The sequence below is a fragment of the Algoriphagus boritolerans DSM 17298 = JCM 18970 genome (genome assembly GCF_900108085.1).
Lineage (GTDB): Bacteria > Bacteroidota > Bacteroidia > Cytophagales > Cyclobacteriaceae > Algoriphagus > Algoriphagus boritolerans.
Genome location: NZ_FNVR01000008.1, coordinates 1 through 57,319 on the forward strand (window position 1 = coordinate 1; position 57,319 = coordinate 57,319).

Annotated in this window: 58 protein-coding genes and 2 pseudogenes (1 of these 60 cut by a window edge); 42 read left to right on the plus strand and 18 right to left on the minus strand. The window is 41.4% G+C overall.

Features of this window, described 5'->3' with window-relative positions; all coding sequences use genetic code 11:
* Positions 1-244 precede the first annotated feature (244 nt).
* Positions 245-874, plus strand: coding sequence for an SH3 domain-containing protein (locus tag C4S61_RS09095; protein ID WP_235009901.1), 630 nt, complete (start codon positions 245-247; stop codon positions 872-874).
* A 66-nt stretch (positions 875-940) separates the two neighbouring features.
* On the opposite strand, the gene C4S61_RS09100 is transcribed toward C4S61_RS09095, so the two are convergent.
* A complete protein-coding gene (locus tag C4S61_RS09100; RefSeq protein WP_103924491.1) occupies positions 941-2,767 on the minus strand; it encodes a TonB-dependent receptor in 1,827 nt (608 codons plus the stop codon).
* A gap of 155 nt (positions 2,768-2,922) precedes the next feature.
* On the opposite strand from C4S61_RS09100, the gene C4S61_RS09105 reads away from it, so the two are divergent.
* Positions 2,923-4,878, plus strand: a complete 1,956-nt coding sequence (locus C4S61_RS09105; RefSeq protein WP_103924492.1) for a M1 family metallopeptidase — start codon at positions 2,923-2,925, stop codon at positions 4,876-4,878.
* Positions 4,879-4,963: 85 nt separating this feature from the next.
* Here the strand turns inward: C4S61_RS09105 and C4S61_RS09110 are convergent, their stop codons facing one another.
* Positions 4,964-6,064: a trans-sulfuration enzyme family protein gene (locus tag C4S61_RS09110; protein WP_103924493.1), complete on the minus strand. Its 1,101-nt coding sequence runs from the start codon at positions 6,062-6,064 to the stop codon at positions 4,964-4,966.
* Between the two features lie 75 nt (positions 6,065-6,139).
* A complete protein-coding gene (locus C4S61_RS09115; protein ID WP_103924632.1) occupies positions 6,140-6,622 on the minus strand; it encodes a DUF4293 domain-containing protein in 483 nt (160 codons plus the stop codon).
* A 101-nt stretch (positions 6,623-6,723) separates the two neighbouring features.
* Here C4S61_RS09115 and truA point away from each other — a divergent pair, with 101 nt between their 5' ends.
* The 6 genes from truA (at position 6,724) to hemE (ending at position 12,153) form a co-directional block, all read left to right on the plus strand.
* Positions 6,724-7,485, plus strand: a complete 762-nt coding sequence (gene truA / locus C4S61_RS09120) for a tRNA pseudouridine(38-40) synthase TruA (protein ID WP_103924494.1) — start codon at positions 6,724-6,726, stop codon at positions 7,483-7,485.
* A gap of 6 nt (positions 7,486-7,491) precedes the next feature.
* Entirely contained in the window at positions 7,492-9,264 is a 1,773-nt protein-coding gene (locus tag C4S61_RS09125) for an ABC transporter ATP-binding protein (protein WP_103924495.1), read from the plus strand.
* Between the two features lie 34 nt (positions 9,265-9,298).
* Entirely contained in the window at positions 9,299-9,874 is a 576-nt protein-coding gene (locus C4S61_RS09130; protein WP_103924633.1) for a hypothetical protein, read from the plus strand.
* A 3-nt stretch (positions 9,875-9,877) separates the two neighbouring features.
* Entirely contained in the window at positions 9,878-10,390 is a 513-nt protein-coding gene (locus C4S61_RS09135) for a hypothetical protein (protein ID WP_103924496.1), read from the plus strand.
* 74 nt (positions 10,391-10,464) lie between these two features.
* Complete coding sequence (locus C4S61_RS09140; RefSeq protein WP_103924497.1) at positions 10,465-11,025, plus strand: hypothetical protein; 561 nt, start codon at positions 10,465-10,467, stop codon at positions 11,023-11,025.
* A gap of 102 nt (positions 11,026-11,127) precedes the next feature.
* Complete coding sequence (hemE, locus tag C4S61_RS09145) at positions 11,128-12,153, plus strand: uroporphyrinogen decarboxylase (RefSeq protein ID WP_103924498.1); 1,026 nt, start codon at positions 11,128-11,130, stop codon at positions 12,151-12,153.
* Between the two features lie 84 nt (positions 12,154-12,237).
* On the opposite strand, the gene C4S61_RS09150 is transcribed toward hemE, so the two are convergent.
* The gene (locus tag C4S61_RS09150; RefSeq protein ID WP_235009903.1) at positions 12,238-13,047 is read right to left on the minus strand and encodes an MOSC domain-containing protein; all 810 of its coding nucleotides are present in this window, start codon (positions 13,045-13,047) and stop codon (positions 12,238-12,240) included.
* Between the two features lie 430 nt (positions 13,048-13,477).
* Here C4S61_RS09150 and dnaK point away from each other — a divergent pair, with 430 nt between their 5' ends.
* A complete protein-coding gene (dnaK, locus tag C4S61_RS09155) occupies positions 13,478-15,388 on the plus strand; it encodes a molecular chaperone DnaK (RefSeq protein ID WP_103924499.1) in 1,911 nt (636 codons plus the stop codon).
* A 125-nt stretch (positions 15,389-15,513) separates the two neighbouring features.
* On the plus strand, positions 15,514-15,888 hold the full coding sequence (locus C4S61_RS09160; protein ID WP_103924500.1) for a co-chaperone GroES: 375 nt from the start codon (positions 15,514-15,516) through the stop codon (positions 15,886-15,888).
* Positions 15,889-15,921: 33 nt separating this feature from the next.
* Here C4S61_RS09160 and C4S61_RS09165 read toward each other — a convergent pair whose 3' ends face one another.
* From C4S61_RS09165 to rocD, 6 genes are all read right to left on the minus strand, one after another.
* Positions 15,922-16,284, minus strand: coding sequence for a hypothetical protein (locus C4S61_RS09165; protein WP_103924501.1), 363 nt, complete (start codon positions 16,282-16,284; stop codon positions 15,922-15,924).
* Positions 16,285-16,580: 296 nt separating this feature from the next.
* Positions 16,581-17,765, minus strand: coding sequence for a porin (locus C4S61_RS09170; RefSeq protein WP_103924502.1), 1,185 nt, complete (start codon positions 17,763-17,765; stop codon positions 16,581-16,583).
* Positions 17,766-17,884: 119 nt separating this feature from the next.
* Positions 17,885-19,180: an ammonium transporter gene (locus C4S61_RS09175; RefSeq protein ID WP_103924635.1), complete on the minus strand. Its 1,296-nt coding sequence runs from the start codon at positions 19,178-19,180 to the stop codon at positions 17,885-17,887.
* A 522-nt stretch (positions 19,181-19,702) separates the two neighbouring features.
* Entirely contained in the window at positions 19,703-20,668 is a 966-nt protein-coding gene (gene hemB, locus C4S61_RS09180) for a porphobilinogen synthase (RefSeq protein WP_103924503.1), read from the minus strand.
* A 4-nt stretch (positions 20,669-20,672) separates the two neighbouring features.
* The gene (locus C4S61_RS09185; protein ID WP_103924504.1) at positions 20,673-21,326 is read right to left on the minus strand and encodes an HAD family hydrolase; all 654 of its coding nucleotides are present in this window, start codon (positions 21,324-21,326) and stop codon (positions 20,673-20,675) included.
* Between the two features lie 71 nt (positions 21,327-21,397).
* Positions 21,398-22,669 carry an ornithine--oxo-acid transaminase gene (gene rocD, locus C4S61_RS09190; protein ID WP_103924505.1) on the minus strand — a complete coding sequence of 424 codons (1,272 nt, stop codon included), beginning with the start codon at positions 22,667-22,669 and terminating at the stop codon, positions 21,398-21,400.
* Positions 22,670-22,742: 73 nt separating this feature from the next.
* Between rocD and C4S61_RS21805 the strand changes: the two genes are divergently transcribed.
* From C4S61_RS21805 to C4S61_RS09230, 8 genes are all read left to right on the plus strand, one after another.
* Positions 22,743-22,910, plus strand: a complete 168-nt coding sequence (locus C4S61_RS21805) for a DUF5522 domain-containing protein (RefSeq protein WP_160111220.1) — start codon at positions 22,743-22,745, stop codon at positions 22,908-22,910.
* An 87-nt stretch (positions 22,911-22,997) separates the two neighbouring features.
* A complete protein-coding gene (gene rpmB, locus C4S61_RS09200) occupies positions 22,998-23,240 on the plus strand; it encodes a 50S ribosomal protein L28 (RefSeq protein WP_103924636.1) in 243 nt (80 codons plus the stop codon).
* Positions 23,241-23,272: 32 nt separating this feature from the next.
* On the plus strand, positions 23,273-23,455 hold the full coding sequence (gene rpmG, locus C4S61_RS09205) for a 50S ribosomal protein L33 (RefSeq protein WP_009036148.1): 183 nt from the start codon (positions 23,273-23,275) through the stop codon (positions 23,453-23,455).
* Positions 23,456-23,493: 38 nt separating this feature from the next.
* Positions 23,494-23,646 (plus strand): DUF4295 domain-containing protein, encoded by a 153-nt coding sequence (locus C4S61_RS09210; protein WP_103924507.1) that lies wholly within the window; start codon positions 23,494-23,496, stop codon positions 23,644-23,646.
* Positions 23,647-23,739: 93 nt separating this feature from the next.
* Positions 23,740-24,696, plus strand: a complete 957-nt coding sequence (ftsY, locus tag C4S61_RS09215) for a signal recognition particle-docking protein FtsY (RefSeq protein WP_103924508.1) — start codon at positions 23,740-23,742, stop codon at positions 24,694-24,696.
* 397 nt (positions 24,697-25,093) lie between these two features.
* Positions 25,094-25,270: an Arc family DNA-binding protein gene (locus tag C4S61_RS09220; RefSeq protein WP_103924509.1), complete on the plus strand. Its 177-nt coding sequence runs from the start codon at positions 25,094-25,096 to the stop codon at positions 25,268-25,270.
* Positions 25,271-25,316: 46 nt separating this feature from the next.
* Positions 25,317-25,679 (plus strand): coiled-coil domain-containing protein, encoded by a 363-nt coding sequence (locus tag C4S61_RS09225; protein ID WP_103924510.1) that lies wholly within the window; start codon positions 25,317-25,319, stop codon positions 25,677-25,679.
* Positions 25,680-25,775: 96 nt separating this feature from the next.
* On the plus strand, positions 25,776-26,540 hold the full coding sequence (locus C4S61_RS09230) for a class I SAM-dependent methyltransferase (RefSeq protein WP_103924511.1): 765 nt from the start codon (positions 25,776-25,778) through the stop codon (positions 26,538-26,540).
* Here C4S61_RS09230 and C4S61_RS09235 read toward each other — a convergent pair.
* The 5 genes from C4S61_RS09235 to C4S61_RS09255 are packed head-to-tail and all read right to left on the minus strand — an operon-like array spanning position 26,537 to position 30,767.
* Positions 26,537-27,499 (minus strand): glycosyltransferase, encoded by a 963-nt coding sequence (locus C4S61_RS09235; protein WP_103924512.1) that lies wholly within the window; start codon positions 27,497-27,499, stop codon positions 26,537-26,539. The genes C4S61_RS09230 and C4S61_RS09235 overlap by 4 nt on opposite strands.
* Positions 27,499-28,461 carry a glycosyltransferase family 2 protein gene (locus C4S61_RS09240; RefSeq protein WP_103924513.1) on the minus strand — a complete coding sequence of 321 codons (963 nt, stop codon included), beginning with the start codon at positions 28,459-28,461 and terminating at the stop codon, positions 27,499-27,501. The genes C4S61_RS09235 and C4S61_RS09240 overlap by 1 nt, the downstream gene beginning before the upstream one ends.
* 3 nt (positions 28,462-28,464) lie before the next feature.
* Positions 28,465-29,013, minus strand: a complete 549-nt coding sequence (locus tag C4S61_RS09245) for a DUF4199 domain-containing protein (RefSeq protein WP_103924514.1) — start codon at positions 29,011-29,013, stop codon at positions 28,465-28,467.
* Between the two features lie 7 nt (positions 29,014-29,020).
* Entirely contained in the window at positions 29,021-29,533 is a 513-nt protein-coding gene (locus tag C4S61_RS09250; RefSeq protein WP_103924515.1) for a DUF4199 domain-containing protein, read from the minus strand.
* Positions 29,526-30,767, minus strand: a complete 1,242-nt coding sequence (locus C4S61_RS09255; RefSeq protein ID WP_103924516.1) for a dihydroorotase — start codon at positions 30,765-30,767, stop codon at positions 29,526-29,528. The genes C4S61_RS09250 and C4S61_RS09255 overlap by 8 nt, the downstream gene beginning before the upstream one ends.
* Before the next feature lie 1,039 nt (positions 30,768-31,806).
* Here C4S61_RS09255 and C4S61_RS09265 point away from each other — a divergent pair.
* The 3 genes from C4S61_RS09265 (at position 31,807) to C4S61_RS09275 (ending at position 34,768) form a co-directional block, all read left to right on the plus strand.
* Positions 31,807-33,384, plus strand: coding sequence for a PKD domain-containing protein (locus tag C4S61_RS09265; protein WP_160111221.1), 1,578 nt, complete (start codon positions 31,807-31,809; stop codon positions 33,382-33,384).
* A gap of 70 nt (positions 33,385-33,454) precedes the next feature.
* Entirely contained in the window at positions 33,455-33,880 is a 426-nt protein-coding gene (locus C4S61_RS09270) for a hypothetical protein (protein ID WP_103924519.1), read from the plus strand.
* Positions 33,881-33,931: 51 nt separating this feature from the next.
* Positions 33,932-34,768 carry a Cof-type HAD-IIB family hydrolase gene (locus tag C4S61_RS09275; protein WP_103924520.1) on the plus strand — a complete coding sequence of 279 codons (837 nt, stop codon included), beginning with the start codon at positions 33,932-33,934 and terminating at the stop codon, positions 34,766-34,768.
* A 32-nt stretch (positions 34,769-34,800) separates the two neighbouring features.
* Here C4S61_RS09275 and C4S61_RS09280 read toward each other — a convergent pair whose 3' ends face one another.
* Positions 34,801-35,478: a DUF2461 domain-containing protein gene (locus tag C4S61_RS09280; RefSeq protein ID WP_103924521.1), complete on the minus strand. Its 678-nt coding sequence runs from the start codon at positions 35,476-35,478 to the stop codon at positions 34,801-34,803.
* Between the two features lie 192 nt (positions 35,479-35,670).
* Between C4S61_RS09280 and C4S61_RS22300 the strand changes: the two are divergent.
* A pseudogene (locus C4S61_RS22300) lies at positions 35,671-35,913 on the plus strand (DUF6364 family protein).
* Positions 35,903-36,322 carry a type II toxin-antitoxin system VapC family toxin gene (locus C4S61_RS09290; RefSeq protein ID WP_103924522.1) on the plus strand — a complete coding sequence of 140 codons (420 nt, stop codon included), beginning with the start codon at positions 35,903-35,905 and terminating at the stop codon, positions 36,320-36,322. Before C4S61_RS22300 ends, C4S61_RS09290 begins: the two are co-directional and overlap by 11 nt.
* Here C4S61_RS09290 and C4S61_RS09295 read toward each other — a convergent pair.
* Positions 36,315-37,610: a UDP-N-acetylmuramoyl-tripeptide--D-alanyl-D-alanine ligase gene (locus C4S61_RS09295; RefSeq protein ID WP_103924637.1), complete on the minus strand. Its 1,296-nt coding sequence runs from the start codon at positions 37,608-37,610 to the stop codon at positions 36,315-36,317. The two genes, C4S61_RS09290 and C4S61_RS09295, sit on opposite strands and share 8 nt — an antisense overlap.
* 93 nt (positions 37,611-37,703) lie before the next feature.
* Here C4S61_RS09295 and C4S61_RS09300 point away from each other — a divergent pair, with 93 nt between their 5' ends.
* From C4S61_RS09300 to C4S61_RS09385, 16 genes and pseudogenes are all read left to right on the plus strand, one after another.
* Positions 37,704-39,788 carry a T9SS type A sorting domain-containing protein gene (locus C4S61_RS09300; protein ID WP_146064369.1) on the plus strand — a complete coding sequence of 695 codons (2,085 nt, stop codon included), beginning with the start codon at positions 37,704-37,706 and terminating at the stop codon, positions 39,786-39,788.
* A 398-nt stretch (positions 39,789-40,186) separates the two neighbouring features.
* Entirely contained in the window at positions 40,187-40,804 is a 618-nt protein-coding gene (locus C4S61_RS09310) for a hypothetical protein (RefSeq protein ID WP_103924524.1), read from the plus strand.
* Positions 40,805-41,147: 343 nt separating this feature from the next.
* Positions 41,148-41,477, plus strand: coding sequence for a T9SS type A sorting domain-containing protein (locus tag C4S61_RS09315; RefSeq protein WP_103924525.1), 330 nt, complete (start codon positions 41,148-41,150; stop codon positions 41,475-41,477).
* Positions 41,470-42,168 carry a hypothetical protein gene (locus C4S61_RS09320; RefSeq protein ID WP_103924526.1) on the plus strand — a complete coding sequence of 233 codons (699 nt, stop codon included), beginning with the start codon at positions 41,470-41,472 and terminating at the stop codon, positions 42,166-42,168. Before C4S61_RS09315 ends, C4S61_RS09320 begins: the two co-directional genes overlap by 8 nt.
* 124 nt (positions 42,169-42,292) lie before the next feature.
* Complete coding sequence (locus C4S61_RS09325; RefSeq protein WP_103924527.1) at positions 42,293-43,123, plus strand: outer membrane beta-barrel protein; 831 nt, start codon at positions 42,293-42,295, stop codon at positions 43,121-43,123.
* A 219-nt stretch (positions 43,124-43,342) separates the two neighbouring features.
* Positions 43,343-45,049: an amidohydrolase gene (locus C4S61_RS09330; protein WP_103924528.1), complete on the plus strand. Its 1,707-nt coding sequence runs from the start codon at positions 43,343-43,345 to the stop codon at positions 45,047-45,049.
* Between the two features lie 851 nt (positions 45,050-45,900).
* Positions 45,901-46,608, plus strand: coding sequence for an HlyD family secretion protein (locus C4S61_RS09340; RefSeq protein ID WP_160111222.1), 708 nt, complete (start codon positions 45,901-45,903; stop codon positions 46,606-46,608).
* Positions 46,527-47,129, plus strand: a pseudogene (locus tag C4S61_RS09345) (ATP-binding cassette domain-containing protein); the annotation flags it as partial. The gene C4S61_RS09340 and the pseudogene C4S61_RS09345, both read left to right, overlap by 82 nt.
* 134 nt (positions 47,130-47,263) lie before the next feature.
* Positions 47,264-47,590: a DNA-binding protein gene (locus C4S61_RS09350; protein ID WP_103924531.1), complete on the plus strand. Its 327-nt coding sequence runs from the start codon at positions 47,264-47,266 to the stop codon at positions 47,588-47,590.
* Between the two features lie 109 nt (positions 47,591-47,699).
* Entirely contained in the window at positions 47,700-47,879 is a 180-nt protein-coding gene (locus C4S61_RS09355) for a hypothetical protein (RefSeq protein ID WP_103924532.1), read from the plus strand.
* A gap of 11 nt (positions 47,880-47,890) precedes the next feature.
* Positions 47,891-48,073 carry a hypothetical protein gene (locus C4S61_RS09360; RefSeq protein ID WP_103924533.1) on the plus strand — a complete coding sequence of 61 codons (183 nt, stop codon included), beginning with the start codon at positions 47,891-47,893 and terminating at the stop codon, positions 48,071-48,073.
* A 125-nt stretch (positions 48,074-48,198) separates the two neighbouring features.
* On the plus strand, positions 48,199-48,813 hold the full coding sequence (locus tag C4S61_RS09365; protein ID WP_103924534.1) for a CPBP family glutamic-type intramembrane protease: 615 nt from the start codon (positions 48,199-48,201) through the stop codon (positions 48,811-48,813).
* A gap of 735 nt (positions 48,814-49,548) precedes the next feature.
* The gene (locus tag C4S61_RS22050; protein ID WP_200820559.1) at positions 49,549-49,719 is read left to right on the plus strand and encodes a hypothetical protein; all 171 of its coding nucleotides are present in this window, start codon (positions 49,549-49,551) and stop codon (positions 49,717-49,719) included.
* Between the two features lie 74 nt (positions 49,720-49,793).
* Positions 49,794-50,435 carry a CPBP family glutamic-type intramembrane protease gene (locus C4S61_RS22650; protein WP_103924536.1) on the plus strand — a complete coding sequence of 214 codons (642 nt, stop codon included), beginning with the start codon at positions 49,794-49,796 and terminating at the stop codon, positions 50,433-50,435.
* Positions 50,436-50,484: 49 nt separating this feature from the next.
* Positions 50,485-51,132: a CPBP family glutamic-type intramembrane protease gene (locus C4S61_RS09380; protein WP_103924537.1), complete on the plus strand. Its 648-nt coding sequence runs from the start codon at positions 50,485-50,487 to the stop codon at positions 51,130-51,132.
* An 83-nt stretch (positions 51,133-51,215) separates the two neighbouring features.
* A complete protein-coding gene (locus C4S61_RS09385; RefSeq protein WP_103924538.1) occupies positions 51,216-51,434 on the plus strand; it encodes a hypothetical protein in 219 nt (72 codons plus the stop codon).
* Positions 51,435-52,014: 580 nt separating this feature from the next.
* Here the strand turns inward: C4S61_RS09385 and C4S61_RS09390 are convergent.
* Complete coding sequence (locus tag C4S61_RS09390) at positions 52,015-53,016, minus strand: TolB family protein (RefSeq protein ID WP_103924539.1); 1,002 nt, start codon at positions 53,014-53,016, stop codon at positions 52,015-52,017.
* 195 nt (positions 53,017-53,211) lie between these two features.
* On the opposite strand from C4S61_RS09390, the gene C4S61_RS09395 reads away from it, so the two are divergent.
* The 3 genes from C4S61_RS09395 to C4S61_RS09405 all read left to right on the plus strand — a co-directional run.
* On the plus strand, positions 53,212-56,133 hold the full coding sequence (locus C4S61_RS09395; RefSeq protein ID WP_103924540.1) for a S9 family peptidase: 2,922 nt from the start codon (positions 53,212-53,214) through the stop codon (positions 56,131-56,133).
* 286 nt (positions 56,134-56,419) lie between these two features.
* On the plus strand, positions 56,420-56,788 hold the full coding sequence (locus C4S61_RS09400) for an ATP-binding protein (protein WP_146064370.1): 369 nt from the start codon (positions 56,420-56,422) through the stop codon (positions 56,786-56,788).
* A 1-nt stretch (position 56,789) separates the two neighbouring features.
* A protein-coding gene (locus C4S61_RS09405; RefSeq protein WP_103924542.1) for an ATP-binding protein crosses the window boundary here: on the plus strand, positions 56,790-57,319 show its 5' portion. The gene runs 307 nt beyond the window's last position; the window shows 530 of its 837 coding nt (coding positions 1-530); its start codon is at positions 56,790-56,792; its stop codon lies off the right edge, out of view.

Genomic DNA, 57,319 nt, shown 5'->3' on the forward strand with positions numbered 1-57,319 from the left:
CTACCAGCTGAGCTACGGAATCTGGTACTTTATATTTCTTGAAAACTTCGTTAAGCTTTCCTTAATTCTTCCAAATTGGTGGATTAGACTTGCTTTTTGTCCGATCAATGCCGTAATTGGACTGCAAATTTATGACTCTGAATTCTAAATGCCAAGCCCCAAATCAATCTTTCTGACAAAACTTTCTATATTTTTTTTCCTCGTTTTACAAAGTATTCATTGTCAAGCCAATGTACCACAGCTTTTGGTAGCAGATTCTTTGTTTGCGCAGCGTAGCTATAAGGAAGCATTGGAGATTTACCAAGCAAACTATCAATTGGGAATTTATTCACCTGCAATGCTCCTCAAAATGGCGTTTATCACGGAGGGCATCGGAGACAAGGAAATGGCCACGCTATACTTAAGTAAGTATTATGATCTAAGCCCTAATCCTCAGACCATAACAAAAATTAAAAGTCTGACAGGACAGTCCGAACTCGTTGGTTACGAAGTCAGTGATGCGATGCGTTTTATTCTATTTCTAGTTGAATTCAAGGAGATAATTGTAGGTGGCTTGACTGTAATTTTGATTATTTCTTTGATATTCCTGTGGTCTAAAGGTGAAAAACTGACTGAAGCAAGATTTTATTGGCCTTCCGTCTTGCTGATCACACTGATCTTTGTAACCAATAATTTCCTGAAATCCCAAAATGCTGCTCTGGTTACTAAAAGCCCAACTCTGATCGTATCCAAACCAAGTGCGGGAGGGGAAATGGTGGACTTGGTCGAACCAGGACACCGAGTCAAAATTCGATCTTCTAAAGACATTTGGTATGAAGTCGAATGGAAGGAAAAAATCGCCTACATCAGAAAAGATAACGTGACGAGGCTTTGATTTCATTTAAGTGAAAAAGCCTCGCCAGTTAGAATCCCTTGCTTAATTCATCAAACTTTTCTTTTACTACTCCAGATTTACCATTATACCTGCCCTAAACCATCTTCCCGGCATTTGAACCGTACCAGCCTCGATGTAGTCCGTATTTGTGATATTTGAAGCTTCCGCAAAGCATCCGAGTTTACCCAATCGATTGTAATCCACTCGCATATCCAACAGGAAATACGGATCCAAACTAATGCGCTCCACATAGCGAATTTTGGTATTCCATTCCACTTTTTCACCCAGTCCAACCAATACGCCTCCAATCAACTGATTTCTCAAAGCCGTCAATGCATAGCGGGATTCCAATCCAGGCTGAGAAGTAAAATTCGCATCGATGAAATTATAAGAAAACATTAGCTCTTTCACCTGCACGGTCTTACTGTTTGGATTTACCCGATAGTAGGCAGATGCCTCCACTCCGTTAAATGCTACTTCATTGAAATTCTGCGGCTGCCAAGGCAATTCAGAGCTTGTACGCGTCCATTCGATCACACTTTCAGAGTACCGGTTGAAATAGACCAGTTCCCCTCTCCAACTGGCATGAGTCCATTTTCCTCCAAACTCAAACGATCTTGCCTCCTCAGGTTGCAATTCCGGATTTCCGATATTGGTTGGCCCCACATAAAACAGGTCGGTGTAAGTTGGAATACGGAAACTTGACCCAATACCGGAATAGAGTCGGAGCGCTTTGGATGCTTGGAATCCTACTTCTAAACCCGGAAAATGCTTCCAACCATATTCCGAATAATAGTTGGAATAGACCCCCGCCCTGACATCTGTTTTTTCACCTAAATTGACCAACTGCTCCAAAAATATTCCAGTCAGACTCCGCTCGTGATTCCCAAGATTATTGCTTTCGATTTGTTCTTTCCGCAGCTCAAGACCAAAACCAGTCACCCCCAATTTACTTTTGTAGCTACCATTGGTCTCCAACGCGAAAACATCGGAGGTGTGATTATTCTGGTAGAATGAAGGTTCATTCCGCCGCAGGCGATATTCGTCTACATTTCGTCTTCCGTACAATCGGGTATTAATAGAAAAGGATTGATCATTGAATGTATGGCTTAGCGCTCCAAGGGTTGTTTGGATACTTTCCCATTGATCCGGAAAAGCTGAAGTGTAAAAGCCATTGGCACCAAACGTCCGATCTGTGTAGGCGATCATTCCCCGAATAGCGTTGTTGGCATTGAGGTCCAAGCCACCTTCGTAGAAAATATTGCTCACCTGATAATCGGAATTGTACTGGTGTCCATTTGACTCGTCATAAGAAATCGCCAAGTTTTGTTTGTATTTGCCGGCAGGAAGTGAGCCTGCGAGATTAATCCCTTTCATCCCAAAGTCTCCTCCGTATCCTTGTAGCCTCAGGCTTCTGGTATCGCTCAGACTAGTGATAACGTTGACAGCTCCCGTATAGGCATTTTGTCCGAAAATCCTGGAAGCAGGACCTTTAAGCACTTCTATCCGATCAATATTGACCAAGGGAATGGGGATATTCATCATGTGGTGCCCTGTCTGAGGATCACTGAGTTTAATCCCGTTAAGTAGCATCAGCGTCTGTTCAAAAGAACCCCCACGAATTCCGATATCCGCCTGGACACCGGATACACCGCGCTGTCTGACGTCTACACCCGGGACAAAACTCAAGACTTCCTGTAGACTTCTGGCCGGAGAGGTCTCGATTTGTTGTCGGTCAACGACCGAAATATTCCTGCTCTGTTTCGAAAAAGGAATCTGAATCCTGTTTTCCTGAATAATAACCTCATTCAGATTCCGCGCCGTAGTGTCATTTTGGGCATTGACCTGAAGTGAGAAAGTGATCATGCAGCCAATTACAAGTATTTTATTCATTGATTAGTTGGGGTAATTTGCTCAAAGATAAAGGCACCCGACCTCTCGCTCCAACCTTCTTGGAAATCTAAATTTTGGTTAAGTACCCTTTTTTTGAATAAAAAGCCATTCAAGAATTCTCCTTTGTCTATATTTTGCTGACTAAATGAAGTAAAATGAGAAAAATAAAAATAGTACGATTACCGCTGGTCTTACTTCTTCTAATAGGAAGTTTTGCTGCATTTGCACAACAGGGTAAAGAAAACAATCAAAAGGATTTTGGTGAATTTCTGGATCGAAAAGGAAACAGCTATCGAACTGCCTCTGGAAAACCTGGAGAAGCCTATTGGCAAAATGCAGCTGATTATCAAATCGAAGTCAGTTTGAACGATTCGACGCATATACTCTCCGGAAAAGTATCCATCACCTACACCAACAACAGCCCCGAAACCTTGGATTTCATTTGGCTTCAATTGGAGCAAAATAGATTTACTCCTGACTCGAGAGGCACATTGACCACACCGATACAGGGAAACCGATACAATGGCGATGTGGATGGGGGATTTGAGATCACAAATGTAACCGCAAGAGTAGGTGCCAAAGGCGCAAATTCCTCCAAATATCTGATTGAGGATACCCGAATGCAGATTTGGTTTGCCGAACCTATTCCGGCAAAAGGAGGCAAAGCGACTGTTTCCATGAATTTCGCCTTTAAAGTCCCTCAAAAGGGCATGGACCGGATGGGAAGATTGAAAGTGAAAGATGGCTGGATCTATGCAATCGCTCAATGGTATCCTAAAGTAGCCGTCTTCGACGAAATCGAGGGCTGGAACGTAGAGCCTTACCTGGGAGCAGGCGAATTCTATTTGGAATACGGTAATTTCGACTACAAGGTAACAGTGCCTTACAATCATATTGTGGTGGGTTCAGGGAAGCTGATGAATCCGAATGAAGTCCTGAGCAAAGAACTTCAGAACCGCTTGGTAAAAGCTTCTTCGAGCGATACGACGGTATATTTGATTACTCCTGAAGAAATCAAAAACACCCAATTAACCAGACCAAAACAGGATGGCACAGTAACCTGGCATTTCCGAATACAAAACTCCAGAGACATCGCCTTTGCCACGTCCGATTCCTTTATCTGGGATGCTGCCAAAATCAACTTACCTTCCGGCAAAACCATACTAGCCCAATCCGTCTATCCTATGGAAAGTAACGGTCAGGATGCCTGGAGCAGATCTACGGAATACAGCAAAGCATCCATAGAATATTATTCAGAAAAATGGTTTGAATTTCCCTACGAAACAGCCACCAACGTGGCAGCAGAAATTGGCGGAATGGAATACCCCGGCTTGAATTTTTGCCATTATAACTCGAAAGGTGCGTCACTATGGGGGGTGACAGACCATGAATTCGGACACAATTGGTTCCCGATGATCGTCGGATCCAATGAGCGCCGCTATGCCTGGATGGACGAAGGATTCAACACCTTCATCAATTATTACAGCTCCAATGCATTTAACAACGGAGAATACCCTTCCAGCCTCATACAAACTCGGCGGTACAACAATTACTTCACAAATGAAGGGCGTGAGGGGATCGACAATTACCCCGACGTAACAGATACCCGAAACCTGAGCATGGTGGCTTACATGAAGCCTGCAATCGGTCTGATTATGCTGCGAGAATACATTCTCGGCGAAAAACGCTTTGACAATGCATTTAAGTCCTATATCAAAACCTGGGCATACAAGCATCCACAGCCCAATGACTTTTTCAACCATATGGAAAATGTGGCGGGAGAAAACCTTTCTTGGTTTTGGAAGGGATGGTTCTATGGCAATGGCAATATCGACTTGGGCATCACTTCGGTCCAGCCTTATGGCGGAAATTACCTGGTGAATCTGGAAAACAAGGGAGATTTCCCGATGCCGGTTCTTTTGGAAATTGTTTACGATGATGAGACCAAAGAACGCGTAAAACTACCAGTGGAAATCTGGCAAAGAGGGGATACCTGGTCTTACCTACTCAAAACCAGCAAAAAAATGAAATCTGTTGAAATCGATCCAGACAAGGTAACTACTGACATCAACCTTGGAAATGATCTTTGGCCAGTGGAACTTTATAAATAAAAAAAACGGCTCTCAATTGATTTTGGGAGCCGTTTTCATATCAACTGATTTTAAGAATTTTTCAATTTGAAAATCCTGCAATTTTTCAATCCAGAGCTTGTGCAAGATCCTCCAGCAAATCATCCGTGTGCTCCAGACCAACCGAGACCCGAAGCAGGTTTTGTGGGGTTTTGGTTTCAGGACCCTCCACAGCCGCTCTCCGCTCAATCAGGCTTTCCACGCCCCCAAGGCTGGTTGCATTTGCAAAATAGCGAAGTTTGGAAACCACTTCATCAGCCCGGATCGCATCTCCATTTACCATAAAAGAAACTATCCCACCAAATCCGCTCATTTGACTTGCTGCCACTGCATGACCCGGATGAGATATGAGACCCGGGTAAAAGACTTTTTCAACATTTGGGTGATTCAAGAGATATTCTGCCAAGATTGCCGCATGTTCTGCATGCCCTTTCATTCGATAAGCCAGCGTACGGATACTTCTACAAAGTAAATAGCAATCCATCGGTGATGGCACTGCCCCCCCTACTCGCTGGACGATCTTCACTTTTTCCCAAAAAGGATTTACTTCCTTTGTGATCAAGGCTCCACCCAAAATATCGGAATGTCCTCCAAAGTATTTGGTACTACTGTGCATGACGATGTCCGCACCAAGATCAATTGGGTTTTGAAAGACTGGAGTTGCAAAGGTATTATCACAAGCGAGAATCGCATTTTGAGCTTTTGCAAGGGCTGAGATCTTCCGAATATCAGTGATTTTCAATAGCGGATTAGAAGGGGTTTCCACCCAAAAAAGCCGGGTATTTGGACGAATTGCCTGTTTGACTTTTTCTACATCACTCATATCCACAAAACTCACCTCCAAAATCCCTGCAAAAAGCTGCACCATGGAATTGTGCAGGCCATGATACATGTCGTCCGGCGCAATGATATGAGATCCAGGTTCCAATGCCTGAAAAACTGCCGTTCCGGCAGCGTTCCCTGAGGAAAAAGCCGCTGCATCCGCCCCTTTTTCCATCGCAGCCAAGAGATTTTCGAGGGCTTGACGATTCGGATTATTTGCCCGGGTATACAGCATTTGACCATTTCCATGCTCAAATGTGGTACTGAGCGTAATTGGTTGAACTACTGGTTTTGCTGAGTCGGTAACTAGATTTCCTTTATGAATAGTGAGCGTTTCGAATCGCATTGGAAATTAATTTTTGTGATAAGTTACTACTTGAAATCAAAAAAATAGCCAGTATTTGATTACTGGCCTGAGTCATTACCTGATGCGATCCACTGACCTGACTAGCGCCTCATCTTTTCGGATAAACCGGTTTGCAAGCATATTACAAACCATGGCTGCGAGTATTGCCCAAAAACCAAGTTGATAAGAACCTGCTACCTCAGCTGCAATTTCTTGGTTAATTCCATTGGTAGTCAAAAAAACAGTGGCAACCAAGCCTACCATAACCAGACTGTTGATCATGTTGAGCATCATTTGCCTGGCTCGATTTTTATATTGGAAAATGGAAATCAAAGCGAGAAGCCCTGCAAAGGTAGCGAGTGCTGCCAAGTACCATTTTGAGGACGACTGAATTTCCTTTCCCGCTGAATCAAAATTAGTCAGCATAAATGCAGTAAGGCTCCAGGAATCTCCCGTACCGGAACCAGTGTCCACTTGTTCCCAGAGTGGGGTACCCACGGTAATTCCCATGGCAATAACCACGAGCAATAGAAATATCGTCTGAACGCGCTGAATCATTTTTACTGTTTTTTTGGCAAAGAAAAGATCAAATCCAATCATAACCAAGGATAGAAAAGTCCCTCAAAGGATTTGTCCGGGAATTGTATCTTTGCAGCCGTATGAGTGAGACCAAGCGGTATTTTCTGGAATTAAGCTACAAAGGAACCCCATTTCACGGCTGGCAGATCCAAAAAAACGCCTTTACTGTCCAAGAATGCCTCGAATCGGCTCTTGGCACGTATTTCCGTAGACCGATTTTTGTGGTAGGAAGCGGGCGAACAGATACCGGAGTCCATGCTTTTATGCAGGTTTGTCACTTTGATCTGGAGGAGAATATGTTGCCTGGAGAAAATTTCCTGAAGGCGATCAATTCTATTCTGCCTAAAGAAATATCCATCCATTCGATCCGTCCGGTGAAGCAAGACGCACATGCCCGATTTAGTGCGAGAAAAAGAGCCTATGTTTACCGCATTATTTTCAGGAAAAACCCCTTTCTAAACGAACTGGCATGGCATTGCTTCACTAATCCCGACGTAGAAAAAATGAACGAGGCCGCCCAAGCACTGCTTCGCCACGAGGATTTTGAATGCTTCAGCAAAGTGCATACCGATGTGAAGCACTTCCGCTGCGAAATTATATCTGCCTACTGGGAACAAAAGGACCATCAATTGTTATTTCATATAAGCGCAAATCGTTTTTTGCGCGGGATGGTACGGGCGATTGTGGGAACACTGATGGAAGTGGGCCTTGGAATGAGAAATGTAGAATCCATGGATGAATTGATCCGTTCCCGAGACCGTGCTTTGGCTGGAAAAGCAGCTCCAGCCAAGGGACTTTTCCTCAGTCAAATCGTGTACAAAGAAGACATATACCTAGACTAAACAGCCTTGAGCTTAGAAAAAGAAAAAGTATCGTCAGGCGAAATCGTCGACATGAAAGTACTGCGCCAGCTTTACTCCTTTGTAAAGCCCTATAAAGCGCAATTTTACTTTCTGGTATTTTTGACGATTGCCATGGCGATTTTAGCACCGACTCGTCCCTATTATATTCAAATCGCCATCGATGATTATGTGGCTTTAGGCGACAGAGATGGTCTTTTGAGGATCATCTACATACTGGTCGGATTGATGATTTTGCAGGCCATCGTGCAGTGGGCTCATACCTATTACTCAGGCTGGATCGGTCAGGTCATAATCAAGGATATCCGGGTGAGGCTTTACAAGCACTTGTTAAAACTTCGTCTTAAGTTTTTTGACAATACTCCGATAGGCCGACTGGTCACGCGAAATGTCTCAGATATCGAAACCCTTGCCGACGTATTCAGTGAAGGTCTTGCCGCCATTATTGGGGATTTACTTCAAATCCTCACCATTTTGGGCGTGATGTTTTACATCGACTGGAAGTTGACTTTGGTGAGTTTGTGCACCTTGCCACTCTTGATTATCTCCACTTATGTATTCAAAGAGAAAATCAAAGTAACATTCAACGATGTCAGAAATGCCGTTTCCAATCTGAATTCCTTCCTTCAGGAGCATATCACAGGAATGAATATCGTACAGATTTTTAATCGAGAGCAGCGGGAATTCGAGAAATTCAAAGAAATCAACCGCGAGCACCGGGCTGCCCACATCCGTTCGGTACTTTATTATTCGATTTACTTTCCGGTTGCGGAAATTATTCAAGCCATCGGAATCGGCTTGGTAGTCTGGTATGGGGCTGTGGGAGTTTTGGGTTTGGACTTGCAGATTGGAATTCTGATTTCATTTATCATGTATCTGCAGCTATTTTTTAGACCGATTCGTCAGATCGCAGACCGATTCAATACGCTGCAAATGGGGGTGGTAAGTTCCTCCCGTATTTTTAAGCTACTGGCCAGCACAGATAACATTGCCAATGAGGGGAGTCATAAACCGGAAAAAATCAAGGGAAATATCCGACTGGAAAATGTCTGGTTTGCGTATGTAGACGAAGATTATGTCCTCAAAAATATCAATTTCGAAGTAAAATCAGGGGAAACCATTGCTTTAGTCGGAGCTACCGGTGCAGGAAAATCTTCCATTATCAATTTGATTTCAAGGTTTTATGAAATCAACAAGGGGAAGATTTTTATTGATGGAACAGAGATCCGAGAGTTTGAATTAGGCACGTTGCGAAAGCACATTGGCGTGGTTCTTCAGGATGTTTTTCTATTCTCAAACAGCATTTACCATAATATTACGCTGGGAAATCCGTCTATTTCCAGAGAGCAAGTGCTCGAAGCTGCGGAAAATGTAGGTGCCCGAAAATTCATTGAGCGTCTACCCGGAGGATTAGATTACAACGTGATGGAGCGGGGTGCTACCCTATCTGTGGGTCAGCGCCAATTGATTTCATTTGTCAGGGCCATGGTTTACAATCCGGAGATTTTGATTTTGGATGAGGCGACCTCCTCCGTAGACAGTGAAACTGAGGAGCTCATTCAGGAATCCACGGAAAAGATGATGAAAGGCCGGACTTCCATTGTGATCGCTCACCGACTATCTACTATCCAAAAAGCGGACAAAATCATCGTCCTCCACAAAGGCGAAATCGTAGAAACAGGAACGCATGATTCGCTCCTTGAACTCGGAGGGTATTATACCCAGCTTCACCAAATGCAGCTAAAAATGATGGCTATTTAGTCCATTGAATTATACTAAACCAATTATCCATACAGTGAAATATCGTATCCTTTTTATTCTCGTTTTTCTACCATTCCTGGGTTTTTCACAAGAAAGAGGTGTGGGAATCCGCTTGGGAGAACCCTTTTCAATTACTTACAAAGACTTCTTGGAGGATTATTTGTCCTACGAAGTAATGGTCGGTAGTGGGGGTGTAAATGGTTCCAACTATTACCAGCGATCTTTTGAAAATAACCCTCCTAATTCCAATGCATTTTACCTTTCACACGCAGCATCCCGAGGCGTAAATCTGAATTTCAGAATGGCATTGCATGAGGATATTACCGATACATTTGAGATCACAGAAGGATACTTATTGGGTTATGCAGGCGCTGGAGTTCAATTGAGGACAACCCGAGTGAATTATGCCTATCAGCCCGGTTTACAAACTGTTGTATTAACCGAGGAAAGGACCAATTTGGACATCGGCCCGGAAGCATTTGCAGGAGCTGAATACTATTTTGACGAAACACCCATCAGCGTATTCGTGGAAGTTGGGATGTTTTTGGAATTGATTGATCGCATCAATGTGAAGGGCCAAGGGGGAATAGGAGTTCGATACCTTTTCTAAAGAATGAAAAAAATCGGGATTTTAGTTGCCATTTCATTGGTTATCCTATCCGTGGGTTTTGTTATTTATGACCGACTCGGAGGGAATAACCCTGTCGGAATTGAACTAATAGAGGCTCAACCTCCGACCCTTTCCGGGAAAACATTTAAGGGACAACCCCAGAATCCAGAATTGGGGAAGACTTTTCAGTCGATCGAAACCCTCTTATCTCTTCATCCAGGAAAAAAAATCCATACCATTTATTTTCAAGAACCAGGAGGGAAATTAGATACCTTGGAAGTATTTGTGGGATTGGACTTACCATTTGCCCCTTCAGATTTAGAGACGATGGCTTTTTCGGAATCTAGGTATCTATTGGCTACAATCCAAGGAAATAAATGGGTGATGCCAAGTCCAAACAGCATAAAGGAATTGCTCCAAAAGGAAGCTCAATCCAAAAACCTTGAACTTTCTGGGATTTTTATTGACAGAATCACAAGCGAATCAGAAGTGCAGGTGATAGCACCAGTCAAGTAACCAAACCATTTGAGATTTTTTTGTGAACCTTGGCATGAAACCTGCCGTGAAAGATGAAAACATAACATAAAAGCATGCGAAAACTTACATCGATTTTTGGCTTGGCCGTATTAATGGCATTCCAAGCGTGTGAAGGGCCTGAAGGTCCGCAAGGCCCTCAGGGTCCTCAGGGTCCACAAGGAATTCAAGGTGTACCCGGTACTCCGGGAGTGAACATCGTCGGAACGACTTATGAAGCGGCAGTTGATTTCACGGCAGAAGAGGGATGGGAAGTCATCCTTGAATTTCCCGAGGAATTGGCAGAAAGTGATGTAGTCTTAACCTACATCCTCTGGGATGAAGTGGAAGAGAAACCCATCTGGAGAGCAGTTCCACAAACCATCTTTTTCCCTGAAGGACCTTTGGTCTACAATTTTGATTTCACACAGGTGGATATTCGACTTTTTCTTGAAGGAAACATCGATTTCGCAAGTCTTGATGATATTTGGACGCTAGAGCAAGTATTCCGAATTGTGGTTGTCCCTTCCAATTTTCCAGATGCAAAAATCGATTGGACCAACTATGAGGCTGTGACCCAAATGCTGGGAATTACTGATTCGGATTTTCAAAAAATCGAAGTCAAAAAGAAAAACTAAAAGTAAACCAACTCATACTACCGCACAGTCAGGGAAACCAGGCTGTGCTTTTTTATTTTTCCTCAATCCCTTCCGATTTAATTTGGTCCTTATCTTTGCGGCATGCAACTCAAAAACGATCTGCTACTCCGGGCAGCAAGAGGGGAAAAGACAGAGCGAACGCCAGTTTGGCTCATGCGGCAAGCGGGCAGAATTTTGGCTGAATACCGTGCTGTCCGTGATTCCGTCAGTGGATTTATCGAACTCGCCCAAACACCGGAGCTCGCAGCAGAAGTGACCATCCAGCCTGTTGACATCCTGGATGTGGATGCAGCGATCATCTTTTCAGACATTTTGGTAGTCCCTGAAGCGATGGGATTGCCCTATGAGATGGTCGAAAAACGGGGCCCTTGGTTTCCCCAACCTGTCAGAAGCCATTCCGATCTAAAAAAATTACGGGTTGCTGATGGTGAAAACGATTTGAAATATGTCCTCGATGCGATTCAAATCACCAAAAAAGCATTGAATGGAAGAGTTCCGCTCATCGGTTTTGCAGGAGCTCCTTGGACAATATTCGCCTACATGGTGGAAGGAAGCGGAAGCAAGACTTTCTCCAAATCTCGGGAGATGCTTTATCGCGATCCGGTCTTTTCTCACAAACTGCTTCAACTCATCACCGACTCCACGATTAATTACTTCAAAGCACAAATTCGCGCCGGAGCAGATTTAGTGCAGCTTTTTGACAGCTGGGCGGGGATTTTGGGGCCCAAGCAATACACGGAATTCTCGCTGAACTATATCTCTCAAATCTGTGACGCCATCACTGAAGTCCCGGTTACGGTCTTTGCCAAAGGTGCATTTTTCGCCAGAGAAGAAATGGGGCAACTCAATTGTCAAACGATCGGATTGGATTGGAATATGGGAATCGCAGAATCAAGAAAACTGATCGGATCCTCCAAAACGCTGCAAGGCAATCTTGACCCTGCTGCACTCTATGGCAATCCAGACCAAGTGCGTGCTGCGACGATCGAAATGATGGAACAGTTCCGAGGCTCAAGACACGTTGCCAACCTTGGTCATGGAGTTTATCCGGATATTGATCCGGAGATGGTCAAGGTGTTTATTCAAACGGTAAAAGAATTTAAGTGATTTAGAATCCTGAAATTCAAACAAGCTCTCCAATTTAATTCAGGATAGCTTTTTTGCTTTTTAGACCACTTTCTAAAAGTAGAATCAATCTAGAGGAGTAATCAAATCGCCGACTTTGATTTTGCCTGAATGAAGTGCTACAACATTCTGCCCAAAGTACACTTTACCATTTAGGGTTCGGTAAGAGGACAGCGTTTTCAGTGGTTCTTTTCCCTTTATTCCTGATGTTTGATCCACGGTGATCATCACGCATCTGGCACATGGCTTTACAATCTGAAATTCAAGCTGACCAATTTTAATCTTACTAAGTGAATCCTCCAAAAATGGCGTCCCGCCTGTAAACACAATATTTGGTCTAAATCGGTCCATCGGAACGGGTAATTCCAAGCGAGAATTCAAGTCATTCAGTGATTCTTGGCCAATCAGCAAATAAGGCATTCCATCTGCGAAGCTGACCGATTCGCCATTGACGGCGTAGCGGGGATCTACTTTCCGGTGAGACTTCTCAGGCATGGTCACCAACTTTACTTCCTTACCTATAATTTCAGAAAACCATTGGTTAATTTCTGGATGAACCACTTTCCCCACCACCTGATCGTCCCAAACGGTGACTGTCAACTCCGGACCCGAGGCCAAATCAATCGGAATTTGGATGGATTTATCTTTTTTAATTTTATGAAAAACCAACAACTCATTTTCACCTAATTCGACGGATAATAGTGCCAATTGCGGGTAAACACGCTGCGAAATGAAAAGACCTGTCTCATCCACCAACATCCATCTCCGGTCAAATTGAAAGCCCTTTTCCTCCACTACCGCCTCTGAAACCCGAATACCACCCAACGATTTGATTGGGTAAATAAAAATATCCTGAACTACCAGCGTATTTTCCATTGATCAAAAATAGAACAATTCAAGCTGTAGATTCAACCCACCAAGAAGAATTTCCCTGAAGTTACAGCTTTCAAGATTGTCCAGATACTCTGAGATACTTCAAAATACCGAGAACCATATATTACTGTCAAACCCAGCAGGATGACAAAAAACCATTTGGTTCGTTCTCGATTTTGGTTGGAATAAAAAAGTCGCATCGATTAGAAGATGCCTGAAGCCTCGAGAAGGTTGCACATGGGTTTAGAATTTCAAAAGTCTGCCAAAATCAGTACAGCTTTTTTTTCGAAAAGTGACAATTCGATTTTTATCGGGGAAAATGAATGGCAGTTTGACTGACAATCTGACACCAAACAGATGAATTTCTTGGGTGGCACAACCCTTGAAGAAAAAGGAATGAACATTTAATGCAACTATCTAAATCTATATAATCATGGGAAAAATTATAGGCATTGACTTGGGTACCACCAACTCCTGCGTAGCCGTAATGGAGGGTAACGAGCCTGTAGTCATCCAAAACAGCGAAGGAAGAAGAACCACCCCTTCAATCGTGGCTTTTCTTGACAACGGAAACGGTGAGCGAAAAGTAGGTGATCCGGCCAAACGTCAGGCGATCACCAACCCGGCGAACACTATTTCTTCAGTAAAAAGATTCATGGGAAAGAAATTCTCTGAGGTTTCTGAAGAGAAAAAACACGCATCTTATAAAGTAGAGCAGGGAACAAATGACACTGTCGTCATCAAAATCGGAGACAGATCCTACACTCCTCAAGAAATTTCTGCTATGATTCTTCAAAAAATGAAGAGCACTGCCGAAGACTTCTTGGGACAAACAGTAACTGAAGCCGTCATCACAGTACCTGCGTATTTCAATGACGCAGAACGTCAGGCAACCAAAGAAGCCGGACAAATCGCAGGTCTTGAAGTGAAGCGAATCATCAACGAACCAACAGCAGCAGCATTGGCTTACGGGATGGACAAGAAGCATCAGGACATGAAAATCGCCGTGTATGACCTAGGAGGTGGAACATTCGATATTTCGATTTTGGAATTAGGTGATGGTGTATTCGAAGTAAAATCTACCAATGGTGACGTACACTTAGGAGGAGATGACTTTGACCAGGTGATCATCGACTGGTTGGCCAACGAATTTCAAAAAGAAGAGCAAATCGATCTGAGAAAAGATCCGATGGCACTTCAGCGTCTGAAAGAAGCTGCTGAAAAAGCTAAAATCGAGCTTTCCAGTTCTGCTTCTACTGAAATCAACCTTCCGTACATTACTGCTACCCAAACTGGACCAAAGCACTTGGTAAAACAGTTGAGCAGAGCAAAGTTTGAGCAACTTTCCGAATCTTTGGTAAAAAGATCTATGGATCCTTGCATCAAAGCACTGAAAGATGCAGGCATGACTGCAGCTGACATAGACGAAGTAATCTTGGTGGGTGGTTCTACCCGAATCCCAAAAATCCAGGAAGAAGTTGAGAAATTCTTTGGCAAGAAGCCTTCTAAAGGCGTAAACCCTGACGAAGTAGTTGCGATCGGAGCTGCTATTCAGGGTGGTGTATTGACCGGTGAAGTGAAGGATGTCCTTCTTTTGGATGTGACTCCACTTTCCTTGGGTATCGAAACCATGGGCGGTGTATTCACCAAGCTAATCGAATCCAATACCACGATTCCTACTAAGAAATCCGAAGTATTCTCTACAGCGGTTGACAATCAGCCTGCGGTTGATATCCATGTGCTACAGGGGGAAAGACCGTTGGCAAAGGATAACAGATCGATTGGGAGATTCCAGCTTACCGATATTCCGCCAGCTCCAAGAGGCGTGCCGCAGATTGAAGTTACCTTTGACATCGATGCGAATGGTATCTTGAACGTATCCGCAAAAGATAAAGGAACAGGTAAGGAACAAAAGATCAAGATCGAAGCTTCTTCAGGACTTTCTCAGGATGACATCGAGCGTATGAAGCGTGAGGCTGAAGCCAACGCCTCTTCTGATAAGGCCGAAAAGGAGAAAATTGAGAAGTTAAATCAAGCTGACAGTTTGATCTTCCAAACCGAAAAGCAACTGAAAGAATATGGTGATAAGCTTTCCGACGGAAATAAGGCAAACATCAGTTCAGCTTTGGAAGCTTTGAAATCAGCACACGGATCCAAAAACATCGAAGGCGTGGATGCTGCCATGGAAAACCTGAACAAAGCTTGGGAAGGTGCTTCTCAGGAAATGTACAATGCTACTCAAGGAGCAGCTCAACCAGGTCCTGATGCAGGCGCCGGAGAAAGCAGTGCGTCAGACGGAGTATCAGATGTAGACTACGAAGAAGTAAGCGAGGATAAAAAATAATCCAAGCCTGAACATTAGAGCGGTATCCTTTTTTCGACAAGTGCCGCCTTTTATTAAGAGCCAAGAATCAAGATCTTTGCATCAAGACTCTTGGCTCTTATTTCTTCATTCCAATTAACACTAACATGCAACTGACAGCCGAAAATAAATTGAAGAAATTGATCGTGGTAGGGGATCGGGTTTTGATCCGGTTGAAGAAGCCAAATGAAAAAACAGGCTCAGGTCTATATCTTCCACCTGGTGTTCAGGAAAAGGAAAAAGTTCAGCAAGGCTACATCATCAAAGCCGGTCCTGGTTATCCGATCCCGATGCCAGTAGAGGATAGCGAACCCTGGATGGATCAGGAGGAAAAAGTAAAATATGTTCCGCTCCAGGCAAAGGAAGGAGATTTGGCAATTTTTCTCCTGAATGGGGCACACGAAGTAATTTATGAAGGAGAAAAATATTTCATAGTTTCTCAAGGAGCGATTTTGATGCTGGAAAGAGAGACTGAATTATAAAAAATAAAGCCCGGATGACCGGGCTTTTAAATTTTAGTGAAACCAACCTTTTTTAGGTCTCATAGATTTTGGTTCTTCATAGACTGCCTTTGAGTCAACTTTTGAAGTCTTCTTGTCCCAAGGATTGTTGTTTTTGGCTTGAATCCCTTTTGGATTATCGATGGTGTCTCGGAAACCTACGGTTACTTTTTTTGCCGATCGGGCCATCCAGACTTCTGTATTCTTAGCGACAGGTCCTTGCAGACTTGCTGGGCTGGATTCATGAAGCAAAGTAATTCTAGGCCCTTGAACTTTTCCTACAGGTGCATTCTTAAACTTAGGTCCCATCAATATTTCCTGGGAAAACGTCATTGTAGAAATAGCAAAGGCAAAGATAAACAGGGTCAACTTTTTCATATCTGTACATTTGGGTTAGCACAAAACTATACAGAAAATTGAAATCAAAGGTTACAAAAATCAGTTGATCTGGATCAAAAGGACACCCTAAAAACAAATATTATTCTAAATATCATAAAATCACGAGTTTAAACAGTATTTAATTTTGAACCTAAAAATATGAAAAAATCCAATTTTCGGAAAAATCCTGTCTTGAAAGCAACTGATTTTTCTAAGATTAGCTGTAAAAATAAAAAACCGAGGTGAAATTCACCCCGGCTTTAAATTAACAATAGACCCTGTTTAAATTTTCAAAATTAGAAGGCAAAAACTGCTGCCAAAAGAAATGACGCCAAGCCCTTGCTTCCATTTAGATCTCTGTTTACAAAAAACTCTTCTTTCATACTGTCTACTCTTAGTTCAGGGATCAAGGTCAAGTTTCCTCCAACTTTGATATTTCCGGAAAGCGTAGCGGCAAAGACACTTCCTTCCCCACCTTCATCCGCAGGGCGATCTAGACCCACTACTCCATCAAGTCCTCCATTGAAGACACTGAAGTATTCTCCTCGAATACCAATCCCAAAAGTCTCTGAAGGTCTTGCCTGCAAATACCCTGCAAACCCATAAAACCCTGCTCCTTCACCAGCTAAGTCCTGGACATCTGAGCCTGTAAACACTTCACCTGAACTAGTGGTGTTATACGTGGTATTGATCCCTGCGTAGAATATATCGGATAGATCAAAACCAGTTGTCAAATCTACCTGAAATGTTTTTCCCAATGAAGACTGATCGGTGATCAAGGTACCGTCATTTTCAAGTGTTCCATCCTGATCACCGTACACAAAATTCAAATAAGTACTACCCGCATCGGTAGAATATCCAAGCTGAGCCCCTAAAGTGTAGGTTCCATTCAGGTTAAACTCCGTCATATCAGTTGGATTCATTACCGCAGCAAGGAAAGAGAACTTGTCCGAAAGTTGGAAATTAGCTTTTAACCCGGTGTGAGAAAACGGTCCGTAAGAGAACATGTAGGAAGTCGAATAATTGAAGTTGGCAGTTGGCGAGATCACTTCGTAACCTAAGAAGGTATTGAAGTTACCCATCGTCAAGGTCACCTTGTCTGACACATTCCAATAGACATACAATTGATTTAGGATTTGAGAGCTGCCAGCCATTCCACCTGCGTAGAGTGGAGATCCAAAGACAGCGTCTTCTCCTCTTGGACCGAATACCAAATCGGCCACAGCACCTACTTTTTTACCTTCATAGGTAGCAATGATATTTGCCATGCCCAGCGAAAATCCTGGAAGGTTCCCAAAGGAAGAGGCTGGCGCTTGAAAATTCTCCCCTTTGTTGGGAGCATTAAGATTGGTTCGGAAATAGGCATCAATAGAGCCCGAAAGTGTCAGAGAACCTGTCTCTTCAGTAGTTTCTTCCTGAGCAAAAGCAACCTGGAAAGTGGATAAAACCACACATAGTATTAGTAGGAATAAGTTTTTCATTTTAATTTCGAATGTTGGTGAATGATAGAGTTGACCAATAGATCCCTGATCTGGCTGAAAGAGAGTCGCGTTTTTTTCTCCAGATAGGGGTCTTTTTTTTAATTTATTTATAGGGGGAATTATTCGTCGTAGACGATAGTATAGCCACGGATACCATGCTCGTGAGAGTCCAATCCGCTTTTCTCGTGTTCTTCAGATACTCGAATTCCCATGGTGATTTTCAGGATATAGAAGATTAGGAATGCAGATCCAAAGGCCATCGCTCCACAGATTGCTACACCGGTCAACTGAGTCAGAAAGGAATGTTCCGGATTGGTAGAAAAAATACCAACTGCCAAGGTACCCCAAATTCCACAGGTCAAATGAACCGAAACCGCACCTACCACATCATCGAGTTTGAATTTGTCCATGAGAATGGCGGACAGCACAACAAGGATTCCCGCAACAAAACCGATCAATAAAGCTGAGGCAGGCGTAAACACATCTGCTCCTGCAGTAATGCCCACTAAGCCGGCAAGAATACCGTTCAGCAGCATCCCCAAATCAAGTCTTTTGAAAGCAAAATAAGCTGTGAAGAATCCGCCCAATCCACCTGCACAAGCACCCAAGGAAGTGGTGACCAAAACCATAGAAACCAAAGCGGGATCAGCAGAGAGTACAGAGCCTCCATTGAAACCAAACCATCCCAGCCATAGCATGAAAACACCAATGACCGCTAGTGGCACACTAGCACCCGGCTTTTCGATAGTCTTCCCATTGATATATTTTCCGATTCTCGGTCCGACGAGGATGACTCCGGCCAAAGCACCCCATCCACCTACAGAGTGAACCAAAGTACTGCCGGCAAAGTCATAGAATCCCATTTCATTGAGGGCTCCTCCACCCCATTTCCAGCTTCCGATTAACGGATAAATCAATCCAACGAAAATCACAGTAAATATCAGGTAGGCAGATATTTTCACTCGTTCGGCTATTGCACCGGATACAATCGTGGCTGCTGTAGCGGCAAACATTGCCTGGAATAGAAAATCTGTCCAATAGGTATATCCCCCACTGGCATAATCAGCAGAGACGTCTGCATTTTCTGGCGAAAACCAAAACATGCTCCACCCGGCGGAGTCAAAACTGAACCATCCTGGCACATCAAATCCTGGATACATCAGGTAAAATCCTACCACAGCGTAGGACACAATTCCGATAATCGGGGTAATTGTGTTTTTGAACAAGATGTTGACCGTGTTTTTGGCTTGGCCAAATCCAGTCTCCACTCCTGCAAATCCCAGATGCATAATAAACACCAAAGCAGTAGAGAGCATCATCCATACATTATTTGTCGTCAGGAGATTTTGAGATATCTCAAGCGCCAAATCCGGGGTTGCGGCCAAATCTTGGGCCAACAGGGTTGCGAAATTCATCATAGGTTTTAGGTTAAATTTTGAACGTTTTTCAGAATTTAAATAGGTTTGAAAGCAAAAGCTTGATTCGAATGTAATTATAAAAAAAGCATAAAAACAAACTGATTTTTGAATTTTCAGTAATTTTAAACAACTTTCAATATGATTTTTAAACCATTTTTTACATTTTTTTTAAAAAATGATCCATTTATGGATAATATTAGAACCTCATGATTGAAAAAATAAAATTTGGAAACCATTTAGGATATTTTATGAAAACGATTACGAAACCACTTAATCAGAATAAAAATATTTTAAAATTAGTTTTTTCAATACTATATTTTGTTTTAAACAATTTATTAAAATTTTCATTTAAAATTCAAAAATTATGAAAAACATAAATTTTTGATTTTTTTATTTTTTTTATCCATCAATCGCATTTTCAATGAATTTTTTTGAAAAAATTGGTTTTAAAAAGACCTTGAATCAAAAAAAAAGCCCGACTTAATCGAGCATTTGATCAAAATTTAAACCAACAACGCACTATTTCAGCAATGCAAACTCTTTTGCGAAGTAGCTAAGGATTATTTTAGCTCCCGAACGCTTAATTGAAAGCAAAATTTCGAGCATAGCTCGTTCAGAATCCAACCAACCATGAGCCGCGGCAGCTTTTACCATGCTGTATTCACCGGAAACATTATAGGCCGCAATCGGTAAGGGGAAATTATCACTCAAGAGCTTAATGATATCGAGATAACTCAAAGCAGGTTTAACCATCAAAAAATCTGCTCCTTCCTCAAAATCGAGCTCCGCCTCAATCAACGCTTCCTGAGAATTGGCCGGATTCATTTGATACGTCTTTTTGTCACCAAACTTGGGGGCCGAATCCAAGGCATCTCTAAAGGGACCGTAGAATGCACTTGCATATTTCGCAGTGTAGGACATAATGGAGGTTTCGGTAAACCCATTTTCATCCAAAAGACTGCGGATATAGCCCACTCTCCCATCCATCATATCCGATGGCCCCAAAATATCAACTCCGGCATCCGCTTGGGACAAAGACATTTTTCCGAGAATTTCAAGCGTCTCATCGTTAAGGATTTTTCCGCTTTTCACAAGTCCATCATGCCCGTCACTGCTGTAAGGATCCATAGCGACATCCGACATGAGGCAGACTTCCGGAAATTGCTTTTTGATTTCACGCAAAGTCTTCAGGTAAAAAGTCTCCGGATTATAGCTTTCGGAAGCGATGGAATCTTTAAGTGATTCGGGATAAGCCGGAAAAACATCAAATGCCGTAATCCCAAGCTTCATGCACGACTCGATCTCCCGCAACATCAAATCCTGAGAATATCTAAATATCCCAGGCATGGAATTTACCTCCACCTTTTTATTTGATCCCTCAATCAGGAAAAGTGGGAAAATCAGATCTTTTACGGAGAGACTGGTTTCTTCTACCAGATTTCTAACCGATTCGGATTTACGGTTTCTTCGAGGTCTTCTCTGCATTGGTTTAAGCTATTAGACTTAAAATCTCTTTTACACTTAAATTTCTGTAATCTTCAATGTAGTAATGGCAATTAGGCAGTTCTTCCTTCCTATGGCTACTTAATACTCCCACCACTTTCATACCGGCATTTTTGGCCGAGGTAATACCCGGGAAAGAATCCTCAAAAACGACACACTGACTGGGTTGCATAGCTAGATTGGCCGCCGTTTTTAAATACACCTCAGGATCAGGCTTGTGCTTGCTGACTTGTTCACTAGCCAAGGCGGATTCCAGATACGGAAAAAGATCAAGCTTACCCGCTATTAGCTCGAGATTGGCAAAAGGAGCGGAAGTCGCCACTCCGGTTTTAATTTTGGCATTTTTTAATTCTTTGAAAAAATCCATAAATCCCGGAATGGGATCTATGTGATGTTGGTAAATCTCTCGAAAGAGACTCTCCTTTTCAAATTCAAGATCTGCCAGTTCCTCACCTTCTATTTTCCTTCCCAGAAAGTGACTTAAAATGTAACCATTGTTCTTTCCATACATGTGCTGCGCGAATTCATCTTCGGTTGGAAACAAGTCTCGTTTTTCAAAGAAAATCTTGAAAGCCTGGGAATGGAATGGATTGGTATGACAAATGACCCCATCCATATCAAAAATTACTGCTCGTGTCATTGGAGTTTAGAAAAAGAATGAATCGCTTCCGGATTTAACCAAAAGTGATCCATTCTATGTTTAATACTATTTTATTTATTGAAGTTGGAAATAACACGCTCAATGATATCACAGCATTCATGCAACTGATCCTCGGTAATCACCAGCGGCGGAGCGAAACGGATGATATTTCCGTGGGTAGGCTTCGCCAAAAGTCCATTTTCAGCGAGCTGAATACAAATATCCCAAGCGGTAGTGCTATCAGGTGAATCATTAATAACCACCGCATTGAGCAAGCCTCTTCCTCTGACCAGTTTAGCGATTGGGTTTCTATCGACCATTTTCCGCATCCGATTGCGAAAAATTTCACCCAGTTTTCTGGCATTTTGTGCGAGTTTTTCATCCCGCACTACTTCGAGAGCAGCCATGGCCACTTTGGCTCCAAGTGGATTTCCTCCAAAAGTAGACCCATGCTGACCTGGCTTGATCACTTCCATCACTTCCCTGTCTGCCAACACGGCGGAAACAGGATAGAATCCCCCTGAAATTGCTTTCCCTAATATTAAAATATCAGGTTTGGCATAAGTTTCTTGCTTCTCACAATGTGCCTCACAAGTACAGTTACCACAGACAGCGAGTAATGAGCCGGTTCTGGCAATTCCAGTTTGAATCTCATCGGCAATAAGAAGCACATTTTGGGCAGCACAAGCTGCTTTTGCTTTTCTCATGTAATCCTCTTCTGGCACGTAGACCCCCGCTTCACCTTGAATTGGTTCTATAAGAAACCCAACAACCCCTTCAATTTCCAAGGCTTGCTCCAGCGCAACGATATCATCATACGGTATGCGAATAAACCCATCGGTAAATGGCCCAAAGCTCTTGCGAGCATTGGCATCATTAGAAAATGAAATAATGGTCGTGGTGCGGCCATGGAAATTATTCTCTGCTACGATGATTTTTGCTTTATTTTCAGCTACTCCCTTTCGTTCATAGCCCCACTTTCTAGCAAGTTTTAGTGCAGTCTCTACTCCCTCGGCACCGGTATTCATGGGCAAGACCATATCGAATCCGAAATACTCGGTGATGTATTTCTCAAAAGGCCCAAGCACATCATTATAAAAAGCTCTGGAGGTCAAAGTCAAGGTGCCTACTTGCTCGATCATGGCATCTTTGATTCTCGGGTGACAATGCCCCTGATTCACCGCTGAGTAAGCAGACAGGAAATCAAAGTACTTTTTGCCCTCAACATCCCAAAGATAAACCCCTTCGCCTCGGGTCAGGACTACCGGAAGGGGGTGATAATTGTGAGCGCCATACCGTTCCTCAAGTTGGATTGCTTGCTTACTTGAAGTGATTGTTTCCATGATTTGGTTATTTTTACGCGAATTTTTTGAATCAAAAGAGTCTCAAATATAGTAATTGCCATTGGGCAAAGCCATGAAACAGAAAAAGAACCCACTTCCGAAAATATCAGCGGAAGATTTTTATATTAACGAACGGGGCTTGATGGTTTTTACAGCAACCTACCACTTGAAAAGAGGCTATTGCTGCGAAAACGGATGTAAACATTGTCCCTATCCAAAAGACATGGGAAATAGGCAATAATTTTGAATCTGCTTGTTGCTAATTCCCGAAAAGTTCCGATATTTGCAGACTCATTACAGAAACGCATCCCATTTACGATACAATATCATGGCAAAAGTTTGTGACATTACCGGAAAAAGACCTCAAGTAGGTAACAACGTGTCTCATGCAAACAACAAGACCAAGCGTAGATTTTACCCAAATCTTCACAAGAAGAGCTTCTACGTCCCAGAAGAAGACGCATGGATTACTTTGAAAGTTTGCTCAAAGGCACTGAGAACGATCAATAAAAATGGCATCACTGCAGTCTTGAAAAAAGCGCAGGATACTGGAATGATTGTTATTGAATAATCAAAGTTACAGTCCCCTAAAATCATACAGAGATGGCTAAGAAAGGAAATAGAGTACAAGTGATCATGGAATGCACAGAGCACAAAAACTCTGGTATGCCAGGTACATCCAGATACATCACTACCAAAAACAGAAAAAATACGACTGAACGATTGGAATTGAAAAAATTCAACCCAATCCTGAAGAAAGTAACTGTACATAAAGAAATTAAATAATATTAGCTCGGAAGCAATTCCGCTTAAACGACAAAAAAATGGCTAAGAAAGTAGTAGCAACCCTGAAAAAAGAAGGTGGCGTATCTTACGCCAAAGTAATCCGAGCGGTGAAGTCTGCAAAGACTGGCGCTTACACCTTCAGAGAAGAGATGGTTCCTTCCGTTTTGGTTCAAGAGACCTTGAAAAAATAATTTGCCAAGCGCATCGTAATGGAAATTGAGTCCCTCTGATTAAAGTCAGCAGGGACTTTTTCATTATATTTCACTTTTAAAAATCAGCGCAACATGGGAATCTTTGGGTTTTTCTCGAAAGAAAAAAAAGAAAACCTGGATCAAGGTCTTCAAAAAACTAATGAGTCCATTTTCTCCAAATTAAGTAAGGCTGTCGTAGGAAAATCTCAAGTCGATGAGGAAGTACTGGATCAATTGGAGGAAATCCTGATCACCTCCGATGTAGGAGTAGACACGACAATCAAAGTAATCAAAAGAATAGAAGAGCGAGTCGCCCGGGATAAATACCTCAATTCCGGAGAGTTGGACGTTATTCTCCGAGAGGAAATAGCCGCTCTACTCGAAGAAAACAATTCTCAGGATTTGTTGGATTTTGACATTCCAACAGATAAAAAACCCTATGTCATCATGGTCGTAGGTGTAAACGGTGTAGGAAAAACCACCACAATCGGCAAACTGGCAAATCTTTTTAAGAATGCCGGAAAATCAGTTGTTCTTGGTGCCGCGGATACTTTCCGGGCCGCAGCAGTCGATCAATTGATCCTCTGGGGCGATCGGGTAGGCGTACCTGTGGTTTCTCATGGAATGAACACGGATCCAGCCTCGGTAGCATTTGACACTGTAAAACAGGGCGTAGACACGGGTGCAGACATTGTCATCATCGATACAGCCGGAAGACTGCATACCAAAGTCAACCTGATGAACGAATTGAGCAAAATCAAACGAGTCATGCAGAAGTTCATCCCGGATGCACCCCACGAAATATTGCTGGTCTTGGATGGATCCACCGGCCAGAACGCCTTTATCCAAGCGAAAGAATTCACCAAGGTTACAGAAATTTCAGCCTTGGCCATTACAAAACTCGATGGCACAGCCAAAGGCGGTGTGGTCATTGGGATTTCTGACCAATTTAAAATCCCCGTAAAGTACATTGGGGTCGGTGAAAAAATGACCGATCTGCAAATTTTTAATAGAAAGGAATTTGTAGACTCCCTCTTCAAAAAGAAATAAGCTTTTAACTCTCATAAAAATGCTTTGATAATTGATGGCATTTTTTTCTAGAAAGTTGAACTTTCTTAATTTTTTGTCTTCGTTCACAATGATATCATTTTAACATCATATTGAAACGGAAAAAGTGATCAAATCCATCTCAGGCTACATTTCTCTTCTTAGACTTAGCTAGCATAGGAGCCTCTATTTATCTTTTCACGCAAGGGATATTTATCCTTGGAGCCATACTCCTATTCCTCGCGATCATCTGTCTTCCCGGATTCTTCATCGTAGAGCCTAATAAGGCCGTGGTTATGCTTTTATTTGGAGAATAAAAAGGCAACCTCAACGCCCAAGGATTCTTTTGGGTCAATCCCTTCATGACTAAGAAGAAGATTTCACTATGGAGGAATAAATCATGTCCAAGAAAAAAGCATTTGCCTTACGCATCGATGAATCCATGATGAAGGCCATAGAAAAATGGGCCGCTGATGAATTCCGAAGCACTAATGGACAATTGGAGTGGATGATTCGAGAATCTCTTAAAAAAGCGGGTAGGCTGCCAAAAGGAAATTCAGCTGAACATTCTGACTAATATTTTACTTATTATTGTAGCGTTATCACTTTAATCCCTTAGCACAATGAAAAGACTGTCACTAATTCTGGGAATTTTTACAGCACTTTTATTTTCCACTGCACGTGTCAATTCAGCTTATGCCCAAACTGAATCTTCATCGACCAAAAAAGAAATAAAAGAGGAACAAAAAGTTCAAAAAGCAAAAGTAAAACTGGAAAAGTCCAGATTGAAATTGAGTAAAACCAAGGATAAATACAATTCTAAACTTAGCAAATTCGAAAAGAACAATTCAGCCGGAAGACTTTCACCCAACGACATCAGTAAATCCACCAAAGCTTTAGAAAAGCAACGTAAAGCTATCGAGAAGCTCCAAAAACAAATTTCTGGGCTAGAAGCATTTTTAAAGGAATCGGGAGAGATGATTTAACCCCTAGTTTTCTTCAATGTCTAACCAGAGCTAATTAAATACTGGCTCCCTTTTCTTTTGTAGGGATTAAGTAACTTGCTTTGCAATAATTTCAAGATGAAATCCTTAATAAGTTTTGTAATTCGCTACATCCCCAGGCCCATACTCCAGATAGTAAGTCCCTTAGTTTTGAAGGTACTTTCGAAATTCAATCAAGGTGACGCAGTAGAATGCCCAATTTGCAGAAATCACTATAAAAAATTCTTGCCTTATGGACGAATAGCCAGAGAAAATGCACTTTGCCCGAGCTGCCTGGCATTGGAAAGACACCGGTTGATGTGGCTTTTTCTCAAGGAGAAAACAGATTTTTTTACCAGTAAATTAAAAGTGCTGCACGTGGCTCCTGAGCACTGTTTCATAGATAGATTTGAAGCGCTCCCAAATTTGGACTACATCACAGCCGATATTGAATCGCCTCTGGCGAAAGTAAAAATGGACGTTCACTCCATCCCATTTCCCGATAATACATTTGATGTGATTTTTTGCAATCACGTATTGGAGCATGTGGATGATGATCTATTGGCTTGCTCGGAATTCAATCGTGTCTTAAAACCAAGCGGATGGGGAATTCTTCAGTCACCAGTCTACAATATGGAAAAAACCATCGAAGACAAATCGATCACAGATCCTTCAGAAAGAGAAAGACTATTTGGCCAACGGGATCATGTGAGAAAGTTTGGGAAGGACTATGCGGAACGACTCCGGAAATCTGGACTTCAACTCGAGGAAAACACTTTTGTAAAGGAGCTTTCTCCTGAAAAAGTAGCTCGTTTTGCCTTGGCACCGGATGAAGTGATTTTCGTTTGCAAAAAAGGGAATTAGCCTTTTACACCTTTTTTGAAAAGCTCATAAATAAATCCCAATCCATAACCGCTCAGCTGAAGAATGGAGGTCAATAGCGCTAAATCTCCGACTAAAATGGACTTATACCTCCAGCTTGCCTGGTAAATAACCAATGCAGCCCAGGTCCCAAAAATCAGCAAATGAGGAATAATTAAAACGCGAAAAAAAAGCGCATTCACACTAATCGATATCAAGAAAATCAGAAAAAATGTGGGCATCCAATGGACCAATTTGATGGCTTTTGGGTGGTATCTTGAGACATTAACCCGGTTTCTACCAAACGAAAAGGCCTGTTTTACAAAAGACTTAATCGTATTTTTTCGTTTATGATAGACATAAGCTTCTTCAACCAATTCCAGTTTAAAACCCGCTTCTTTTATCCGAATACTCCACTCGATATCTTCTCCTCTATTGGGATCAACAAATCCCCCCAAGGATTCAAACACTTTCCTTGAAACCCCCATATTGAATCCTCTAGCTTGGTACTTGGAAGGATCTTTTAACTTGCCCCGGATTCCGCCTGTGGTCCAAAAAGAAGTCATCGCGAAATCCATTGCCTTTTGAAGATTGGAAAAATCTGGAGCAGCTGCATCAGGACCACCAAAGGCATCCAGTTTCCTTGAAATAATTGCACTTTCCAAAACCAGTAAATAATCTTTAGGAAGAATAACATCAGAATCCAAAATCACAAAAAAATCTCCTTTGGCCTGAGTCATCCCAAAATTCCTTGCGAATCCTTGTCCTTGATTTTCCTGGAAAAAATAGCGGATAATTAAATCTGATTTAAACTTCGATGCCACCAGATCGGCTTTAAGAGTGGATCCATCTTCAATCAAAATGACCTCAAAATCCTTACAGGATTGGTCTACCAAACTTGTCAAAAGCTCAAAAACCTCTAATGGCCGATTGAAAATTGGTATGATGACAGAAAAAAACATCAGAAATCAAAGTTGACCTCTTCATCGATTTTGTATTCGATTTCTTTAGACTGATTGGAAGTCATCAATTCTGCAATAAAGCCAGTAACGAAAAGCTGAACACCGATAATCAGCGCAACCAATGCAAGGAAAAATAAGGGTTGATCTACTATTTCACGCACTTTGAGCCCTTTACTCAAGCTATAGATTTTCTCAAAAATCAACCAGGCAGTAATCCCAAATCCGGACAAAAAGGAAAGTGTTCCCAATAATCCAAAAAAATGCATCGGCTTTTTCTTGTACCGGTGCACAAAAGACACCGTAATCAAATCCAAAAATCCATTCAGGAACCGCTCAAAACCGAACTTAGAATAGCCATATTTCCGAGGTTGGTGTTGGACTATCTTTTCACCGATCTTTCCATATCCATTCCATTTAGCCAACAGGGGGATATAACGGTGCATTTCGCCATAAACCTGAATATTTTTTACCACCTTATTTCGGTAAGCCTTCAGGCCACAGTTGAAATCATGCAATTGGATCCCGGAGATCCACCGAGTCACTCCATTAAAAAATTTGGAAGGAATTGTTTTTGAAATTGGGTCGTGTCGCTCTTTTTTCCAACCTGAGACCACATCCAAACCACCAACAGTAATCATATCATACAATCCGGGAATCTCATCCGGGCTATCCTGCAAGTCAGCGTCCATAGTGATCACCACATCCCCGACTGCACGTCGAAAGCCTGCATCCAAGGCGGCGGACTTCCCGAAATTGCGTGTAAAATTCAGGCCCTTTAATGAATTATTTTTAGTAGTAAGCCCTTGTATCACTTCCCAAGAGCGATCTGTACTGCCATCATTGATGAGGATCACCTCATAAGAAAAGCCGTGTGTATTCATCACACGGCCTATCCACTGAGCTAACTCTGGTATTGATTCTTCCTCGTTGAAAACAGGAACAACTACGGAAATCTGGATCATAGATTAATAATCTAGCGATTTATCGCGCTTTTTAAGAATAGCAGCCAAAATTAAAGCAATGACAGCGTATCCAATTAGTGCAAAACCAAAGTTCTTCACTTGGCCCCCAATTGTAAAGCTCGATGCAGTACTGTTTCTGATTTCGTCCAATGTATCAGGTGGAAGGGAGTCAGGATTTTGACCCAAACTTTCCATCATTTTGATTGAATTTTCAAAGGTTATATCTGCTAAAACCTGAGGTAAAGATGGATCAATTACTTGGAAAAGAAGGATCTGACCGACTAATGAAACAATTCCTGAGATTAAGATTGAAATGAAACTGAAATTAAACGCAGTTCCGAAACTCATAAAACCACCGAGTTCAGTTCGATATTCTTTCCCAAAATAGATAATCAAGGCAAAGAAAATCACTAATGCTATTAATGCAAACCAACCAGACGCCAATAAACCAGCATCAATAAAATAGGCAATGTAAGTGACGGCTAAAGCTACAAGGCCCATAGTTAGACCTGGTTTTATTGCCGCTTGCATGGGTGTTTGTTGTTCTTCCATAAAAGAATTAGTTAGGGTTTTTCCTTAAAATTATTGAAATAATGATACTAAAAAACATTCCAGGGATGATTTTCCAAAGGCCGTCATTTACTGCCACGTTCCAAGGAGTAAGATTTTTCATGCTTTCCTCTGTCGCAAAAAATGAATTTTCACCCACCTGAGCGATGATCAGTTGGCGATTTTCTATGAGGAGATCGAGCTTTTGTTTTCTTATCACTTCAAATAATTCGGGAGAGAATTGAAGGACAAGCCAAATTCCAACTATTGACAAAATCCCGATGATCCCATAAGTAACGAATCCCACGGTCATTCCTTCTGCAAAAGAAAGAAAGCCTGAATTTGAATATTCTTTATAGAATTTGATCGACAAATAAATGGAAACGGGAACCAGAAAATATCCAAAAATCAGGTTAAGGTTAGTCGGATCGGGGTTTAAAAATGACAAGCTATAGAATGAGAGGACACTTAAAACTCCACCAAGCCCTCCAAATTTATACGCCGTTGAAAGATATTTATTCATCTATCTTTATCAATTGGCCCTTTTGAACCACAAACTTCACTTTCCCTTTAAGTTCATTACCAAACCAAGGATTATTTGAGGAAAGAGATCTGTTCGTTTTTTCATTGTATACCCATTTTTCATTCGGATCAAAAATTGTCAGGGATTCACTCCGCGCACCAACTATCCGTTCAGGTCCACTCGTGATTTTTTCAATCAAAAGTTCCCAACCCAGTTCATCGGAAAGTTTTACCATTGCGGGAAGGAAAGTTTGCAATCCAGCCATCCCAAATGCGGCCAAATCAAACTCTGCAAATTTAGAATCAAAATCTTGAGGCTGATGGTTAGAAACTATGGCATCAATCGTCCCATCTTTTAGTCCTTCTATTAGTGCACTTCTGTCCTCAATTCCTCTAAAAGGAGGTTTTACTTTGTAGTTAGAATCAAATGTCATCAAATCAGAATCAGAAAAAATCAATTGATAAATTGAACTATCAGCTGTGACATTAAGCCCTTCCTTTTTTGCATTTCTGATTAATTCAACCCCCTTTGCCGTATTGATAGTCTGAAAGTGTACACGACCTCCAGTATACCTAAGAATCTCCAAGTTTCGCTGAATAGCTATATCCTCGGCAAGATTAGGGAGCCCCTTCATTCCCAATCGAGTTGAGATAACATCCTCATGCATTTGTCCAAAAATCGCTAAAAGCGGATCATAAGCATGATCAAATAAAACACCGTCAAACTTCTGAAGATATTGCAAGATCTTCATATATCGGTCAGAATTGGATAAGGTCTTCGTTCCATCTCCAAAAAATCGAAGACCGGATTGGTAATGCATATCCAAAATCTCTGTAAGATCTTCCCCTTGTGAATTCTTGGTCACTGCACCCATGACTATTAATTCTGAAGCATGAGGTTTTGCTTTATTCAGCACAAAATCAACTTCATTTTTTGATTGGATGACCGGGTTGGTATTGGGCATGATTAGAGCCTGAACAAATCCACTTGCAGTTAAAGACTGACAAAGGCTTTCAACCGTTTCCCTGTATTCTTCACCTGGTTCTCCCAGACCACAGCGGAGGTCTATCCACCCTTTGGAAGCTAAAAAATCTGAGCAATCGATTACCTCTTCAAAATCGGTAGAGTTTGGTTTAGAGGCCTTACCAACTGACCCGTTTTCAAATGAATAATCCGAGGGTCCTAAAATCCTACCATCTTGAATTAATCTGAGGTCTCTTAGTACTATTGCCATCCATCTAAGTTTTGCTGCAAAAGTGCAACATTAATGTAGAAAAAGAAAAGTCTATGGATAATTCCTCTCCCAAAATTCAAGCATAGGCAATAAATTCTAATCCCAAAAACTCATTTGATTCGATTGACTTCTCCTTTAATCCGGAATAGGGATTAGAATTCCTATCCCAAGCTTAAAATGCTTCAAAATCAATCGCTTCACTGCATTTAAAGCATTCCCCAGCACGTTGCTATACCTCATTCGTTAAATACTTGATTTTTTTAAATTTTAAACGCTCGTCACGGACTCTAATGCAAAATCCGATAAAACATTGCCGGTCTTTAGCATTATTCAGCTCCAAAACTAAGAAATACTACTTTATATCTACTGATAACCTTGACGGAAGATTGAAACATCACAATGCAAGGCTTACTCCTTCTAGGAAATCTGGTGTGCCGTTTTGGGAAATTAAATCTATAGAAACACTAACTGACAGGACTTCTGCATTAAAACGCAAACTTGAAATCAGAAAGAAAAAAAGTCGAAATTATATCGAATAGTTGATCTGCTTCCCGTAATTCTATGGGACTAGTGCGTCCCGCTAAAAAGCGGGAAGGTTCAAGAAACTCTTCGGGACTGGCTACCTCTTCGAATCCCGGCGAACCGGAAGGTAAGGGTTACCTTTTGGTTTATAGGTAGTTATCAGTCTTCATGGTATAAAAGCATTTTCATCAAATCTGTAATTTATTTACATTTCATTAAGTCCAAAATCAAAATCTTCTTCTAGCTTAAGTCCTTATTGTTTTTTTTTCGTTACATTTTATTTACATTAATATTCATTTGATTCTCTAAAGTGAATAGAATTTTTTCGGAGAAAATTAAACATATCCAAGAAACTGAATTTCATAATATACATTATGAAATTCAGTACAATTAAGATCTAAAAAATTGTCCCATTCATTTAATTTACAGGGAATTCCACTTTTAAAATTCATCCAATCTTTAGGCTTAGATTCACTTCCATTTCATTCAATTCTTATTGATGAAATTGGGAAGCCCCATGAAATTGGATTTAATCCTAAAGCGAATTATATCAATTGCTTTCTTTTTGGCAGCAATACTGGATCCCTATTTACTCCTCGCCAGTTGCCCTCAAAATAACATTACAGTTACAGGCTTCCAATTAAGAAATCAAGATGGAAATCTGTTTAGCGTTACAGACGACTATGAACTAGGAGAAACTGTGACTGGAGAGCTTTGGGTGAATTTTGGAGGATCCACTACAAACGGCTACAATCTGTTCATGTTTTATGATGTAGTGGTCAATAAGGTATTGATAGCAGACGATCAGTACGACTGTATCTATTCGGGACAACAGGTATTACTTAATGTCTGGGTGAAGGTTCGGGATTTTACCTGGAAGTGGGGTGATGTCATTGAAATCAAGGACATTTTTATGTATTGGGAGACTGGCACTGTCAAACCCGAAACAACCTGCATTGTCAGTACAAAAAGCAATATAAATTCTCAGTGCTATACCAATCCGGACGGATTTACTGCGGCAGTTCCGCTATTTCCCAAGTTTGACTTCGATTCCAATGGAATATGCAATACTACGATTCAATTTACAAGTGAAACAATCGGAGGAACTCCCCCATTTAACTATACTTTTTCGTGGGACTTCAACAACGACGGTGTTTTTGATTCCAACCTAGCCAATCCGGTTTATAATTTCCCAAGTACTGGTACATACCCGATTACACTACGCGTAGATGACGGCACATCAACTACCACTATTGTAAAGGACATCTTTATTGACCCCAATTTTGGGATTCAAGTGACTATTTTCCCGACTAAAATAAACGACGAGTCAGGTATTATTTATGTGGAAAGTGTAACCGGCGGAACTGAGCCCTACACGTATTATTGGACAGGACCAGATGGATTCACCAGCACTGATAAAGACATTTTTAATCTTGCCGATGGACTTTACCAACTCACGGTCACGGATGCAAATGGATGCCAGCAGACTGAAGAATACCTATTGGACATAGCTTCCGTTTTGAATTTGACATGGAAATCATTCGAGCTTACTTCCTCAAATGGCACTGTTAAATTAACTTGGGAAATGACCTCCGAAGCAGCTGGGGTGGAGTATGACATTCAGCGCAGTTTGGGAAATATAACTGATTTTTTCACTATAGGTACCGTATTGGGCCAGAAATCAAATGCGGATTCAAGCTCCTATGAATTTGTGGACCAAGGCCTACCTCGGACTCAGGAACGGTTTTATTATCGGATATTGAGAAAGATGCAGGGCTTAAATGACTTCAGCGAAGTGAAGATGATAGACATACCCCTATTATCAACAAGGGATACCTGGCTGGTATACCCAAATCCATCATCCGGCGGGAATTTTAATCTTAACTTTAATGACCGACTTGAATCCAAGGAATATCTGGTAACGCTTGATCTATTTGACGCTGGCAATTTTTCAAGAAAAGAAAGCATTCCGATCAGATCCGGACAAACGATTCAGCTCCAGGATATTTTTGGAACTTTGCCAAAAGGCATCATCATTCTAAAAATCCAAGATGGGAAACAAGTCAAAATTCTCAAACTTATCAATAACAACTGAGGCTTACTTGTATTCAATTTAGGGTTAAAGTTGATTTTCTTTTTTAATTTCAACCCCAGCTTAAATCAACATGCTTAGCCAAAAAACCTTACTTGGTTTCCTGATGAGTTTCCTTCTCACGGGTTGTTCTTGCGATCCTGAAGACTTAGCCCGTCTGGCTTTTAGCGGAATGGAGAATCTCATGGGTGAAGGATTTATTCCTTCTGAGGAAATTAGAGCTTTGGGGAAATTTCAGGGAATGAGTGTTAATCTCAGTCAGTCGACTGTTGAGGATTCCACTCAATCGACAATTTTCCTCAAATTGGAGAATGGTGACCCGGCAGTTTTAAATTACCAAACGGACAATCTGGCAAGGAAATGTGCTGAGCTCTACCTCAGGGATTTTGAAAAGTCCTCCGATTACCAAATTATTACAGTCCAATTCATCCAAACTGATCCCGCCAATCCGGAAAACATGGCTATGCAGGAATATACCTTTGATGTAGCTGATTTCTAGTCCGAACGGTCTTAAACAGAAATTTTTCCAAAAGAATCTACTTTCTACTCAATGAAAATCAAAGCCATTTGTTCCGATATCGACGGTACGCTGCTCAATTCTGAGCGCGACCTTTCTCCGAGATTGAAATCGGTCCTCTCCCAATTCCCCGAAGAAACTCCAATCATACTCGCCAGTTCAAGGATGCCGGATGCCATGCGACATTTGCTTAGAGACTTGAACAGGCCAAGCGAACCTTTGATCGCCTACAATGGAGGATTTGTAATTAATAAATCCGGTGAAGTCATGGATTCGGTGGAAATTCCGCTGAGTTTGGTTGCAGGAATTTGGGAGTTGACCCGTAAAACTGAGCTACATGTCAGCTTATACCATGGAGAAAATTGGTATGAACCCAAAGAAGATTATTGGTCAAAGCGTGAAATCCAAAACACCAAAGTAAACCCGACTTGGATGGCAGGTGATAAAGTATTGGATCGGTGGGCAAAAGAAAACCTCGGGGCTCACAAAGTCATGGTTATGGGCGACTCCAATGAAATCAGCTGGCTGTTTGGAGAATTGAATTTGGCCTACTCTTCCGAGCTGCACTTGTACCGATCCAAGGACACTTACATCGAGATCGCCCCACGAAAAATCTCGAAAGCAACTGCCCTAAAACTGGTATTGGAAACTCACTATGACTTCGGAATGGAAGACGTCATCGCCTTCGGAGACAATTACAATGACATCGATCTAATTCAAAGTGTAGGTTGGGGCGTCGCTGTCGCAAATGCCCGACCTGAGGTCAAAGCTGTGGCAAAAGAAATTACCCTACATCACAAAGAAGACGGAGTTGCAGCTACGTTGGAAAGGATGAGAGCTGAAGGCAGAAAGCTGAAATCAGAAAGCTGAAAATTGGAGATTTTAGACTTCATAATTTCGTCTTACAAAAGTCCGCTTCCATCCTCCACTTCCTCAATGGCCTGCCTGAGAAAGTCATTGAAAGGTTTCATCCTGCGAAATCCGTCAAGCGCGAAGCTGAGAAATGCTCCTGACTCCACGGCTTTGTCCGATATCGGATGTGAAACTGTGAAACTTTTCAGCTTGAGGTATTCGATATAAGGATGATGAGCTTCATAATCACGCGGGCTGGTTTTGAGTTTGTCGCCCTCGATAGATTTGAATAGCTTTTTGAATTCGGGGGCATTTTCAATTCGCTCCAGTTCGGCCCCACTGTAGTCGATTTCTTTTCGGATCTTCTTCAGCGTATCGGCCTCAGGCATCCAAATGCCACCTGCCAAAAATGAGTTGCCGGGCTGAACCTGAAGGTAATAGCCCGGTCCGGAAGACTTTTTTCCTCCGGGGGAAAAATAAGCTCCGAAATTCGTTTTGTAGGGATCTTTATTGGCCGAAAACCGCACATCGCGATTTTGACGAAAGACACAATCCTTGGGCTTGAATGAAGATAGTTCCGGTTCCATTTCTGTCATTTCCTTCAGCAAAACCGCCACGTCTTCCAAAAAACGCGCTTTGGTCTCCAGATACCACTTTTTGTTGGCATCCATCCAGTCTTTGTGGTTGTTTTGAGCTAATGCTGAGAGAAAATCAAGGTAGGGGCGCATGTGTAAAGTCAGAAGGGTAAAGTTAGAAATCTAAAAGCAAAAATTTTGAGGATTAACAATGGGAACCTCGTGGGAGTTTTGAACTAAAAAAATTACCGCTCAGAAATTCAACGATTTAGAACCTTTGGTTAACTTACACGTGTTGGATTTTAAAAAGCTACACGTGTCATGAATACGAAATTAACGCTTACCATGGAAAAAGATGTGATCGAACAGGCCAAGGAGTACGCTGCAAAACAGGGATAAAGTTTGTCTTCGTTGGTAGAAAATTACTTTAAGCTTCTCTTACTTGATAAAAATAAGGCCCCAAATAAACGGGAAAGAAAGCCACTTCCGGAGAGCTTTTTGAAGTTGAAAGGCTGCCTTAAGCATGAAGGAGAATTTGATTACAAAGAGGAACTGACAAAGGCATTGATGGAAAAATATGGGCTCTAGTTTCTTTCTAGATTCAAATGTGATTCTTGATTTTCTGCTAGATAGGGATCCATTTAATTTCTCTGCCGATGAGATTTTTGAAAAAGGTTATAACAAGAACATTCATATTTTCTTTTCTTCCCTGACTGTTGCCAACATCCATTATCTCCTTCGGAAACAATATGGAAATGATGGAGCCATAAATAAAATCGCAGAATTGTTTAGTTTCTGTAAAATCCTTCCGGTTACAGAAAAAGAAATCTTAGCGGCAATCAAAAGCGGATTTTCTGATTTTGAGGAGGCCATACAATATTTCACGGCGATTCAAAATTCGGAGATAAAAGGCATCATAACCCGAAATCTATCAGTTTATAAAAAGTCCAAAATCCCTGTTTTTTCACCTGAAAGCTTCCTTTCTATTTTCAAATAAATTCCACTAACCCCTCCAACTTCATTCCCCTACTACCTTTGATTAGGATCAGGTAATCCTCCAATTGACTATCCTGAAGCCAGTTTCGGAAGGAGAAAGGATCAGGGAAATAAAGTGCTTTGGGTGCTTTTTCCAGTGCAGTGACAATCAGCTTTCCGGTAAAACAAACCTTGTCAATCGGGTATTCACTCACGATCTCTCCAAGCCTGCGATGCTCCGCTTCGGCATGCTCGCCCAGCTCAAACATATCTCCAAGGATAACCATCTTATGCTTTTTTCCGGTCATTTGCCCAAAAGTCCGAATCGCCACTTCCATACTCGATGGATTGGCATTGTAAGCATCTAAGATGATTAGGTTGCTGCGCTTCTCGATCAACTGGGAGCGCATGTTTTCAGGTTTATAGTTCACGATTCCCGCGACTGCTTTCTCCATTTCTACTCCGAAATACTTACCGATCGTCAGCGCAGTGGCAATGTTTCCAAAATTGTATTCTCCGATCAGGGAAGTCAAATGCTCGCCCTCGACACCGGCAACCGAAAACTTCACAAAGGGATCTGCTCCAAGGAAACTCACTTCACAGAAGTCACCTTTTGCCGGATAAAGCACCGGCTTCTCAAAACGCTTAGCCATATTGAACAGGACTGGATCTTGGGAATTGATAAAAACCGTTCCTTTTCTTTCTCTCAAAAATTGAAAAAGCTCAGTTTTGGTTTTCAGCACGCCTTCCGGTCCGCCCATTCCCTCGAGATGGGCTTTTCCGATGTTGGTGATAAAGCCATGTGTGGGTTCAGCGATGTCACATAATTCCTCGATGTCTCCTTGCTTATTGGCACCCATTTCAATAATGGCAATTTCATGCTCAGGTTTGATCCGCAGCAAGGTCAGCGGCACTCCGATGTGATTATTCAGGTTTCCGATGGTAGCCAACGTATTAAACTTTTGCTTTAAAACTGCATGCAAAAGCTCCTTGGAGGTCGTTTTCCCGTTGGAACCCGTCAAGCCGATGACTGGAATGCTTAACTTCCTTCGATGGTAAGTGGCCAGATTTTGTAAGGTCGTCAAAACATCCTCACAGATGAAATAGCGCTCATCGTCTTCGACGAAAAATTCAGCCTCATCAATTACAACTAATGAAGCTCCCATTTCCAGTGCCTTGGCAGCAAACTCATTTGCATTGAAATTTGGCCCTTTCAGTGCAAAGAAGATATTTCCCGGATCGATTTTGCGGGTATCGGTGCTTACTCCGGTACTTTTCAGAAAAAGATTATGAAGAATGTCAAAATTCATTTTGAAGGAAAATTTATGCCCAAAATAACGCAATGATTCACATCTTTGGGGAAGCTCTTTCGTTTTATTTTAGAGTTTGAATTTTCCCTCTTCATGCAAAAATCGATTATCCTACTTTTCATTTTAATCAGCTTTCATGGTTTTTCACAAACTGTATTTGAATTTGATAAAGAAAAGTCCATTTCTGTAGACGGACTAAATGCACCTATCCCTTTTTCGCAGGGAATCAATTCAGCTCAAATTCAAACAATTGACCTCAATAACGATAGTGTGGAAGAATGGGTGATTTGGGATATCAACTCTGGAACACTTCAGATTTTCGAGAAAAATGAAGAAAATTTCAAACTTCGCCCCGAACTCAGATACTTTTTCCCTTCAGATATCAGTGGTTTTTTGGTTTTGGCGGATTTTGACCAAGATGGAAAAAAAGACCTCTTCACCTCCACCCCACTCGGAATTCGCGCCTATCGCAACACGTCGCAAGGAAATCAGATTTCCTGGACTTTGGCCCAAAACTTCCTCAGGCTGGATGGATCAGGCAACATTCCCGTCAACAACCTAGACACGCCGCTTCTTCAGGACATTGATGGGGACGGTGACTTGGATTTGGTAATTTTCAATTTTGCCCAAGGTGATTTCCTCGAATTCTTCCGCAATACATCAGTGGAGCGAAAGGGGACTCCGGACATCGATGGATTCGCTTTCCCGATGGACTTTTGGGGAAATTTTGTTTTTTGTGGATGTGACACGATCACATTTGGAACACGTTGTGACGGTCAGCCAATTGACTTTCGACTCGGAATTAAAAAAAATGCACGAGTCCAGCATGCGGGCGGGCATAGTATTTTGTACAGGGACTTTACTGGAGATGGTATCCCGGATTTGCTTTTGGGAAGAGACGAATGCAGCACATTATATTTTCTACCTAATCAAGGTTCCGCTGACAGTCCTCTATTTACCTCTTACTCCGATCAAGTGCCTGGATTTGGACTATTGCCTACTTTTCCAAGATATCATGTGGGACAATTGATCGAAGAAGATCTTGTGATCAGCTTGAATACGAATGAAACTTCCGCTCCATTTCGAATCGACTTTGCCAATTCGGTGGTGAAATTATCCAGAAATACGGGCGAAGTAAGTCCAGAACTACAAAATCAACTTTTTGACCTGGGAGAAAATTCACGCCCCTATTTCAAAGGAAATGTTTTTGCAGGCGAACTTTGGCTTACGGCCAATGCCAAATCCGGAGAAAATATCATCGGGCAGGCCTATCGACTCAGCTATTCGGGAAATCAATTTGAGTTGCTCAATACGAATTATCTCGGACTTACATCTTTGAATCTCCTCGATCTTCAACTCATCGAATATGGAAGTGTAAAAAATCAATCCTACTTATTGGCATCCGGTGTGCGAACGACAAATGGTGTTCCTTCCCAGGTTTTGGTGAGAAATCAGGGAGCGAATTGGGTTGATTTTCCGCTTTCTGGTTTGACGCTTAGGGTAGGTGATCAGTTGAGCTTTTTTCCCTATGAAGGAAAAGATCATCTTTTAGTCGCTTCGCAAAATGGCAGTTTGACCTTGTATGAAGTGGATTTGGAAGCTGAATCTGCTACGCTCAAAACAGCAAATTTCCTCGGATACCAAGAAAATCCAGCCAATCGAAATCTCAGTGTGGCAATACGAATTCAGGACAAACCAGATTTGTATGCCGTGGATCAGACGGGAAGGATCTTTCTGATTAAAGACATGATGAACTCAGACGTTCGGGAAGAAGTGCTGGTAAAAATCGGGGGTCAAGATCTGCCTTTTCGCCAAGGAAGAAATACCTGGATTTCAGTAGTAAATTCCGGTTTTGATGACAACGTGGATCTGATCTTGGGAAGCCGAGGAGGGGGAATTTCATACTTGAGTTCAGTGAAAACAGAAGAGACAAATGGCAGAGATTTCTTAGTCAAAATCTATCCTAATCCAACTTCAGGGCCATTCAAGGTTATTTCCAATACCGCAGCCAAAGCTCGTTTGGTTACCTCTTTGGGACAGGTTTTACTGGAAGAGATTACAATTCCTGCCAATCGAGAAACCGAAATCCAAGCTCAAACGCTTCAGCCCGGCGTTTACTTCTTGCAACTGGAAACAGAGGATCGAAAGGTGATAGTGAAAAAAGTGCTGGTGAGGTAGGAGATACAAGTATAAATCCCGGTTGGAGGATTGCAGTTAAGTGGCCCTGATCCTAAATCTGCTGTTCACTGTGCTTCATAAACGGGTAAAGGAAGCCGAGGACTTTTCCACCATAGTGATGGTGGCGGCGAAAAATCTATGCTCTTATGTCAGCCTTGAAAAGTTTCTGATTCACGCAAAGGCCTATTTTAAAAGTATATTTCAAAAGGATCTTAAAAATGTGCAAATAGAATTATTCTTCTCGGGATAGGGGTACTTTTTGGAAAGCCCGAAAAAAGCCCTCCGAATACCAGAGGATTTTATTTTACTTTCAAGATTTAGTCGGACGACAGTAAAAAAATTAGTGGAAAGCTTGACTAATAAAAAATCAATTTTTAGTTTTAAGAAAATTCAATTTTATGAAGAAGTTATTTTTACTTTACCTATTATTCTTCTTCGCATTAGAAAGTATTTCACAGAGCTGTGGGGACGATGGATTTTGGAAAGTTGGAAGCCAATTTGGCACCGAACGACTTTCGTCCAATTGTGGAGATTTTATCTGCCATGGATTTGCAGCCGCCTATTGGGAAGATGGATTTACCCAAGGTTCCTCCTTGAATTCTATTAATCCCGGAATCGTAAATGTAAAAACATCCTACACCTCATCTGCTGGTTTTCCAGACAGATATTATTTTCAAAACTCAAATAAATATATCCAAGTTTGCGGTCAAAGCCTCTCGAATGTGGATGTAATAACCCAAGTATTTGGAGGAGATCCAGGACCCCATTCCTTGGTTAGAGACCGAAATACGACTTTTAACCCCAAATTTATTTCAAAATATGGTACTGAAAGCCCGGTAATCCGGCATGATTTCAATTCCACTTTATATGAACTTCAAAATGCAGGTAAAACCGAACCTGATAAATATTATGTTTACATAGGTAGTATAAAAGCCACTGAGTATCTACCAAAAGGTCAAATCAAACCCATTTCATTACTTTCAAAGCCGGGTGTGCTACCTATTCTTGGTCCATAATAGGGCCTCCCGGAATAGTATCGTTTACCTCGGCTACCAATGCACCGTCTGTATCCCTACAGGGCGATTCCTTTGGTACTACACAGGTTAAGGTCACTATTTCTGGTTGTTCAGGAATTTCCCCCAAAGAACAGATAATTACGATTATTGTCCCTGAAGTGACCATAACGGGAACCTATACCACGTCCAACTCAACGAATCACACTTTGGGAAATGGAAATCAGGTACCTTCCAGAAATGTATCCACCTATCTATCTATGGCAGGGATAAACAATATAGTCTGGGAGAGATACCAAGGAAATCTCCCTTTTTGGGCACATACTAATCAGATGCATTTCACGCGATGCAATCAGGCAACTACGTTTCATTTAGAATATATGCGCGCAGTGCTGGGAACGATACCTTGGCAGTCAGAAATGTGACCTATTACAATTATGGTAACTTCAGCCTCTACCCTAACCCAAGTAGTTCTACCATCAGCATTAATAGCGACTATAAGGAATCCATGGATTTGGAGATCATTCCTCTATATATGAGCAGTAAAATTCTTGAATTTAAGATCACTGCTGATGAAAAAGTGGACATCCAAGATCTTCCAAAGGGAGAATACCTCGTCAGAGTAAGAATAGGTGAGGATGTGGTTTTGGAATCTAGATTGATAAAAAATGAATAAAAATTCTTTGCTTCTGGGACTATGTTGTTTTATGACGATTGCCTGTTTTTCTCAACAGAAATTTTTAAACAAGCTTGAATTGGAAGTTGAAATAGGCGCCAGCATTCCAATGGGCTTATTTTCCAAATCAGTCGTGGAGCCCTCTTTAGATCAAAACTTCAATCCTGAAAATCAATATCGGGAGTTTAGAGGATTTGTGAAGCAAGAAGGAGGACAGGCACAACTCGGAAGTAATTTAGGAGTCACTTTGGCATACGCCATTTCTCCTTCCTTTTATTTTTCTTTAAACTATTCAAGATTCACAAACCCAATAGATGCCAGCCCACAGGAAAACTATTTTGCAGCTAATTTACAAAACAGGACTGACTCGTTTGGGAATGAATTTCAAATTTTCGGTTCACTCGAATCAGATAATTATCAAGCTAATGGCTGGCACTCCGGATTTGGCTATCGCAAAGTCATAGCCACTTGGTCCTTTTTTGGAGAGGTATATTTAGGAGTAAATCAATTAATTTTCCCATTTTATACTTGGACTTTTGACTCTCCTGGACCAACTACAATCCTGCGCCCAGCTCCTTTCGCAGGAAGTCCCGTCCCAGATAAGTTACCAGCATTTCTCTATGGAATGGGTCTTGGACTGGAAAAATCCATATCGGATAGAATCAGCATTAACCTTAAATTTAATACTTAGCATCAAACCACAGCCATGAGTATTGGACCGTACCCCTCGTGGGGTCGCGAAATTTTGAAATTGAAGATCAGATCAATTTTAGAGTACTTACCGCATCGGTGGGAATAGCCTTAAGATTAGCAGAATGAAAAAATTATTCTTTTCAATAATCATTGTTTTCATCAACCATGTTGGTTCCTTCGGTCAAGAAAAATTCTTCGAAAAAATCGAATTAGGTTTCTCCGGAGGATTGGCTGTACCAGTTGGTCATTTTAAAGAAATTTCTATAGCTCCATCCTTAGAACCTGTCCCACCGGGCTCTATTCCTGAAAGATTTCAAGGATTTCTCAAAAATGAAGGGGGGCAAGCCGAACTGGGCTACAGCCTGGGACTAAACCTGACCTATCATCTCACTCCTTCGGTTTTTATAAGCCTAAATTATCTTAAAACTCAGCATACCATAGATACCCATCCACAACAAATCTATTACGACGCCAATTTTAAATCCGAAATCGATTTAAATGGAGTCCCTTTTGAAGTTCCGGGAAGATTGGAAAGCGACCCTTATCGTGCTAATCTCTTTTATTTGGGAATAGGGTATCGTTTGCCTATTAATCGAATGGAAGTTCGGTTTACTGGATTAGCAGGGATGAATAACCTGGAGTTTCCTTTTTATATCTGGTTCTTTCAAATTTCTGAGACCTTCGAAATCATCAGTAGACCTTTCCCTATTGACGGTCCTGTACCTACTAGCTTAAGAGAATTTGCTTATGGATTAGAAACCAAACTGACCTACTCACTATCTCAAAAGCTCAATATGAACCTTGCAGCCACCTATCTTCGTTCTGACCATCCTCATGACTATTGGACCAATACCCTTGCCGCATCCATCTTGCATGAAATTCAGGATGAAATTCGATATAGAAATCTAGCAGTTCAATTTGGTGTTTCTTATCGTTTTACAGGAAAGGAATAAGAAGGATCGAATTAAATGAGTGATTCTCAATTGCTAAATAGAAGAACCTCTGGCTTATTGTTACGCGAAGGAATTTTAAAACGAATGTTGAGGCTAACAGCCAATACTATTTAGGGGAGGGCATTTATTAATCTTCTAACTTTAGTTGCCTACTTTCCAAATAATCCCATTTGCCCACATCCCCCAAAAACTCTAGCTTCGGTTTAGAATTATAAATCCATGAAGAACTTATACACCCTCCTTTTCTTGGCGCTTATTGCCTGGGCTTGTAAATCCGGTCCCGAGAATCCTGCCGACTCAGTCTATATCAACGGCATCATTTACACCGTCGATGAAGCCAATCCCAAGGTCGAGGCAGTCGCTGTCAAAGACGGTCTGATTCTCGCCGTAGGCACTTCGGAAGAAATCCAAGCCTACGTCGGCGAATCCACTGAAGTGATTGACCTGCTAGGCAAAACCATGACTCCCGGCCTGATCGAATCCCATGCCCACCTGATGGGTATCGGCTACAACAAGCTCGAAATCGACCTGATGTACGTCAAAACCTATGACGAACTCATCCAAAAGGTAGCTGAAGCAGCTGCAAAGGCAAAGCCCGGTGACTGGATCACCGGTCGAGGATGGCATCAGGACAAATGGCTGCAAATGCCGGACAAAACTGTCAAAGGCTTCCAAACTCACGATGCACTAAGTGAAGTCACTCCTAACAATCCCGTATACCTCGCACACGCTTCAGGACACGCTTCCTTTGTCAACAAAAAGGCGATGGAACTGGCCGGAATCACTCCTTTAAAGAGCGAAAAACCTACGCAGGAAGTCGAAGGAGGCGAAATCCTTCGCGATGATTTGGGAAATCCCACTGGAGTTTTGGTGGAGCGTGCCTCCACTTTGGTGAGCAAATTGATCCCTGAGGAGACCCCTGAGCGGGCTGAGGAAGCCCTAACTTTGGCACTTAAAGAATTGGCTGAAAAAGGAATCACGTCCTTTCATGATGCCGGTTCAGGGCAAGATGTGATTGATCTAGTGCAAAAGTTCAAAAACGAAGGCAAACTCACGGCTCGCATGTACATCATGCTCACAGGCCGTCAACCTGAATTATTGGACGCTTGGTACAAAAAAGGGCCAATGATTGATTCAATTGACCATTTTGTAACGGTACGCTCTATCAAATTGAATTGCGATGGCGCTTTGGGTCCTTGGGGGGCTTGGCTGTTGGAAGATTATGCCGATAAACCCGGTCATCGGGGTCATGAAACTTTGCCGATGTCCGTCGTAACCGAAGTTTCAGAAAGAGCCATTCCACTTGGCTTCCAAGTTTGTGCCCATGCGATTGGGGACCGTGCCAATCAGGAGATTTTGGACCGATTTGAAGCAGCCTTGGCCAAAAACCCAGAAGTGAAAGACCACCGATTCCGAATCGAACATGCACAGCATTTGCATCCGGATGATATTCCGAGATTCGGTCAGTTGGGTGTAATAGCTGCGATGCAGGCGATTCACTTAAGTTCGGATCGGCCGTGGGCAATAGATCGCTTAGGTGAAAAGCGCATCATCGACGGTGCTTATGTGTGGCAAACACTGATGCAAACCGGCGCTGTGGTGACCAACGGAACCGACGCTCCGGTAGAGCCTGTAGATCCGATTCCATCTTTCTATGCTTCTGTATCCCGCAAAACGCTACAGGGACTACCAGAGGGAGGCTATGAAGCCGAACAAAAAATGACCCGTGAGCAAGCGCTTAAATCCTATACTTTGGATGGAGCTTATGCCGAGTTTGAGGAAGATTTCAAAGGTTCGATCGAGGTAGGAAAAGCGGCTGATTTCACCGTTTATGACAAAGACATTATGGAAATCCCTGAAAATGAAATCCTCAATGCCAAAGTGGAGATGACTGTAGTGGGGGGAAAAGTAGTGTTCAAAAGGTAGAATTCCAAGGTCAGAAAACTGAAAATTGTGTCGATATTAAACCTGTCAGGTTTTAAAAATCTGACAGGTTTTTTATTGTTCAATCATTTAAGGATCATTTTGCCATTACTAAAGAAGTCATTAGACCAGATTGCAAAACAATTAGAGTTGAATTTTTTGAACGGCTATTCTTGGTTTTGAAACCTCAAAAGTCACCTCGGCAACTACCTTACTACCAAATGCTTCAGATTTTTTAGTATGGAAAACTAAAATTTCAAAAAAAGTCAAGAAAATTTGATTTAAGATTTTAGCTGATTTAGAAAACTAAATTCTGAATCCCTAATAAGTTTTTAGAGGCAAATAAAATGAAATTTGGTAAAATTTAGTTTTATGTATTTTTAGGATTTAACAAAGATTTAATTGACTCAAACCATTTCTTGGATTTTTGATTTTACTTTAAGTTATTCAGAATATTAAATTATTCTTTTTACCTGAACGGATTTTTATGAGGACTTTAGGACTAATCGCTGTGTTCGCGGTTGCGCTGTTTTTTACGGGCTGGTTGCTATTGCGAAGGACTGATGTTGTAAATTGGCAGGAGCAGCTGAACCCTTTTGGCTGTTTTGAACCTGCTTTTACAGAGCCCTTTGCAAATTCAAGCAGGGAAAATTGGCTCTCTTCTGACTCTACAGGTCATTTCTCACCTTGGAAATTGCCGACAATTGGATTGGTTCGATACCCTGATTTAAAACCATTTCCATTCTAAAAAAATGGAAACAAAAATTTTTCCATCGACAATTTTGAACAATACGGTTGAAGTGTTTGATTCCAAAATCAGCATCCGTTCAAAGGTCATTTACTTTATTTTTTTAATGTTCATTCTCGCGATCGCGATGTCTTTGCCCCTGATCGTAGTAGATGTCGCCGTGCAGACTCGAGGTACTCTTCAGTCAGCCCTGCAGCGAAACCCCATTCAAACCGCCACAGGTGGAAGACTGGAGTCTTGGAACCTGTCCGAAAATCAGGAGGTGAAGCGGGGAGAAGTCCTTGCGCTCATAAGAGGAGAGCAGCTGAATCTGGAGATGAAGGCCTTGGAGGAGCGATTGACATTGCTTCAGGATTTTATAAGGGATTTGAAGATGCTGATCAATCATCAATCCGATGATGAAAGCTATACCCCAAACCTGAAATCCAACCTGTATCGGGCAGCTTGGTACGAGTATCAATCCCAATTGCTAAATCAGGAAATGCTTGTACAGAAGCTGGATCGGGACTATCAGCGGGCCAAGGGTCTCTTTGATAGCAAGTCCATCGCTTTTGCGGAATACGACGATGTGCAGGTTCAGTACCAGCAGGCAAGTACGCAGCTGGAACTGATCAAAAAGCAACGCCTAAATCAATGGGGGCAGGAGCTTACCAACCATATCACCGAACGGGATCGAATCCTGAGCCAATTGGAAGTATCACAGGAGCAAATGGATCAATATAGGATCATTGCACGCTCGTCTCCCTCCTTCAAAACCTTTATCCACTCCAATACGGGAATATCTATATCGGCGAACACGACATCAAGTTTGTAGACAATATTTCCCTTAGGCGAATCGTATCTGTGGTGCCACAGCGGATAGACCTCTTTGCGGGAAATGTACTGGAGAATATCGCCCTCGGAGACTATCAACCCGACATGCAGCGAGTGGTGCATATCTGCCATCGGCTTGGGATGATGGGCTTTATTGAAGGCATGCCAAATGGCTTCGGGACTTATCTAGGAGAAAATGGAGCAGCACTATCTGGAGGACAAAAGCAACGGATTGCCATCGCTAGAGCTTTGTACCGTGATCCTGAGATTCTGATTCTGGATGAGGCCACGGCTTCCTTGGATCCGGATTCGGAGCAGTTTGTACAGCAAGCCATTCGGATGCTGGCTACCGAGGGGAAGACGATCATCTTCATCACGCATCGATTGGCAGCCGTGCAGGAGTTTGACCGACTGTATGTGCTGGATAATGGGAAGCTGGTGGAGGAAGGCAATCACGCAGCGCTAATCGCACGGGAGGGAAAATACTTTCAAATGATCCGCAAGCAGCTGGTGGTGCTTTAAGTAGCAAGTAGCTGGTATCGTTGAAAGTAGCTGGTATCAAGTATCATAGCTGGTATCAAGTATCAAGAAAAGTAAGATTTAGAACTAGAATAGAAAAGGATAAGATTCATCAAAAACACTAAAGGGGAAGAACTATGGAATTTATCAAACAGATCGAGCGCTTACAGCTATTGAACAAGCTGGTCAAGGAGAAGCGGACAGGAAGTCCGGAGGAACTTGCCAAGCGACTGAGTGTAAGTAGAGCCAAGCTTTACCTAATTCTGGAAGAACTACGGGATAGAAATGTCTATATAAAGTTCAATAAACGGATCAATTCTTTTGAATATGAAGCTTGTAGGGGGATAAATTTGGAATTCTCCTTTCGCATTTTGCGACAGGACGAAGAAAAACTAATAAATGGAGGAAAAATCTTAAATTTTTTCTCAGAGTCCATTATTTTAGACGGAGCGAAACTAAGTTAGCATTATGATCAGCCATCGGGACCACATGCTAGCTACCGATCGAAGATGTGCTTAGATTGGGAATCCCGACGCCCGGAAAAGGTCGCGAAAACGAAAACAAAACAAACAGATGGAAAAGTTTAAAGAACTGAGCATCGAGGAGATGCAGGAGACTGCAGGTGGCTTAGGTTTTTGGGCCACAATAGGAGCAGGACTAATTGTTGCAACTGGAGTCGCAATTATTAGTGACTGGGATAATTTTAAGGCAGGACTTAGAGGAGAACCTGAAATAATTGATAATTGTAAATAAAAGGCAGAAAAATGAAAGATTTAAATAAAAATGAACTAATAGAATTGAGTGGTGGAGGTTTTGCCTACGATATAGGATGTACCTTGAGGTATATTGGACATTTTACTTACGGTTATATTGCTAGTGGTGGCCCAATTAATCCTGGTTCAGTTGGAGTTGGGTATGCTGTTGCTGAGGCTACTAAATGTCCATAAATAGAAAATGACTAGGTTTTGACCTAGTCATTTTTTTCTATTAGCATTTTAAACGGTATGTGATTAATGAATAATTTTAAAATAAGAGAAACACTTAAGGTTATAGATTTTTATCATTCATAAATATGTATAATAAATTTACCCTATTTCAAGGAAATACGTCTTTTATTTTAAGTTCATTTATTTTTTATATTTTTATATTAATTTATACTTATTTTGTTTCGGATCCTATCTTTCAATTTTATGAGATTGAAGGATATGATGATAGCTTTAGAGATTTAGATAATATCGGCGTTTTTAGTGCTCTGCTTATTGCCCCTGTTTTAGAGGAATTAATTTTTAGAGGATATTTGACTGGATATAGAAAACATTTTTTACTTATTATTCCTCAAATTATAATTATGTTAATAATATTTTATAATTATTTTATTATTGTATCGCTGATTTCAACTTTTTTAATATTTTTATTTTATTATGATAAAAAAAGAACTGAAGATTTGATATCAAATCAACTTCTATACTTTTCAATATTTTTCACTTCAATTTTATTTTCATTAATTCATTATGAGAATTTTCAAATTGATTCTTTTTATTTCAGTTTGATGCTCTCTCTAATAGCCTTTCTACCTGGCGCTTTATATCTAGCCTACGTGAGATTTAAAGGGGGGTTAATTTATTCAACAATAACTCATTTTTTAATGAATTTGTCAATTTTAACAATCAACGAAATAATTTATTAAAGTGTTTAAAATATGAAAGATAAAAAAAATCAATTACTATTATTTGTAATTTCTTTAATAATATTTCTAACAATTTTTAAAAATTGGGATAGTTTGAAGTTGCTTTTTGATTAGCAACTACAATCTCCAAGTAAGTGTAAAAACTCTGATTGGACTAGGAGGTCTCGTACAGCTATCGGGAGCAATTCCGCCACTGACTGGGAGTAGAAAGTCAGTTAGGACTGGTTGGGATGTGCAATTCCACTTTCTATTCTTACAATGCCAAGCTATCGGGATGCAAATATTTTCAGTAGGATAGAGCTTTGGTAAGACGAGATTGGATGTTTTAACAGGTGACGAAATGCTTTGGAAAAATTTCATAGTTCGTAAAACCTAATTTAGAGTTTTCAGAAAATTTAGTAATTTTCATAACCTGTTTTCCAATTGCGCTACCATCAAGTTAGCATCATGATCAGCCATCGGGATCACATGCTAGCTACCGGTCGAAGAAGTGTGCTGAGATTGGGAATCCCGACGCCCGAAAAAGGTCGGGAAAACGAAAACAAAACAAACAGATGGAAAAGTTTAAAGAACTGAGCATCGAGGAGATGCAGGAGGTAGAGGGGGTGCTATTTTTAGTCCTCTACTATTTACAGAAACAATTGCTGATTTTATGGCAGGAGTTGCAGATGTTTATAGCAATCAACTTGATTATTATAGGACTAAAATACGATATGAAAAATAAATACCATAACCATGAAAGAGCTATCAAAACTAGAGTTAATTGAAATTGTTGGTGGTGAAGTTTCCCCCGCAAGAAAAGCTGGAAGGGCAGTTGGCGATTTTCTTGCCTATTGTACTGCAGTAGCAATCTATGTTGCTGATACGGCAGTGGATGTTATTAAAACTGCCGCCGATCTTAAGTAAACAAATATGGATGAGCCATTGTTTTTCGCTATGGTTCATCCATATTTTTCTTGAAAACAATTAATTTATAAAGAATGACACTCCTAATAAAGGATATCTACTATTTTTTAACTACTGGTAAAACAACCGATGCATATTTTAATTCAAACCTAAAATTACTATTTGATCTCTACATTATTAAAGCTGGCCTCCTTTTATTCTTTGTTTTCATCAATTTGTATGTATTCGATTCTAAGCTTGATGGAAATATTGAGGGACTTCATAGGCAAGGTTTTTTCAAAGATTTCATTAACTTTCTAATCCTAGCCCCAATACTAGAAGAAATACTTTGTAGGTTACACATAAATTTGAAGGTAAGAAACATAATCTTCTCTATTATTGCTACCTGTATACTTTTCTATGACCAGATATGGTTTTTGGTTTTTTTAATCTTATATTTTACAATTTTAATACTGATATCTAGTCTAAATAATCGGGTAAATAATTTGATTTTCGTATATATATCTGCATTTATATTCGGAATTTCTCATCTAGCGTATAGGGATATCTCCTTTTCGCACGAAGAAATTTTATCTCTCATTTATATTTTTACACCAAGGTTTTTAGGCGGACTCATTTACTCCTATATTTTTTTTAAAAAAGGTATTCATTTTTGCATTATCCTTCACTTTTTATGGAATTTGCCACCATTTATAATCAATCAATTAGCAAATTAGGTTTTTAAAGATCCATAAAAACGGGTCGGATTCATTAAATCATAGAAAAATGAAAACCACCATTACCAACCTCCTCTCCTTCCTCAAGTCTCCTTACCTCCCTGAGACATATACTCCCATCAAGCCGAAATCCTTTTTGATTTTATTGCTTTTGACCTTGGCAATCATCATCCCTTACGCTTTCATTTTAGAAGCAGCAGGTATGGATCAGTTTGACCATAAACTGGAGGAATTGCTTAAAGACAACAAATGGGTGGTAGCCATTGTAGTTATTATTCTAGCTCCACTATTGGAGGAACCCATATTCCGACTTCATCTTGATTTGAAAATATCCTCAATTTGGTGGGGAATTGGGCTTTCGGTTCTTATGCTGAGTGAGGTATGGTGGCCGGTCGCATTGATTTGGGTGTACTTGTTTTTCTTGACATACCGTGTAAGCAAGGGAAATCCACCAAACCTGAAGTATGTAATCTGGATTTCTTCTGCTCTGTTTGCCTTAGTTCATATGGGGAACTTTTCGGATTTTGATTACGGTCAATATTTTTATTGGGTCCCCTTTATGGTAGGCGCACAGTTTGTGGTGGGCTTGGTGCTGAGCTATATTCGACTGAATCATGGGATGAAGTGGGCGATGATATTTCATGGTGTCTATAATGCCGTGCTGATCATTCCGGCGGTTTATTTCTATGAAGGCTGAGTATTTTAGAGGATTTGTTCTATTTATTTCATTGGAAAATAATTCACTAATCTTTATTTTTACCAACAATCACTTCTTGGTTTATGCAAAAAATCATTCGTTGGTTCTTTTTGATCATAGGTAGTATTTGGGGGCTTAATGCATTGTATGTATTCTTTTTTACCTCACCAACTGATGAATTTCGAGTATTTGGGGCATTTGAAACTAACAAAATAACCGCCGGACTTATTTACACAATACTTTCAGTTTTGATATTTTGGTCTCATTGGATGGAGAAGAAAAATCAAGAGAAAAAAATTTAATCATGTCATGGACAAAAAACAACTAAATCTGCTACAGGTACTAATCGTTATTTCCATCTTTTTCAGCACAGTTTTATTTATGGTTGTCTTCGAATTGGGGGAAAAGTTTGGTAAAGCATTGGCCCATTGGTTTTAGCCATTGCGAATGAAATTTTATCTCACCATCAGCTTTATATGAATCCACTGCTTTTCCCCTTCCCCTTCATCCTACTCCCCTTACTGATTTTCTTCAAATTCAAAAAGATGAGTTTTTGGGGCAAGATCGTTTACCTCCTGATTGGGAGCATTAGCTTTGCAGTCTGCGTTTACATCATTCTGTATCCTTTTTACTTTAGAGAATAATCTAGACGATTCAGCCATGATCAAAAAAATCACCTTCATTGTACGAGATTTCGTTTTTGCACTGTGCATTTCCATTTGTGCCAAATACCTGTCACCTACTGATCAGGTGACATCAAGTCACCTTTCTGTAATGACGGTTTTATGCTTTTTTATGATCAGAAAATATCCATTATCGAGATTTTGGAGCTCCAAAAAAATCCAATCAAGAGGTTGATTTTCAAACACCTTAGCTTTTCCTTCAAAACTTCCCAATCCCCACAAAATACAAATCAAATCCACCCAAACCTCCAGGACGATTGGAAGAAAAAATCATTAGACGATTGGAAAATTCAGGATAATCAGAAACAACCGGGCGATATTCGTCAAATTCAGAATTGATCTTTGGTCCAAAGTTGACTGGCTCCGACCATTCATTGGCTGTTTTCTGAGAATAGTACAGGTCATATCCTCCAAATCCCCCCGGTCGATCCGAAGAGAATACCAACAAATCCCCATAGACAAATGGCATGTGATCGTTGGAAGAAGTGTTCAGACTCAATTTTCTAACAGTCTTAGAATTACTGCTTAGAAGAAAATGTAATACACTTTGATTAGTAGGAAGATCCGCTTCATAGATGTCAAACTGTCCGTCTTTGTCGGAAGTAAATACCATCATTTCCGGTCGAGCGGAAGTAGTTTCCATTCCTTTTACAAAGCCTTCCCCATAAAAGCAGGGGTACATTTCATTTGCAGACTCATCCATAATCCTGAAGTTCCTGAGCGTCCGTCCGCTGAAATCAATAAACTCAGGTTCGAAAAAAATGGAATAAACACCTTCTACTTCACGGCTGAAAAGCAATATCTTATCAGGTGCACTATCAACAAAACTATATGGCCCCTTTTCATTTACAGGCGATTCGGTTCTCCGGACCATTTCCCGAAAAGACTCGAAATTTTCGTTGAATAACGTAGTTGAAGAGTTAACGGTAAGAATTCCATCCGATTTGTCCCAATTAAAATCCACATAGGAGAGGATTAGATTAAAATCTTTTGTTTGAGGATTGGCTCTGTTGGTTGAAAATACAAGGGGAACCGTATGACTGACAAAAGGGATATCCGAATTAATATCATCCCATGCTGAATTGATTAGCTGAAGATTGACAGGTTCTTCCGGGAATTGGCCGATTTTGAATCTGTCTTGATTACAGCTGATAAGGCAAAGAATCAAAATGAAGAGAAAATAGTTTCTTGCGGTTTCCATAAGGAATTTATTTAAAAGTTAGGTAAATTAAATAAAAAAAATGAAAAGCATTTCATTGCATTTATTTTTTGCCACAGAAATACTTTTTTACCTGCTCCGCAAAAAATCTGTTATTTTTCATTTTCAATAATCATGATGAGCTTTTCTCTTTGTCCATTATCAACTCAAATCCGAACTTTCAATTAAAATCACCCCATGAGAAAATACCTTCTCCTGGTTTGGCTCCTCTGCCTGACCGCAACTTTTGCGCTAGCGCAGGAGACCAAACCCATGTCCTGGAAGGACGTCGCCACCTGGAAATACATGCCCAACAGTGCCTTCAAACTCTCTCCTGACGGACAGTGGATGGCTTATGCCCTGATCGGAATCGAAGCAGACGGCGAATTGATTCTTCAAAAAGTGTCCGATCCGGAAAGCAAAAAAACCTTTCCAATCGGAAACACCACGTATCCAAGTTTCGAATTCAGTGAAAACAGCCAATGGATTGCCTTCAAAGAATATCCCAAGTTCAAAGAGAAAGAAGCTAATGAAAAGGCAAAAGGCAAACCACTGAAGGAAAAACTACACTTGATCAAACTTGGCACGGATGACAAAAAGACCTTTGAAGGCGTGGGCGGCTTTAGCTTCAATAATGACGCTGCATCACATCTCCTAATCAACTTGCCCAAGGAAGGAAACGGAGAGCAAAAAGGCTCCGATGTCCTGATCTACCATCTGAACTCAGGCAAATCCCAAAACCTCGGAAATGTCCGTGAGCATTCAGCAAACAAAGCCGGAACACACTTGGCCTATTCTGTAGATGCAGCCAATTCACAAGGAAACGGCTTGTACCTTTTGACACTTTCAACTAATTCCATCCAAGTCCTGGATTCCGATGAAGCGGGTTATCAAAGCCTCAACTGGACGGAGAAGGGCGATGCCTTTGCAGCCCTGAAGATGAAAAAGGACAAAAAATACAAGCAGGATCACGGCATTTTGCTTGGGGTGAAAAATCTCAACAATCCTCAGGTTATTCTTTACGAACCTGCAAAAGATTCGACAGGTTTTGATCAGAAATATACCATCAGCCAAAACCGACGTCCCATGTGGTCAGAGGATTTGACCCGTCTTTTCTACGGAATTCATCCCTTGGTTTTGGCAGAAAAAGAAAGCCCGAAAAAGGAAGAAAACAAAGATTCACTAGCCACAGCTGAATCGGTAAAAATTGCCAAAATAATGGCAGACACCACCATCAAGTCCATTGCTGATCTTCAGAAAGCAATCGCTAAACTCGATTCCGGCAAAGTAAATGGCAAAAAGTCAAACGAGGCAAAAAAGCCTGAAATGACCATCTGGCACTGGCAAGACGACCGCCTCCAATCCCGTCAGCAGGTGATGGAAAACATGGACAAAAACTACAGCTTTTGGGCCATGTATGATGTCGTTGCCAAAAAGCACATCGCGCTTCAAGATAGTTCGATGCGTGATCTGAATATCCTCCCTTACCAGCATTTTGCTTTGGGTTCTGATCGTCAAAAATATGAGTTGGACATCAACTTAAACGGTCAAAACTATCAGGATTTCTTCTTGGTGGACTTAAAAACTGGAACGATAACCCCGCTTTTCGAAAACTTCTACATGCCATCCTTTGCATCGATGCCGCGACCATCCACCGATGGCAAAAAGCTGCTTTATGGAAAAGACGGACATTTCCATGTTTATGATATCCTAACCAAAACCCACACCAACATCACAGAAAAGCTTCCTGTCTCTATGATCAATACCGAAGATGATCACAATGTAAAAGATCCCCTTCAGAATCCTTTGGGTTGGAGCAGTGACAGCAAATATGTGCTGGTTCGTGACGGTTGGGACATCTGGCAAATCCCGATGTCCGCCAAAGAAAGTCCGATCAACCTCACTCAAAACGGAAAAAAAGATAAAATCCGCTATCAATATCGATTCATGCTTGATCCCGAGGAGAAAGGAATCGACCTGAGCAAAACAGTCTACATCCGTACCTATGGTGAAAGCACCAAGAAAAGCGGCGTAGCCACACTTTCTCCAGCGAAAGCCGGCTTGGCAACTGGACCAGCGATGCTCATTTGGGAAGATGCTAACATTGGCGGAATTGCAAAAGCTAAAAAGTCAGGTGTCTTCACTTACACCAAAGAGAAATTCAACGAGCCTACTCAAGTTTACCTGACTGATGCCACCTTGGCAAACGGCAAGAAAGTGACCGAAAATGCGCCCGATGCCTCCAACTATGCTTGGTCTACGGGGGTGAAATTGGTGGATTATGTGACAACCAAAGGCGATTCGCTTCAGGCTGCATTGTTTCTACCGGCCAATTACGTCGCAGGTCAGAAATACCCTACGGTGGTCTATTACTACGAAAAGCTTTCCCAAACCCTGCACAACTGGTCCAACCCCGGCTATAACGGCACAGGTTGGAGTCCAAGCATGTACACCAGCAATGGCTATGCAGTTTTGATTCCGGATATCGTGTACAAAATGGACGATCCGGGGATGTCAGCCGTTTGGGCAGTACTTCCGGCAGTTGACGCAGCGATCAAAACCGGTGTGATCGACGAAAACAAGATGGGACTTCACGGTCACAGTTGGGGTGGATATCAGACTTCCTTTCTGATCACACAAACCACCCGGTTTAAAGCAGCAGCAGCAGGTGCACCCTTGACGAATATGATCTCCATGTATGATTTGATTTACTGGAATTCCGGAGGTGGAAATATGTCGATCTTTGAAGCCTCTCAAGGAAGGTTTTTAGGAGGCCCTTGGGAAAACTGGGATGCTTACGAACGAAACAGCCCAATCTACCATGTAAAAAATGTGCAAACACCACTCCTCATGCTGCACAATGACAAAGATGGCGCAGTGGACTTTACCCAAGGTGTGGAATATTACAATGCACTAAGAAGATTGAAAAAGCCGGTCATCATGGTTCAGTATCTCGGAGAAAATCACGGCCTAGGAAAATTGGAGAACCGAAAAGACTATAGTGTGCGGATGATGGAATTCTTCGATCACCATCTTAAAGGATTACCTGCACCCGACTGGATAAGCAAGGGTGTTCCAAGACTGAAGCTGGGTGAACACTTGGAGGAAAGAGCTTTCTAGAAAGTCAGATTTGTGATTTCGGATTTCGGGTGTATTCCAAAATTTAAAGATTTTTAAAAAATCCCCGGATGTTGGTTCATTATTGGCTTTTTTTAAAGCGACATTTTTTATTTAGTTGTCTTTTTATAAAATATATTTTGGTACTTTTTGTTTTTTTAGAAATATTTTTCCCTGTTTTTGTGAGAAGAAAGAATTGCTCAAAGACATATTGATAGAGAATTCACTCCGGAAAATAAATTTGGGTTTGCTTCCCAGAGACAAGAAGCTTTATAGCGATCTGCCTAAAATGCAAGTCCTACTAGGTCCACGCCGAGTTGGCAAAACATCTGCCATGCAGCTATATATGCAAGAACTCACCGAAAATCTGGGAGTGAAATCGGATCGCTTGGTTTATTTCAATTTTGAAGATGAACGGGTTCACTTCTTACCCGAACAGCTGGACCTGATCCTCCAAGCTTGGAAAGAACTCCATCCTTCAGTACAATTGGAGGATTGTTTTTTCTTCTTTGATGAAGTGCAGGCAGCACCGGGATGGGAAAAATTTCTCAACCGGATCAATGAAACACTGACCAAAAAAATATGCTTTACAGGATGTAACAGCCGGCTTTTGCATACTGAAGTAAATACCGTTCTGAGAGGTAGAAGTAGCCGTTGAAATGCTTCCGCTCTCTTTTCGGGAGTTTTGCAGGTTTCAGGGTCATCAGCCCATACTTTATGGTCCCGAGAAAAGCGTAACGGAAGCTTTTTTCCAAAAATTCCTTAATCAAGGCGGGTATCCTGAACTGATCGGATTGGAGGACCAAGCACTGCATGTCGCTTATTTGCAGGAGTACTACAATACAATGCTACTCCGTGACATCCTAGAATACCACCAACTTTCCAACTTTCAGTATTTACGAGCTTTATTTCGGTTGGCAGCCAGCAGTATAGCCCAACCCATTTCCGTAAGGCGGTTTTTCAATCAACTTAAATCCATGGGATATGCAGTAGGTTTAAATACACTTTACGAAGTAATGAACCATGCCGAAGATGCCTTTCTGTTCAAACGGATCAGACGTTTTGATAATTCAAGCAGCAAATCGGAAAAGTCTGACAAGAAAATCTATTGGCTGGACAATGGCCTACTCAGAGCTTTGATAGGCTCTACCGAGGCAAAGGGGACCCTCTTAGAAAATACTTTTTTCCT

What these genes read in the sequence shown, in the direction of transcription:
- C4S61_RS09100 (WP_103924491.1), bottom strand. Translation starts at nt 2,767, where the DNA reads ATGAATAAAATACTTGTAATTGGCTGCATGATCACTTTCTCACTTCAG.
- C4S61_RS09105 (WP_103924492.1), top strand. Translation starts at nt 2,923, where the DNA reads ATGAGAAAAATAAAAATAGTACGATTACCGCTGGTCTTACTTCTTCTA.
- C4S61_RS09110 (WP_103924493.1), bottom strand. Translation starts at nt 6,064, where the DNA reads ATGCGATTCGAAACGCTCACTATTCATAAAGGAAATCTAGTTACCGAC.
- C4S61_RS09115 (WP_103924632.1), bottom strand. Translation starts at nt 6,622, where the DNA reads ATGATTCAGCGCGTTCAGACGATATTTCTATTGCTCGTGGTTATTGCC.
- truA (WP_103924494.1), top strand. Translation starts at nt 6,724, where the DNA reads ATGAGTGAGACCAAGCGGTATTTTCTGGAATTAAGCTACAAAGGAACC.
- C4S61_RS09135 (WP_103924496.1), top strand. Translation starts at nt 9,878, where the DNA reads ATGAAAAAAATCGGGATTTTAGTTGCCATTTCATTGGTTATCCTATCC.
- C4S61_RS09140 (WP_103924497.1), top strand. Translation starts at nt 10,465, where the DNA reads ATGCGAAAACTTACATCGATTTTTGGCTTGGCCGTATTAATGGCATTC.
- hemE (WP_103924498.1), top strand. Translation starts at nt 11,128, where the DNA reads ATGCAACTCAAAAACGATCTGCTACTCCGGGCAGCAAGAGGGGAAAAG.
- C4S61_RS09150 (WP_235009903.1), bottom strand. Translation starts at nt 13,047, where the DNA reads ATGGAAAATACGCTGGTAGTTCAGGATATTTTTATTTACCCAATCAAA.
- dnaK (WP_103924499.1), top strand. Translation starts at nt 13,478, where the DNA reads ATGGGAAAAATTATAGGCATTGACTTGGGTACCACCAACTCCTGCGTA.
- C4S61_RS09160 (WP_103924500.1), top strand. Translation starts at nt 15,514, where the DNA reads ATGCAACTGACAGCCGAAAATAAATTGAAGAAATTGATCGTGGTAGGG.
- C4S61_RS09165 (WP_103924501.1), bottom strand. Translation starts at nt 16,284, where the DNA reads ATGAAAAAGTTGACCCTGTTTATCTTTGCCTTTGCTATTTCTACAATG.
- C4S61_RS09170 (WP_103924502.1), bottom strand. Translation starts at nt 17,765, where the DNA reads ATGAAAAACTTATTCCTACTAATACTATGTGTGGTTTTATCCACTTTC.
- C4S61_RS09175 (WP_103924635.1), bottom strand. Translation starts at nt 19,180, where the DNA reads ATGAATTTCGCAACCCTGTTGGCCCAAGATTTGGCCGCAACCCCGGAT.
- hemB (WP_103924503.1), bottom strand. Translation starts at nt 20,668, where the DNA reads ATGCAGAGAAGACCTCGAAGAAACCGTAAATCCGAATCGGTTAGAAAT.
- C4S61_RS09185 (WP_103924504.1), bottom strand. Translation starts at nt 21,326, where the DNA reads ATGACACGAGCAGTAATTTTTGATATGGATGGGGTCATTTGTCATACC.
- rocD (WP_103924505.1), bottom strand. Translation starts at nt 22,669, where the DNA reads ATGGAAACAATCACTTCAAGTAAGCAAGCAATCCAACTTGAGGAACGG.
- C4S61_RS21805 (WP_160111220.1), top strand. Translation starts at nt 22,743, where the DNA reads ATGAAACAGAAAAAGAACCCACTTCCGAAAATATCAGCGGAAGATTTT.
- rpmB (WP_103924636.1), top strand. Translation starts at nt 22,998, where the DNA reads ATGGCAAAAGTTTGTGACATTACCGGAAAAAGACCTCAAGTAGGTAAC.
- rpmG (WP_009036148.1), top strand. Translation starts at nt 23,273, where the DNA reads ATGGCTAAGAAAGGAAATAGAGTACAAGTGATCATGGAATGCACAGAG.
- C4S61_RS09210 (WP_103924507.1), top strand. Translation starts at nt 23,494, where the DNA reads ATGGCTAAGAAAGTAGTAGCAACCCTGAAAAAAGAAGGTGGCGTATCT.
- ftsY (WP_103924508.1), top strand. Translation starts at nt 23,740, where the DNA reads ATGGGAATCTTTGGGTTTTTCTCGAAAGAAAAAAAAGAAAACCTGGAT.
- C4S61_RS09220 (WP_103924509.1), top strand. Translation starts at nt 25,094, where the DNA reads ATGTCCAAGAAAAAAGCATTTGCCTTACGCATCGATGAATCCATGATG.
- C4S61_RS09225 (WP_103924510.1), top strand. Translation starts at nt 25,317, where the DNA reads ATGAAAAGACTGTCACTAATTCTGGGAATTTTTACAGCACTTTTATTT.
- C4S61_RS09230 (WP_103924511.1), top strand. Translation starts at nt 25,776, where the DNA reads ATGAAATCCTTAATAAGTTTTGTAATTCGCTACATCCCCAGGCCCATA.
- C4S61_RS09235 (WP_103924512.1), bottom strand. Translation starts at nt 27,499, where the DNA reads ATGTTTTTTTCTGTCATCATACCAATTTTCAATCGGCCATTAGAGGTT.
- C4S61_RS09240 (WP_103924513.1), bottom strand. Translation starts at nt 28,461, where the DNA reads ATGATCCAGATTTCCGTAGTTGTTCCTGTTTTCAACGAGGAAGAATCA.
- C4S61_RS09245 (WP_103924514.1), bottom strand. Translation starts at nt 29,013, where the DNA reads ATGGAAGAACAACAAACACCCATGCAAGCGGCAATAAAACCAGGTCTA.
- C4S61_RS09250 (WP_103924515.1), bottom strand. Translation starts at nt 29,533, where the DNA reads ATGAATAAATATCTTTCAACGGCGTATAAATTTGGAGGGCTTGGTGGA.
- C4S61_RS09255 (WP_103924516.1), bottom strand. Translation starts at nt 30,767, where the DNA reads ATGGCAATAGTACTAAGAGACCTCAGATTAATTCAAGATGGTAGGATT.
- C4S61_RS09265 (WP_160111221.1), top strand. Translation starts at nt 31,807, where the DNA reads ATGAAATTGGATTTAATCCTAAAGCGAATTATATCAATTGCTTTCTTT.
- C4S61_RS09270 (WP_103924519.1), top strand. Translation starts at nt 33,455, where the DNA reads ATGCTTAGCCAAAAAACCTTACTTGGTTTCCTGATGAGTTTCCTTCTC.
- C4S61_RS09275 (WP_103924520.1), top strand. Translation starts at nt 33,932, where the DNA reads ATGAAAATCAAAGCCATTTGTTCCGATATCGACGGTACGCTGCTCAAT.
- C4S61_RS09280 (WP_103924521.1), bottom strand. Translation starts at nt 35,478, where the DNA reads ATGCGCCCCTACCTTGATTTTCTCTCAGCATTAGCTCAAAACAACCAC.
- C4S61_RS09290 (WP_103924522.1), top strand. Translation starts at nt 35,903, where the DNA reads ATGGGCTCTAGTTTCTTTCTAGATTCAAATGTGATTCTTGATTTTCTG.
- C4S61_RS09295 (WP_103924637.1), bottom strand. Translation starts at nt 37,610, where the DNA reads ATGAATTTTGACATTCTTCATAATCTTTTTCTGAAAAGTACCGGAGTA.
- C4S61_RS09300 (WP_146064369.1), top strand. Translation starts at nt 37,704, where the DNA reads ATGCAAAAATCGATTATCCTACTTTTCATTTTAATCAGCTTTCATGGT.
- C4S61_RS09310 (WP_103924524.1), top strand. Translation starts at nt 40,187, where the DNA reads ATGAAGAAGTTATTTTTACTTTACCTATTATTCTTCTTCGCATTAGAA.
- C4S61_RS09315 (WP_103924525.1), top strand. Translation starts at nt 41,148, where the DNA reads ATGCAATCAGGCAACTACGTTTCATTTAGAATATATGCGCGCAGTGCT.
- C4S61_RS09320 (WP_103924526.1), top strand. Translation starts at nt 41,470, where the DNA reads ATGAATAAAAATTCTTTGCTTCTGGGACTATGTTGTTTTATGACGATT.
- C4S61_RS09325 (WP_103924527.1), top strand. Translation starts at nt 42,293, where the DNA reads ATGAAAAAATTATTCTTTTCAATAATCATTGTTTTCATCAACCATGTT.
- C4S61_RS09330 (WP_103924528.1), top strand. Translation starts at nt 43,343, where the DNA reads ATGAAGAACTTATACACCCTCCTTTTCTTGGCGCTTATTGCCTGGGCT.
- C4S61_RS09340 (WP_160111222.1), top strand. Translation starts at nt 45,901, where the DNA reads ATGTTCATTCTCGCGATCGCGATGTCTTTGCCCCTGATCGTAGTAGAT.
- C4S61_RS09350 (WP_103924531.1), top strand. Translation starts at nt 47,264, where the DNA reads ATGGAATTTATCAAACAGATCGAGCGCTTACAGCTATTGAACAAGCTG.
- C4S61_RS09355 (WP_103924532.1), top strand. Translation starts at nt 47,700, where the DNA reads ATGGAAAAGTTTAAAGAACTGAGCATCGAGGAGATGCAGGAGACTGCA.
- C4S61_RS09360 (WP_103924533.1), top strand. Translation starts at nt 47,891, where the DNA reads ATGAAAGATTTAAATAAAAATGAACTAATAGAATTGAGTGGTGGAGGT.
- C4S61_RS09365 (WP_103924534.1), top strand. Translation starts at nt 48,199, where the DNA reads ATGTATAATAAATTTACCCTATTTCAAGGAAATACGTCTTTTATTTTA.
- C4S61_RS22050 (WP_200820559.1), top strand. Translation starts at nt 49,549, where the DNA reads ATGAAAGAGCTATCAAAACTAGAGTTAATTGAAATTGTTGGTGGTGAA.
- C4S61_RS22650 (WP_103924536.1), top strand. Translation starts at nt 49,794, where the DNA reads ATGACACTCCTAATAAAGGATATCTACTATTTTTTAACTACTGGTAAA.
- C4S61_RS09380 (WP_103924537.1), top strand. Translation starts at nt 50,485, where the DNA reads ATGAAAACCACCATTACCAACCTCCTCTCCTTCCTCAAGTCTCCTTAC.
- C4S61_RS09385 (WP_103924538.1), top strand. Translation starts at nt 51,216, where the DNA reads ATGCAAAAAATCATTCGTTGGTTCTTTTTGATCATAGGTAGTATTTGG.
- C4S61_RS09390 (WP_103924539.1), bottom strand. Translation starts at nt 53,016, where the DNA reads ATGGAAACCGCAAGAAACTATTTTCTCTTCATTTTGATTCTTTGCCTT.
- C4S61_RS09395 (WP_103924540.1), top strand. Translation starts at nt 53,212, where the DNA reads ATGAGAAAATACCTTCTCCTGGTTTGGCTCCTCTGCCTGACCGCAACT.
- C4S61_RS09400 (WP_146064370.1), top strand. Translation starts at nt 56,420, where the DNA reads ATGCAAGTCCTACTAGGTCCACGCCGAGTTGGCAAAACATCTGCCATG.